Annotated in this window: 46 protein-coding genes, 2 other RNA genes and 4 pseudogenes (1 of these 52 running past the window's edge); 24 read left to right on the plus strand and 28 right to left on the minus strand. The window is 65.2% G+C overall.

Annotated elements, in window-relative coordinates:
* Positions 1 to 138: 138 nt before the first annotated feature.
* The 4 genes from J7367_RS20045 to J7367_RS20060 all read left to right on the plus strand — a co-directional run bounded on the left by J7367_RS20045 (position 139) and on the right by J7367_RS20060 (position 3,317).
* A complete protein-coding gene (locus J7367_RS20045; RefSeq protein ID WP_017163762.1) occupies positions 139 to 1,050 on the plus strand; it encodes a ParB N-terminal domain-containing protein in 912 nt (303 codons plus the stop codon).
* A 245-nt stretch (positions 1,051 to 1,295) separates the two neighbouring features.
* Positions 1,296 to 1,490 carry an AlpA family phage regulatory protein gene (locus J7367_RS20050; protein ID WP_057678702.1) on the plus strand — a complete coding sequence of 65 codons (195 nt, stop codon included), beginning with the start codon at positions 1,296 to 1,298 and terminating at the stop codon, positions 1,488 to 1,490.
* 260 nt (positions 1,491 to 1,750) lie between these two features.
* Positions 1,751 to 1,927 carry a hypothetical protein gene (locus tag J7367_RS20055; RefSeq protein WP_042675596.1) on the plus strand — a complete coding sequence of 59 codons (177 nt, stop codon included), beginning with the start codon at positions 1,751 to 1,753 and terminating at the stop codon, positions 1,925 to 1,927.
* Positions 1,928 to 2,210: 283 nt separating this feature from the next.
* The gene (locus J7367_RS20060) at positions 2,211 to 3,317 is read left to right on the plus strand and encodes a sensor domain-containing diguanylate cyclase (protein ID WP_176215017.1); all 1,107 of its coding nucleotides are present in this window, start codon (positions 2,211 to 2,213) and stop codon (positions 3,315 to 3,317) included.
* 42 nt (positions 3,318 to 3,359) lie between these two features.
* On the opposite strand, the gene J7367_RS20065 is transcribed toward J7367_RS20060, so the two are convergent.
* Positions 3,360 to 3,869, minus strand: a complete 510-nt coding sequence (locus J7367_RS20065; protein ID WP_003485975.1) for a chemotaxis protein CheW — start codon at positions 3,867 to 3,869, stop codon at positions 3,360 to 3,362.
* 11 nt (positions 3,870 to 3,880) lie between these two features.
* Positions 3,881 to 5,539 (minus strand): methyl-accepting chemotaxis protein, encoded by a 1,659-nt coding sequence (locus tag J7367_RS20070; RefSeq protein ID WP_007965688.1) that lies wholly within the window; start codon positions 5,537 to 5,539, stop codon positions 3,881 to 3,883.
* 297 nt (positions 5,540 to 5,836) lie between these two features.
* Here J7367_RS20070 and J7367_RS20075 point away from each other — a divergent pair, with 297 nt between their 5' ends.
* Positions 5,837 to 6,457, plus strand: coding sequence for a DNA-3-methyladenine glycosylase (locus J7367_RS20075; RefSeq protein ID WP_042675594.1), 621 nt, complete (start codon positions 5,837 to 5,839; stop codon positions 6,455 to 6,457).
* On the opposite strand, the pseudogene J7367_RS20080 reads toward J7367_RS20075, so the two are convergent.
* Positions 6,397 to 10,790, minus strand: a pseudogene (locus J7367_RS20080) (DEAD/DEAH box helicase). The gene J7367_RS20075 and the pseudogene J7367_RS20080 sit on opposite strands and share 61 nt — an antisense overlap.
* Positions 10,791 to 10,980: 190 nt before the next feature.
* On the opposite strand from J7367_RS20080, the gene J7367_RS20085 reads away from it, so the two are divergent.
* Positions 10,981 to 11,056, plus strand: a non-coding RNA gene (locus J7367_RS20085) — sX9 sRNA.
* Between the two features lie 76 nt (positions 11,057 to 11,132).
* Positions 11,133 to 11,513, plus strand: coding sequence for a DUF3301 domain-containing protein (locus J7367_RS20090; RefSeq protein ID WP_033481176.1), 381 nt, complete (start codon positions 11,133 to 11,135; stop codon positions 11,511 to 11,513).
* Positions 11,514 to 11,707: 194 nt separating this feature from the next.
* Here the strand turns inward: J7367_RS20090 and J7367_RS20095 are convergent.
* The 8 genes and pseudogenes from J7367_RS20095 to J7367_RS20130 form a co-directional block, all read right to left on the minus strand.
* Positions 11,708 to 12,035 (minus strand): annotated as a pseudogene (locus J7367_RS20095) (hypothetical protein).
* 188 nt (positions 12,036 to 12,223) lie between these two features.
* Entirely contained in the window at positions 12,224 to 12,664 is a 441-nt protein-coding gene (locus tag J7367_RS20100) for a ClpXP protease specificity-enhancing factor (RefSeq protein ID WP_007965679.1), read from the minus strand.
* A 78-nt stretch (positions 12,665 to 12,742) separates the two neighbouring features.
* On the minus strand, positions 12,743 to 13,378 hold the full coding sequence (locus J7367_RS20105) for a glutathione S-transferase N-terminal domain-containing protein (RefSeq protein WP_005915265.1): 636 nt from the start codon (positions 13,376 to 13,378) through the stop codon (positions 12,743 to 12,745).
* Positions 13,379 to 13,782: 404 nt separating this feature from the next.
* Complete coding sequence (locus J7367_RS20110) at positions 13,783 to 14,541, minus strand: cytochrome c1 (protein ID WP_057659041.1); 759 nt, start codon at positions 14,539 to 14,541, stop codon at positions 13,783 to 13,785.
* Positions 14,534 to 15,793 (minus strand): cytochrome bc complex cytochrome b subunit, encoded by a 1,260-nt coding sequence (locus tag J7367_RS20115; protein WP_022559344.1) that lies wholly within the window; start codon positions 15,791 to 15,793, stop codon positions 14,534 to 14,536. Before J7367_RS20115 ends, J7367_RS20110 begins: the two co-directional genes overlap by 8 nt.
* Complete coding sequence (petA, locus tag J7367_RS20120; protein ID WP_007965672.1) at positions 15,793 to 16,437, minus strand: ubiquinol-cytochrome c reductase iron-sulfur subunit; 645 nt, start codon at positions 16,435 to 16,437, stop codon at positions 15,793 to 15,795. The genes J7367_RS20115 and petA overlap by 1 nt, the downstream gene beginning before the upstream one ends.
* 508 nt (positions 16,438 to 16,945) lie before the next feature.
* A complete protein-coding gene (locus J7367_RS20125; RefSeq protein WP_057659043.1) occupies positions 16,946 to 17,929 on the minus strand; it encodes a lytic transglycosylase domain-containing protein in 984 nt (327 codons plus the stop codon).
* 194 nt (positions 17,930 to 18,123) lie between these two features.
* The gene (locus tag J7367_RS20130) at positions 18,124 to 19,089 is read right to left on the minus strand and encodes a WYL domain-containing protein (RefSeq protein ID WP_022559346.1); all 966 of its coding nucleotides are present in this window, start codon (positions 19,087 to 19,089) and stop codon (positions 18,124 to 18,126) included.
* A gap of 161 nt (positions 19,090 to 19,250) precedes the next feature.
* Between J7367_RS20130 and J7367_RS20135 the strand changes: the two genes are divergently transcribed.
* The 9 genes and pseudogenes from J7367_RS20135 (at position 19,251) to J7367_RS20175 (ending at position 27,660) form a co-directional block, all read left to right on the plus strand.
* Positions 19,251 to 19,838 (plus strand): glutathione S-transferase family protein, encoded by a 588-nt coding sequence (locus J7367_RS20135; RefSeq protein ID WP_057659046.1) that lies wholly within the window; start codon positions 19,251 to 19,253, stop codon positions 19,836 to 19,838.
* A gap of 38 nt (positions 19,839 to 19,876) precedes the next feature.
* Complete coding sequence (gene miaB / locus J7367_RS20140; RefSeq protein ID WP_057659047.1) at positions 19,877 to 21,331, plus strand: tRNA (N6-isopentenyl adenosine(37)-C2)-methylthiotransferase MiaB; 1,455 nt, start codon at positions 19,877 to 19,879, stop codon at positions 21,329 to 21,331.
* Between the two features lie 420 nt (positions 21,332 to 21,751).
* On the plus strand, positions 21,752 to 22,735 hold the full coding sequence (locus tag J7367_RS20145; RefSeq protein WP_033481173.1) for a PhoH family protein: 984 nt from the start codon (positions 21,752 to 21,754) through the stop codon (positions 22,733 to 22,735).
* 2 nt (positions 22,736 to 22,737) lie between these two features.
* A pseudogene (locus J7367_RS20150) lies at positions 22,738 to 23,284 on the plus strand (hypothetical protein); the annotation flags it as partial.
* 101 nt (positions 23,285 to 23,385) lie between these two features.
* Positions 23,386 to 23,871, plus strand: a complete 486-nt coding sequence (gene ybeY / locus J7367_RS20155; protein WP_003488340.1) for an rRNA maturation RNase YbeY — start codon at positions 23,386 to 23,388, stop codon at positions 23,869 to 23,871.
* Positions 23,871 to 24,389: a hypothetical protein gene (locus tag J7367_RS20160; protein ID WP_057659048.1), complete on the plus strand. Its 519-nt coding sequence runs from the start codon at positions 23,871 to 23,873 to the stop codon at positions 24,387 to 24,389. The genes ybeY and J7367_RS20160 overlap by 1 nt, the downstream gene beginning before the upstream one ends.
* 95 nt (positions 24,390 to 24,484) lie before the next feature.
* On the plus strand, positions 24,485 to 25,363 hold the full coding sequence (locus J7367_RS20165; protein WP_003488337.1) for a transporter associated domain-containing protein: 879 nt from the start codon (positions 24,485 to 24,487) through the stop codon (positions 25,361 to 25,363).
* Entirely contained in the window at positions 25,360 to 26,643 is a 1,284-nt protein-coding gene (locus J7367_RS20170; protein WP_057659050.1) for a DUF4105 domain-containing protein, read from the plus strand. Before J7367_RS20165 ends, J7367_RS20170 begins: the two co-directional genes overlap by 4 nt.
* Before the next feature lie 15 nt (positions 26,644 to 26,658).
* Positions 26,659 to 27,660: a magnesium and cobalt transport protein CorA gene (locus tag J7367_RS20175; protein ID WP_007970040.1), complete on the plus strand. Its 1,002-nt coding sequence runs from the start codon at positions 26,659 to 26,661 to the stop codon at positions 27,658 to 27,660.
* A 151-nt stretch (positions 27,661 to 27,811) separates the two neighbouring features.
* Here the strand turns inward: J7367_RS20175 and J7367_RS20180 are convergent, their stop codons facing one another.
* From J7367_RS20180 to J7367_RS20235, 12 genes and pseudogenes are all read right to left on the minus strand, one after another.
* Positions 27,812 to 29,176: an NAD-dependent succinate-semialdehyde dehydrogenase gene (locus tag J7367_RS20180; RefSeq protein WP_007963759.1), complete on the minus strand. Its 1,365-nt coding sequence runs from the start codon at positions 29,174 to 29,176 to the stop codon at positions 27,812 to 27,814.
* A gap of 204 nt (positions 29,177 to 29,380) precedes the next feature.
* The gene (locus J7367_RS20185) at positions 29,381 to 30,229 is read right to left on the minus strand and encodes an ABC transporter permease subunit (RefSeq protein ID WP_057659053.1); all 849 of its coding nucleotides are present in this window, start codon (positions 30,227 to 30,229) and stop codon (positions 29,381 to 29,383) included.
* Entirely contained in the window at positions 30,226 to 31,137 is a 912-nt protein-coding gene (locus J7367_RS20190; protein WP_057659082.1) for an ABC transporter permease subunit, read from the minus strand. Before J7367_RS20190 ends, J7367_RS20185 begins: the two co-directional genes overlap by 4 nt.
* Positions 31,129 to 31,204, minus strand: a non-coding RNA gene (locus J7367_RS20195) — sX9 sRNA. Before J7367_RS20195 ends, J7367_RS20190 begins: the two co-directional genes overlap by 9 nt.
* 61 nt (positions 31,205 to 31,265) lie before the next feature.
* Positions 31,266 to 32,400: pseudogene (gene potA / locus J7367_RS20200) on the minus strand (polyamine ABC transporter ATP-binding protein).
* A 113-nt stretch (positions 32,401 to 32,513) separates the two neighbouring features.
* A complete protein-coding gene (locus tag J7367_RS20205; protein ID WP_057659054.1) occupies positions 32,514 to 34,004 on the minus strand; it encodes an efflux transporter outer membrane subunit in 1,491 nt (496 codons plus the stop codon).
* A 4-nt stretch (positions 34,005 to 34,008) separates the two neighbouring features.
* Positions 34,009 to 35,595 carry an MDR family MFS transporter gene (locus J7367_RS20210; RefSeq protein WP_022559356.1) on the minus strand — a complete coding sequence of 529 codons (1,587 nt, stop codon included), beginning with the start codon at positions 35,593 to 35,595 and terminating at the stop codon, positions 34,009 to 34,011.
* The gene (locus J7367_RS20215) at positions 35,592 to 36,794 is read right to left on the minus strand and encodes an HlyD family secretion protein (protein ID WP_057659056.1); all 1,203 of its coding nucleotides are present in this window, start codon (positions 36,792 to 36,794) and stop codon (positions 35,592 to 35,594) included. Before J7367_RS20215 ends, J7367_RS20210 begins: the two co-directional genes overlap by 4 nt.
* 249 nt (positions 36,795 to 37,043) lie before the next feature.
* On the minus strand, positions 37,044 to 38,159 hold the full coding sequence (locus J7367_RS20220) for a polyamine ABC transporter substrate-binding protein (protein WP_007963776.1): 1,116 nt from the start codon (positions 38,157 to 38,159) through the stop codon (positions 37,044 to 37,046).
* A gap of 217 nt (positions 38,160 to 38,376) precedes the next feature.
* A complete protein-coding gene (locus J7367_RS20225; protein WP_057659058.1) occupies positions 38,377 to 39,744 on the minus strand; it encodes an aspartate aminotransferase family protein in 1,368 nt (455 codons plus the stop codon).
* A gap of 601 nt (positions 39,745 to 40,345) precedes the next feature.
* Entirely contained in the window at positions 40,346 to 41,731 is a 1,386-nt protein-coding gene (locus J7367_RS20230) for a glutamine synthetase family protein (protein WP_007963778.1), read from the minus strand.
* 6 nt (positions 41,732 to 41,737) lie between these two features.
* Positions 41,738 to 42,493, minus strand: coding sequence for a gamma-glutamyl-gamma-aminobutyrate hydrolase family protein (locus tag J7367_RS20235; protein ID WP_057659060.1), 756 nt, complete (start codon positions 42,491 to 42,493; stop codon positions 41,738 to 41,740).
* Between the two features lie 143 nt (positions 42,494 to 42,636).
* Here J7367_RS20235 and J7367_RS20240 point away from each other — a divergent pair, with 143 nt between their 5' ends.
* The 4 genes from J7367_RS20240 to J7367_RS20255 all read left to right on the plus strand — a co-directional run bounded on the left by J7367_RS20240 (position 42,637) and on the right by J7367_RS20255 (position 47,306).
* Positions 42,637 to 44,016 (plus strand): glutamine synthetase family protein, encoded by a 1,380-nt coding sequence (locus tag J7367_RS20240; RefSeq protein ID WP_057659062.1) that lies wholly within the window; start codon positions 42,637 to 42,639, stop codon positions 44,014 to 44,016.
* Positions 44,013 to 45,332, plus strand: a complete 1,320-nt coding sequence (locus tag J7367_RS20245) for an FAD-binding oxidoreductase (RefSeq protein WP_174232335.1) — start codon at positions 44,013 to 44,015, stop codon at positions 45,330 to 45,332. The genes J7367_RS20240 and J7367_RS20245 overlap by 4 nt, the downstream gene beginning before the upstream one ends.
* Before the next feature lie 84 nt (positions 45,333 to 45,416).
* Positions 45,417 to 46,715 (plus strand): diguanylate cyclase, encoded by a 1,299-nt coding sequence (locus J7367_RS20250; RefSeq protein ID WP_057659068.1) that lies wholly within the window; start codon positions 45,417 to 45,419, stop codon positions 46,713 to 46,715.
* Between the two features lie 129 nt (positions 46,716 to 46,844).
* Entirely contained in the window at positions 46,845 to 47,306 is a 462-nt protein-coding gene (locus tag J7367_RS20255) for a bacteriohemerythrin (RefSeq protein WP_005915313.1), read from the plus strand.
* A 119-nt stretch (positions 47,307 to 47,425) separates the two neighbouring features.
* Here J7367_RS20255 and J7367_RS20260 read toward each other — a convergent pair whose 3' ends face one another.
* The 5 genes from J7367_RS20260 to J7367_RS20280 form a co-directional block, all read right to left on the minus strand.
* Complete coding sequence (locus J7367_RS20260; RefSeq protein WP_007972338.1) at positions 47,426 to 48,706, minus strand: MFS transporter; 1,281 nt, start codon at positions 48,704 to 48,706, stop codon at positions 47,426 to 47,428.
* 595 nt (positions 48,707 to 49,301) lie between these two features.
* Complete coding sequence (locus J7367_RS20265; RefSeq protein WP_022559366.1) at positions 49,302 to 49,580, minus strand: hypothetical protein; 279 nt, start codon at positions 49,578 to 49,580, stop codon at positions 49,302 to 49,304.
* Positions 49,570 to 51,918 (minus strand): FdhF/YdeP family oxidoreductase, encoded by a 2,349-nt coding sequence (locus J7367_RS20270; RefSeq protein ID WP_007972339.1) that lies wholly within the window; start codon positions 51,916 to 51,918, stop codon positions 49,570 to 49,572. Before J7367_RS20270 ends, J7367_RS20265 begins: the two co-directional genes overlap by 11 nt.
* Entirely contained in the window at positions 51,915 to 52,760 is an 846-nt protein-coding gene (gene fdhD / locus J7367_RS20275) for a formate dehydrogenase accessory sulfurtransferase FdhD (protein WP_057659069.1), read from the minus strand. Before fdhD ends, J7367_RS20270 begins: the two co-directional genes overlap by 4 nt.
* Before the next feature lie 6 nt (positions 52,761 to 52,766).
* On the minus strand, positions 52,767 to 54,446 hold the full coding sequence (locus J7367_RS20280) for an OFA family MFS transporter (protein ID WP_057659072.1): 1,680 nt from the start codon (positions 54,444 to 54,446) through the stop codon (positions 52,767 to 52,769).
* A gap of 126 nt (positions 54,447 to 54,572) precedes the next feature.
* Here J7367_RS20280 and J7367_RS22565 point away from each other — a divergent pair, with 126 nt between their 5' ends.
* The 4 genes from J7367_RS22565 to J7367_RS20295 form a co-directional block, all read left to right on the plus strand.
* Complete coding sequence (locus tag J7367_RS22565) at positions 54,573 to 54,755, plus strand: hypothetical protein (RefSeq protein WP_081027471.1); 183 nt, start codon at positions 54,573 to 54,575, stop codon at positions 54,753 to 54,755.
* A gap of 207 nt (positions 54,756 to 54,962) precedes the next feature.
* Positions 54,963 to 56,327: an aspartate aminotransferase family protein gene (locus J7367_RS20285; protein WP_176215040.1), complete on the plus strand. Its 1,365-nt coding sequence runs from the start codon at positions 54,963 to 54,965 to the stop codon at positions 56,325 to 56,327.
* Positions 56,328 to 56,465: 138 nt separating this feature from the next.
* Complete coding sequence (locus J7367_RS20290) at positions 56,466 to 57,320, plus strand: hypothetical protein (RefSeq protein ID WP_057659074.1); 855 nt, start codon at positions 56,466 to 56,468, stop codon at positions 57,318 to 57,320.
* 233 nt (positions 57,321 to 57,553) lie between these two features.
* Positions 57,554 to 57,671: the 5' portion of a DUF445 family protein gene (locus J7367_RS20295; RefSeq protein ID WP_057659076.1), read on the plus strand. It continues 1,187 nt past the right edge of the window; the window shows 118 of its 1,305 coding nt (coding positions 1-118); the start codon lies at positions 57,554 to 57,556; its stop codon lies beyond the right edge, outside the window.

The raw sequence follows: 57,671 nt of genomic DNA on the forward strand, positions 1-57,671 counted from the left end.
CTAAAAGTGGGGGGATTACCCCCCTATAGGACACAACGCTGTCCTAGACGCGCTTGACTTCGGCACACGGAACAGACTCACCGGCATGATGCCGACTAAGTTATGCGCGTCTCCCGCGACTCGAATAGGAGGCCAGCAATGAACTATGACGCCGCACTTGAGCGATTCAGGTGCACCCCTCAACAGCATCTACTTATCAGCTATGTTCGGCTCGCTGACGCTTTGCAGCCCAGAGTGACCCGCATAGTTCCAATTCGTGACAAGGGCCGGATCGAGCAGGGCCGCGAGCAGCACATCGCCACCCTTCGATTAGCGCTAGAAGTATCGGAACAGACACAACTTGACCCTGTGTGGATAGCGGATATCGGGCACGCAGAGTCTGTGGCCCCCGGCTTGTACCTCGTAGACGGACACCATCGCCTAACTGCCTATAGACAGGCTGGTCGAGACACAATTCCCGCGAGCATCTTGCCGATGGACTGGCATGCGGCCGTCGCCGTCTCGAAGCTGGTGAACTGCACTGGCAGATCACTCGCCCTCCACAAAGAACAATGCCGAGATGCCGCTTGGCAGTACCTTGCAATCCTGACGCAACGAGGCGCCAACGAGCTTCCAAAGGGCGAATCGTTACGCTCTATCGCAGGCCGATTCGGCATCAGCAAGAACACCGTCGGCAGCATGGTGACTTATCTGCCCCGCGTGGTCCCAACGGAGTTCAATTCACTGTCGATTGACCCCGGCACTGGCTGGCCGAGGTGGCGATACGTGCGGGAAGCCAACAGCCCATGGCAGACAAGCTTGCCCAGTACCGAGCAGCAGCAGTTAGACCGGGATGCGGAGAAGGTCGCGCGCAGTATCGTCAAGCTGGTGGATGGCTCATCCCCAGCCGTGCGCGCCAGAGCGCTTGAGATGCTGGCGAACGACGAGGTGAATGCCACAGATCAACTCGCATCGGTGGATCTTCTTGCTCACTTCAGCCCACCACCATACCGCCCTGTCCCAATTGGGACACCCGCTGTCCCAGCGCAACCGGCACATCTGGACAACTGACAGCCCAAGCCTGACTTGACCGCCCTGCCGGCGGGAGAAGAAAAAAGGTTTTCGCTGCGAAATTACGCGGCAGTCACTTCAACCATCCAAGGCCCAGCCGCCCCCATGCCGCCCCCTCCAGGGAGGCTGCCCTACGGCAGGCACCACACCAACCTAAAGGCTCGCTGCAACCTCATGCAGCGGGCCTTTCTCATTTCAAGGAAGCCATGACGACTCAACCACAGACGACGCTGCCATATCATTTCATGCGCTTGCCCGAGGTCATCGCCACCGTCGGCGTGAGCAAGTCCACACTCTATGCCTGGGCCGCTGCGGGCAAGTTCCCGAAGCCAGTACAATTCCCCGGTGGCAACATTGCGGCATGGGTCTCCACAGAAGTGGCCGCATGGATGAGTGCAGCGGTAGACGCACGCAATGGTACGCGGGGCCTAGCCGCATGAGCTTGGCGGTAACTATGGCGGTAACAGCACTCACCGCATCGGAAATACTTATTGCATTACAGCTACTTGCAGGTATTATTCGGGAGCCTTCCGCACCATAGAGTCAAACGCACGAGCCCTGGAAACCTCATGTTTCCGGGGCTTGCGCGTTTTGAGGGGGGCTGTGGGGCAACCTGCGGTGCAGGCGGGCCGGTCGCCGTGGCGTGGAGATCACATCGCGCGCGCTAACGTCCGGCTTCACTCCACAGCGGACCCACGCCATGAGCAAGAAAGACCAACAGCCCGACGAGGTCGCCGACGATGCGCACGGCGTGACCGAGAGCCAGCAAGACCGCCGGCACGACGATGCCGCCAGGCAGCGCCCGGGCCAGGAAGATCTGAAGGTGCACGACGAGCAAAGCCGTCGCCCAACTGGCAAGGCCGGTCAGGGAAAGTGAGTTGGACAAACCTGCAATCTGGCACCGGGCAGCTCCGCGGCAACGCTGATGCGGTGAGCCCCCGTGCTGCATCGTCGGCGGCGCGTTGCGCCCTATCGCGCAGCTGAAAATGCTGCGTCTACGGAACTAGAAAGCCGGCGCCGGCCAACCACGCCGCTCCTGTGGCAAGATCCGGACAGGCGCTCGCCGGTATGCCGCTGCCCTGGGAAGCAGTGCCGTGCCAGGGTAGCGATCGCATCGGCCAGTGCCTTGTCGCATTAACCCTCATCGCCTTGATGGCGCCTTGTTCCCGGTGGTGTTTTGCATGCAGGTACCCGAGGCACCCGCGTTGAACCTGTTCCACGCAACGTTGCTGCCAGGCGGCGTCAACGCCACGATCGGAGCGCGCCTGCCGGCCAACGAAGATGAGCGCGTGGAGGCGCTGCATGCTTACCGCCTGCTGGACACCGCACCGGAGCCGAGCTACGACGCGTTCACCTCGATCGCAGCTGCAGTCTGCTGGATGCCGATGGCGCTGATCTCACTGGTCGATACGCATCGCCAATGGTTCAAATCCAGGATCGGCATGCAGCAGAACGAGACGCCGCGTGAGCTGTCGTTTTGCGCGCACGCCATTCTCGAACCCGATCAGGTGATGGAAGTCGGCGACACCCATCAGGACGAGCGGTTTGTGGGCAACGCGCTGGTGACAGGCGAGCCGCAGATCCGCTTCTATGCAGGCGCGCCGTTGTTGACCCCGGACGGCATCGCGCTGGGCACCCTGTGCGTGCTGGATCGCGTTCCGCGGCGACTGTCGGTGGCCGAGCGCGACGCGCTGCAAGCATTGGCCAGGCAAGTCGTCAGCACCCTCGAACTGCAACAGGCCGCGCGGCTGGTAGAGCTGGATGCGCTGCGCGATGCGCTCACCGGGCGATGGAATCGCGCCGGGCTGGAGCACGCCTTGCACGCGCTTGCCGATGCGCCCAGCTCTGCCGCGGATGCGCCACTGGGTTTCATGCTGCTGGAACTGGATGGCTTCAAGCGGCAAAAATTGCAAGCCGGCGCCGCAGCGGCCGATGCTACCCTGCTGCAGGTCGCTACATTGCTGGAAGCGCAGCTTCCGCCTGCCGCAATCGTGGCGCGCCTGGCCTGCGATCAATTCTGCGTGGCGCTGCCGGCGACCGCAGCATCTGCATCCCTTGCTGCTGCCGAAGGCGTGCGCAAGGCGGTAGCAGACGCGCACTGGCCGACCGGCCCGTTGACGCTTAGCGCAGGTCTGGTGGATGTTGCCACGCCCACCGCGCTCGACAGCGCTACCTTGTTGGCCCGTGCGCGGCACGCGTTGCAGCAGGCGCGTGACGCTGGCCGCAACCACGTGCACCGCTTCGACGGTTGGCAGCTGCGGGCCTGATCGACGCAGCCTGCGCCGATCGCCCTGCGGCATGGCGGTCGCTCAGGCCGCCAGTGCGTCGGTATTTCCGGCGATCTCGTCCACCTGCAGCACCTGCTCCATCTCCAGCAGTACCACAAAGCGCTCGCCGACCTTGCCCATGCCGCGCAGCAGGTCGCGGCGGATATGCGTGCCGAACGAGGGCGCCGCCTCGATGTCCTGGTCGGCCAGTTCGATCACTGCATTGACCGCATCCACCAGCACGCCAATCACCTGCGTGCCTTGCGCCTGCTCGGTGGCCAGAATCACGATGCAGCTGCGTTTGCCGATCGCGCTGTCCGCGCGCCCCAGGCGCGATTGCAGGTCCACCACCGGCACCACCGCGCCGCGTAGATTGATCACCCCGCGCACGCAATCCGGCATCGACGGCACCGGTGTGGGAGCGCGGTACTGAATGATCTCGCGAATGCCGAGAATGCTGGTGGCGAAGGTTTCGCCATCCAGTTGGAAGGTCAGATATTGCGCGGCGACATCGGCGTCGCCGGGCATCACATCAAGCGTCGGTGCGGTCATTGGTCGCTCTCTCAGAAACGCGCGAACTGGCCTTCGTCGGGGCCCTCGGACATCGCATACGCCGGCGCTGCGTTGCTACGCCAGCCACGCGTGCCCGCCGCACGCGCCGGCCGCGCAGCGACCTGCTTGCCGCGCTTGGGCGGCGCAGTCGGCGCGCCCTGCCCGCCCAGCCGGAAGAACGCCATGCTCTGCTGCAGCTGTTCGGCCTGCGCACTCATTTCCTCGGCAGTGGCGGCAAGCTCTTCGGATGCGCTGGCGTTCTGCTGGGTGGTCTGGCTCAACTGCACGACCGCCGAATTGATCTGGCTGACGCCGGAAGATTGCTCCTCGGAGGCAGCGGATATTTCCTGTACCAGGTCGGAGGTGCGCTTGATGCTGGGCACGATCGAATCCAGCAAACGACCGGCGCGGTCGGCCAATTCCACGCTGGAACTGGCCACCTCGCCAATTTCCTGCGCGGCCACCTGGCTGCGTTCGGCCAGCTTGCGCACCTCGGCGGCGACCACGGCAAACCCCTTGCCATGTTCGCCGGCGCGCGCGGCTTCGATCGCGGCATTGAGCGCGAGCAGATTGGTCTGGTAGGCGATGTCGTCGATGATGCCGATCTTCTGCGCGATCTGCTTCATCGCCTGGGTGGTGGCAACCACCGCTTCGCCACCCTCCACGGTCTCCTTGGCGGCCTGGGTGGCCATGCCGTCGGTGATGCGCGCGTTCTCGGTGTTCTGGCTGATCGATGCGGTCATCTGCTCCAGTGAAGCACTGGTCTCTTCCACACCGGCGGCCTGTTCGCTGGCTGCCTGCGACAGCGACTGCGCGGTGGCGCTGACTTCTTCCGACGCGCTGGCAAGTGTTTCGGCGCTGGTGTTGACCTCGCCGACCACCTGCGACAGCTTCCCGACCATGGTGCGCATCGCTTCGAGCAATTGGGCGGTTTCGTCGCGGCCGTGCACATCGATGCGCATGGTGAGATCGCCTTCCGACAAGCCGTTGGCCACCGCCACCGCGCGGCGGATCGGCCCGGTGACGCTGCGGCTGATCACCACACCGAGAATGGCGCCGAGCAACACGCCGCTGCAGATGATGGCGACCAGCAGCCTGGAACTGCGCGTGTGGATCGCACCGGCTTCGGCGTTGGCCGCCGCGGCGCTGCGCTCGCGCAGGCCGCTCAGGTCGGTCATCAGGTTATCCACTTCGTCCGAGCTGGCACGGACCGCGCGCGAGAGCGCGGCCAGTTCCGGATTGGCCTCGCGCAGCGCTTCGCGGTTGGCGACCTCGATGAAGCGGCCCCGCTCGTCCAGATACTTCTGCCAGGCGCGATCGAATTGCGCCAGCTTGTTCTTGCCTTCCTCGCTCTGGAAGCTCTCCCGCGCACGGGCCATGTGATCGACCACCTTGGCGGTGTATTTGTCGATGTTCTGCACATGCGACTGGCGCTCCTCTGCACTGCTGGCCAACAACAGGTTGGCGCGCGCACGACCGGCATAGATGAGGTTGATGTTGGCTTCCTTGACGTGGGACATGCCGAGCAACTCGCGCTCGTATAACGACGTCGACAGCGCGCTGATGCGGCCGGAGTTGGAATAGCCCACCCACCCGATGCATGCGCCGATGGCCGAGACGATCAGGAATGCCACGATCAGTCTGGTTCCGATTCTGAAGTTGCCTAACATTGGGGAGTTCTCTCAAGAAGGGTGCGTGGGCGACATGCGCTGCAGGATGGTGATGGCGCTGCGCGTATCGCGCATGGCGCTACGGCTGGTCTAACCCATCGCTAATGGCTATCGGCGACGACAAAACCCGCTTGAGATGCAGTCAGGGCCGGAGTGCCTATTCATCCAATCGAATCCGCGCTTTTGTGACAGATCACGCGCTCGTCACAGCCCATATTCGGAAAAACCCTACCCTCGCCCGTGCGCTGTCCAGGCCAGTCCGCTGGGACATCACGTCCGTGAAGCTATGCTTCTGCCATGCCTGCACAGCCCCTGCCCCGCACGTTCTATGCCCACGATGCCCGCCAGGTCGCGCCGCAATTGCTCAACAAGGTGCTGGTCAGCGCTGACGGACGCCGCGGGCGCATCACCGAAGTGGAAGCCTACTGCGGCAGCGACGACCCGGCCGCGCACTCGTTCCGCGGCATGACCCCGCGCACGCGGGTGATGTTCGGTGCGCCCGGGCACCTGTATGTGTATTTCATCTATGGCATGCACTGGGCAATCAATGCGGTCTGCGGCGGTGCGCCCGGGCATGCGGTGCTGATCCGCGCCCTGGAACCGCTGGACGGTATCGACCGCATGCAGGCCGCGCGCGGCGCCGCGCCGGTCACCGCGTTGACCACCGGCCCAGGCCGCCTGGCGCAGGCGTTCGGCGTGACCGCTGCGGACAATGGGCTGGATCTCAGCACTGCGGCCGCGCGGCTCTGGATCGAGGACGACGGCGCGCCGCCTCCGTCCAACCCATTGGCGACGCCGCGCATCGGCATCCGCAAGGCCGTGGATGCGCCATGGCGCTGGGTGGTTGCAGATAGCCGCTATTTATCGCGTAGGCTTCCGCGCGTGACCGGAAAAGGCACGGCGCTTGCCGGCGATTGAGCCAACCAGCGCTCCATCGGCGATTGTTCGGCCGCGCCCGGTCCGCGCTGTAGCAGACGCAGCGCCTGCTCGGCCTGCTCGGGGGTAAGCTCCTCCAAGGTCTGGAAGCGGTCTGCCGCCCAGATCGCCATGGGCAGCCCATCCAGCGAAGCGACACGATTGCCCGGCACGCGCGCGACCCGCTCGCCCGGCAGCAGACTGCCGAGCAGATTGCTTGGGTCGCTCGCACTGACGCAGATCCACTGCTGCGGCAACGGCTGCGCGCGCACACGGCGCAAGGCCGCAATCGCCTCGGGCAACGCAAACTGCTCGCCGGACAGCCCGGCGATAAACCGCCCACCACGGATTTCACCGCGCGCTTCCAGCCGTTGATACATGCGCAGCAATTCCCGCCACGGCGGCAGCCATGCGGCCTCGCGTTCGAGCAGCCGCCAGCACACCACGCCGTAGCGCCGCAACAGCGTGCGCGCGACGTGTTCTAGCGTGTCCTGATGGCGCTGCGCGGCTTCGGCAAGCGGCAAGTCGGGCAGCGCCCGCACCGGCGCCCAGCGGCCCGCATCGCGGATGCCCAGCGCGCTGGCGCGGCGACGCTGCCGCGACAGTGCCGACGGTCGCTTGGACGCCGGCACCAGCAGCGCGCGCAGGCCGGCATAGCTGTCGCAATGCGCGCGGCCGCGCATCACCAGCTCGCTCAATGCATCTTCCAGCTCGGTATTCATCAGATGTGCCGCGTCGGCGATTTCATCGAAGAACAGCGCGCCTTGCTGCTGCAGCACCTGCATGACGCGTTGCGCGCGGGAGCCCAATGGCGCGTCGTCGACATCGCGCGCCAATGCGCTCCAACGCTGCGCTTCGCGCCGTGGCAGCAGCACGATCAGCGTGCTGCGCAGTGCGGCGCCGCTGCGGCCGCCGCCGGGCCGCAAGCGTGCCCACAGCGTGCGCCCGGCGGTGCACAACTCGTCCAGCCAGGCCGGTTGATAGTCGCGGATGCGCGCCGGCAATAGCTCGCTCTCCCACAGCACTGCAGGCGCCTCGAAGCCTTCGAGCTGCCCCACCACGCCAGCCAGCGCATCCGGCCCAGCCACCCGGCTGCTGCTGTCCACGTGCTGCCACTCGAACAGAAAACGCGCGTAATCGCGCTGCGAGACCGGTTCGATCTCGCGGCGCAGACGCCCCAACGTGTAGCGATGGATGCGTGCCAACAGATGGCGCTCGCACCATTCTTCGGCCTGCACGTGCGCACTGAACTGCCCGGCCATGACGTAGCCCTCGCGTTGCAAGGCCGCCAACGCCAGCACGATCTCTGCTTCCGGCACCTGCAACGCGTTGGACAAGGCCGGCACCTGTGCCGGGCCAACCGCGGACAAGCGCCCGCGCAGCAGTTCGCGCACCGCCCAGTCGCGCTGCCAGTCGGCAACGTGGCAATCGGCCGGCGCCTGCAGCGGCGGCTGCGCAGTTGCTTGCCGATACAATGGCAAGAACCAGTCGATGCGCTCGGCGCTGATCCACAGCGCCGGGATGCCGTGCAAGGCAATGCAGCTGGCACGACCAGTTGCGGCCAGCGCGGCCAACCATGCCTGCCACAGCGCATCGGTGGCCTCTGCGACCGGCAACACGCCCAGCCCCACCAGTGCCTCGTGCATTTCTTCGGCATCGCGCGGCTGTGGCCAGGCTTCTTCGCACACTGCGGCAATCGCTTGCGGATCGAGCTGTCCCAGGTCGTCGCTGGTCTGCGGCGTGTAGCGCCGACTTTGCACGGCCTGAGTACGGCGTTCTTCCAGTGGCGCATCGTCGAGAAATGCATAGGGACGCGCGTTCAAGGCCTCGGCCGCCAGCGGCGACGGCGCCGCCAGGTCGCGCGCGACCAGCGTCACCGCGCCCGATTCCAGGCCGCGCAACACCTGCAGCCAGCCTTCGCTATCCATGGCGTGATGCAGGCAATCCTCCAGGGTCTGTGCCACCAACGGGTGGTCGGGCACCTCGCGTTCGCCAACCAGATTCTCCGCACAGGCCACCTGGTCCGGGAATACCGTGGCGAGCAAATCTTCGGACTTCATTCGTTGCAACTGCGGCGCCACCTTGTTGCCGCCGCTGAAGCGCGGCAGCGCCATCGCGTTGGTGGCGTTCCAGCGCCAGCGCACGCCGAACAGCGGCGCATCCAGCAATGCCTGGATCAACACATGCTCGGCCGACGACGAATGCAGGTAACGGCCAACCTCCTCCAGCGCAAAGCTATGACTGGTCGACAGCGACAGCACAATCGCATCTTCGGTGGCTGCAGCCTGCAATTCGAAATTGAAGGTGCGGCAGAAGCGCTTGCGCAGCGCCAGCCCCCACGCACGATTGATGCGGCTGCCGTACGGCGAATGGATGACCAGCTGGGTACCGCCGCTGGCATCGAAGAAGCGCTCCATCACCAGGCGCTGCTGGGTGGCATCGCACCCAATGCCGTGCAAGCCTTTGCCAGATAATCCACCAGTTGCCGCGCCGCTTCGGCGGACATCTCCAGCTCGCGCTGCAGCCAGTCGTGAGCCGCCTGGTGCGGCGCGGTGTCCAGCCGCGCGGCAATCTCGCCACGCAGGCGCGACACCGCCGCAGACAGTTCATCGCTGCGACCTGGCGCTTCGCCCAGCCAGAACGGAATGTTCGGCGGCGCGCCCTTGGCATCTTCCACGCGCACGCGCCCGGCCTCCACGCGCAGGATGCGGTAACTCGCGTTGCCGAGCTGGAACACATCGCCGGTGAGGCTTTCGACGGCGAAATCCTCGTTCACCGTGCCGATCTTTTCGGCCTGTGGTTCCAGCACCACGCTGTAGTCGCCGGTTTCGGGAATGGTGCCGCCGGAGGTGAGCGCCGTCATGCGCGCACCGCGCCGTGCATGCAGGCGCCGATGCACCGCATCGCGATGCAGGTACCCGGCGCGCGGACCGAGCCGAGTGCTGAAGCCATCGCACAACATGCGCACCACGCTGTCGAAGGTGGCACGGCTCAGCCTGGCGAACGGCCACGCGCGCCGCACCAGCGCGAACAGCGCATCTTCGTCCCAGTCTTCGCATGCGGCTTCGGCAACGATCTGCTGCGCCAGCACATCCACCGGCGCCGGCACAATGCGCAAGGCATCCAGTTCGCCGCGGCGGATGCTGTCCAGCAGCGCGGCGCATTCGACCAGTTCGTCGCGGGTCTGCGGAAACAGGCGTGCCTTGGGCGTCCCGCCGACCTTGTGCCCGGAACGCCCGGCACGTTGCAGGAAGGTGGCGATCGAGCGCGGCGAACCGAGCTGGCAGACCAGATCGACATCGCCGATATCCAGCCCCAGTTCCAGCGATGCGGTCGCCACCAACACGGTGAGATCGCCGGCCTTGAGCCGTTGCTCGGCCAGCAGGCGCGTCTCGCGCGACAGGCTGCCGTGATGCGCCGACACGCGCTGCTTGCCGAGCAGATCGCCCAGATGCCGCGCCGCGCGTTCGGCCATGCGCCGCGTGTTGACGAACACCAGCGTGGTGCGATGCTGCTGCGCCAATGCGGCCACATCGGCGTACACCTGCAGCCACTGGTCGTTGGACATCACCACGCTCAGCGGCGTGGGCGGCAACGCCAGGGCCAGATCACGCCTGCGGGTGTAGCCGATATCGACGATCTCGCACGGCGGCGGCACGCCGTCTGCGTCGACACCGACCAGGAATTGCGCCACCGTGTCGATGGGCTTCTGTGTCGCCGACAGCCCCACCCGCGTGATCGGCTGCGCGATCAGCCGCTGCAAGCGCTCCAGCGTCAGGCTCAGGTGGCTGCCGCGCTTGTCCGACGCCACCGCATGGATTTCATCGACGATCACGGTGCGCACCTGCCGCAGCGACGCGCGCCCGGATGCCGACCCCAACAGCACGTACAGCGACTCCGGGGTGGTCACCAGAATATGCGGCGGCGTGCGACGCGCCTGCGCGCGCTCGCGCTGCGGGGTGTCGCCGGTACGCACCGCCGCACGAATCGGCACATCCGGCAAGCCGCTGGCGACCAGCGCCGCACGGATGCCCTGCAAGGGCGCGTCCAGGTTGAGGTGGATATCGTTGGACAAGGCCTTTAACGGCGAGACATAGACCACGCGGGTTTCGTCGGGCAACGCACCGCCATTGGCCAGCCCGTCGCGGATCAACGCATCGATGGCGGCGAAGAACGCCGTCAGCGTCTTGCCCGAGCCGGTCGGCGCGGCCACCAGCGTGTGGCGTCCGGCCTGGATCGCCGGCCACGCAGCGATCTGCGCCGGTGTCGGCGCAGCGAAGGTCTGCGCGAACCACGCAGCGACCACAGGATGGAAGTGTTGCAGGACAGGATGCATTGGCAATGCCCGACACCGTTGCTCATCATGACGGCAAGGCGCGCGGATGTAACTCGGCGGCAACCACAATCAATGGGGCTGCGCAGCGGTCCAGACAAGCCATGGGCCAGGCCGGTAGTGAACGATTTAGAGCGGCTAACAAAACTACTGCGCAGCCGCCAGACGGGCGCGGCCGGTGCTCGGAATCCTCATGTACCACTCGTACACTTCGGTTCTGAGCGCGCCGTCCGCGCCCACCTGACAGCTGCTCGCTACGTTTGTTAGCCGCTCTTAGCGCAAGGGTGACGGCCTCTGCCATCGACAAGGCGACGCCTTCGCAACGCTGCGGCGCCGGCCCGGCGATTGTCCGCCGGCCACGTGCCGTGGCACATTGACGGCATGCCCAGCCTTATTCTTTTCATGATCGCCGGCGCCGCGCTGTTCGCGTTCTGGAACTCTTCGCGCGCGGCTGCCGAACGCGCCGACATCCTCGGCCGCAATGCCTGCCGCGCGGCCGACGTGCAATGGCTGGACCAGAGCGTGCATTCCACCAATATCCGCGTGTGCAGGATGCCCAGCGGCTGGCTGGGCTTCGAGCGCACCTTCCGTTTCGACTATTCCCACGACGGCGTGGATCGCCATAGCGGCAAGCTGGTGCTGCGGGGCGATCAACTGATTGCCTTCACCGGGCCGCAGGTCGCTACCGTCAGGGCCTTGCACCCGGAGCATGAGCGGCTGGAGTAAGGCGCGCGGTTGCAACGCAGGTCACGCGCGAGCTGACACCTGACATCCCTGCAGCTTCACCTGCCCGGGTTACAGCGATTGGCCGGCCAGCTTCCCCCTGACTTTCAGCACTCATCGAGCTGCGCTACGCGCAGTTGCGATCTGCGCGCGGGGTTGGTCGTTCCGGCAGTTGGCGGCACTCCACAGCCGCCACGTCATTCCAAAGGCGTCGAATCCGCGGGGACGGGCTCGTAGCCATTGTCCCTGCCGCTCAGCCAGCGCAACTGCAGCTTGCCCTCTCGACGCAGCTGCGACTGGGCAACCAGCCACAACGACTCGAGCAGATCGGCATCCTTCAAGAGGCGCGACTCGCCGGCAACGTCGATGCTGAGAAAATGCGCCTCACTCGGTGTGTCGATGTAGCTGCGCGCAATCAGACAACGCTCGCCGTCCAAGAAGCGATAGATGTCGTACTCGTAGGCGTCCTCGAGTGCGCCGGACGCATCCGGGGCGCTGCAATCGACAGGTGCGCTGCACGTGCAATCAGACCCTCCATTTCCGTGGATCTGCAGGTCATACGCTGGGCCGCTTTCACCGCAGCCAGCGAACCTGACACGCCATCACCGGCTGTGGACGGCACGCAGGAACCAGAATTTACAAATGGCCCCTGCTGATTCCAAGCACCGACCTGCATTCGCCTTGCGGCTGTGCAGTGGTGTGGCGCGCGCTCCTTACTTCACCACGCGAAGATGCGGGCGCTTGCCACCGCTGGGCGGTTCGTCCGGCGTCGGCGCGCTCGGCGGTGGCGTGCCCGGATCCGGTGGCTCGCTGCTGGTGCCGGGGATGTCGTCCGGCAGCGCCATGCCCTGCCCGGTTTCGCGCGCATAGACCGCCAGCACGGCGGCCATCGGCACCATCACCGGATGGCTCACGCCACCGAAGCGTGCAGTGAAGCTCACGCTTTCGTTGTCCACCTGCAGGCCGACCACGGCACGCTCGGCGATATTCAAGACGACGCGACCGTCCTTGACGGCACTGGCAGGCACCTGCACACCGGGCAGGCCGGCATCCACCAAAACGTGCGGCGTCATGCCGTTGTCGTTGATCCATTCGACCAAGGCCCGCAACAGGTACGGGCGATGGCTGGTCATGCGGGGGAAATCTTCGCTCATTGCCTCATTTTACCCGCACATGGCCCGTCGCGGCGGCCATGCAATCGGAAGTCGGTCTGTTGGCATACAGCCGTCGCATCAGCCCGGCAGATCGCGCAGCTTCTTTTCCTGATCGGTCAGGCTGCGGATAAAGCCCGGGTTGCGGAAGATCCGGTTGCCGTAATCCTCGATCGCCTTGCCATCCTTGGGCAGGCTGATTTCCAACGCGTCCAGTCGCCAGATGATCGGCGCCATCGCGCAATCGGCCAGACTCATTTCCGGATTGAGGAAGAATTTGCTGGCCTTGAACAACGGCACCGATGCGGTGAGCAGTTCTTTCAGGCGCTTGCGGCCGGCCTCGGCCTGCGTCTTGTTGCCGAGCTGGATCGCCTGTACTTGCGGCACCCAGTCATGCTCGATGCGCAACATCGCCAGGCGCAGACGCGCGCGCGAGAGCGGGTCCACCGGCATCAGCGGCGGATGCGGATAGCGCTCGTCCAGGTATTCGCTGACCACCGACGCGGCGTAGAGCACCAGGTCGCGTTCGACCAGCGTCGGCACCGAATGGTAGGGATTGAGATCGATCAGATCTTCGGGAGGATTTTGCGGGTCGACCGGCACCAGGTCGTAGGTCACCCCTTTCGCCGCCAGGACCAGACGAACCCGGTGGCACAACACGTCGTCGTTGGACGAAAACAAAGTCAAGGTATTCCGCATACGCACACTCGTCGCCATTCAAGGCTCTCCGACGACCGGAATCCGCCGGCCGCATCGGCGCGGCCGGCCCAACGCCGACAGTCACCACGGTCTATCGAGTGTGCAATCACGTCACGCAAAAGCCAAGAGTGATAGGGCTTATTAATGTTCCGATAAGCCAGCTGTTGCGCTGCTCCCCGAGAACCGCAGGACGTGTGGGCGTTGCAACACGGTCGCAGGGTTCTACCTGGCCCGGTAGACACGCCGTTCGCCTGCCAACCATCGCCCTGCCCCCTCTCCGCACGGGAGGGGGGCAAGCGCTTTCCCATTGGGAGCGGCCGCAAGGCTCGGCGATCAGCGAGGTCTCCAAGCACCTGGCGATGCCTGCCCTGCAGTGCACTGCATTTGTTCGCTTCCGCAGCCGATGACGGCCTACGCAGCGCTCAATGCACGTCCTTCCAGTATTCCTTCTTCAGCAAATAAGCGATGAAGGTGAGTAGCGCCAGGAACAGGACCACCCACACGCCCATGCTCTGGCGCTTCAATGCGGCTGGCTCGCCAGCGTACTCCAGGAAGTTGGCGATATCGCGCACGGTCTGGTCGAATTCCACCGGCGTTTGACGCCCCGGCTGCCCAAGCTTCAATGCCTCTACCGGCTTGTCGCCGGTGGCGTTGTCGGCCGGGCCGAATTGCGCCTGCTGCAGGCCTTGCAACTCCCAAAGCGGGTTGGGCATGGATGCATTCGGAAACAGCTTGTTGTTCCAGCCCAGCGGGCGGGTCTGATCCAGATAAAACGACTTGAGATAGGTGTAGACCCAGTCGGTTCCGCGCACGCGTGCAATCAAGGTCAGATCCGGCGGCGCCTTGCCGAACCACTTGGTCGCCGCATCGTGCGGCATGGTGCCTTCGATGTGTTCGCCGACCTTGGCGCCGGTGAAGTTGAGGTTGGTCATGACCTCCTCTTCGCTCAAGCCCAGATCGCTGGCCATGCGCGAATAGCGCAGGTACTTCAACGAATGGCAGCCGGAGCAGTAGTTCATGAACAACTGCGCACCGCGTTGCAGCGAAGCGCGATCGCTCAGGTCGTTACCTGCTTGCTGCACCGCCCCGCCTTCGGCCGCCACCGCACCGCCAGCGACCATCAGGCCGCAGAGCAAGGCGACCACGCGCGACTTCCATGACCTCACGTTGGGATTAGTCATGGGTCGTCACCCGCTCCGGAACCGGCTTGGTCTTGTCCAGCCGCGTCCACACCGGCATGGTGATGAAGAAGGCGAAGTACAGGAAGGTCAACACCCGCCCGACATAGGTTTCGTGCGCGTCGGTGCCGGGGCCGGAACCGATCACGCCCAGCCAGACGAAGCACACCACCAGCACGCCCAACGCCAGCTTGGAAATCCAGCCGCGGTAGCGCACCGAGCGTACCTTGGCGCGATCCAGCCAGGGCACCAGGAACAGGATCGCGATGGCCGAGAACATCACCAGCACGCCACCGAGCTTGTTGGGCACCACGCGCAACATGGCGTAGTACGGCGTGTAGTACCACACCGGCTTGATGTGCTCCGGGGTCACCAACCGGTTGGCTTCGGTAAAGTTGTCGTGCTCCAGGAACAGGCCACCGAACGCCGGTGCGAAGAAGATGATGAATGCAGCGATCAACAGCAGGAATCCAACGCCGACCAGGTCCTTGACCGTGTAATAGGGGTGGAACGGAATGCCGTCGGCCGGCTTGTGCGCATCCCAGCGATTGCCCTTCGGACCTTTCTTGATCTCCACGCCGTCCGGGTTATTGGAGCCTACTTCGTGCAGCGCGCCGATGTGCAGCACGATCAACAGCAGCAGCACCAACGGCAATGCGATCACGTGCAAGGCGAAGAAGCGATTGAGGGTGGCATCGCCGGGCAGGTAGTCGCCCATGATCCATTCGGTCAGCCCATTGCCGATCACCGGAATGGCGCCGAACAGCGAGATGATCACTTTCGCGCCCCAGAACGACATCTGTCCCCACGGCAGGACATAGCCCATGAAGGCTTCGGCCATCAGCACCAGGTAGATCAACATGCCGAGAATCCACACCAACTCGCGCGGCTTCTGGTAGCTGCCGTACATCAAGCCGCGGAACATGTGCAGGTACACCACGATGAAAAACAGCGAGGCGCCGGTGCTGTGCATGTAGCGGATCAGCCAACCCCACTCCACGTCGCGCATGATGTATTCGATCGACGCGAATGCATCGGCGGCGCTGGTCTTGTAGTGCATCGTCAGGAAGATGCCGGTGACGATCTGGTTCACCAGCACCACGATGGCCAGCGAACCGAAGTAGTACCAGAGGTTGAAGTTCTTCGGCGCGTAGTACTCGCTGATGTGCTTGCGATACATGGGCATCAGCCCGGGCGCGCGCTCGTTGACCCAATCGAACACGCCGTTGGCGGTACGGACCAGAACATTGCTCATCAGGCAGCCCCCGTGCTTTTGGTCGACGCACCGGCATCGTCAGGATCGACGCCGATCACCAAGGTGTTGTCGTCCACGTAGTGGTGTGGGGGCACCAGCAGATTGATCGGTGCCGGCACGCCGTCGAAGACGCGGCCAGACATGTCGAAGCGCGACTTGTGGCAAGGGCAGAAATAACCGCCCTTCCACTGCGGGTCGTAAGGCTCGGGGCGGATTTCGGCGACCATCTCCGGCGAGCAGCCCAGATGCGTACATAGCCCGACCAGTACCGAAATGTCGGACTTGATCGAGCGGTATTCCGGGTTTTTCAGCACGTACTCCGGCTGCTGATCCTTGTTCTCGGACTTGGGGTCCTTGAGCCGGTCGTCCAGCGACGGCAGTGCGTCGAGCATGGCCTTGGAGCGCTTGACGATCCAGATGGGCTGACCGCGCCATTCAAGGACCATGCGCTGGCCTTCCTGCAAGGCGCTGATGTCGGCGGTGACCGGTGCACCGGCCAACTTGGCGCGCGCACTGGGATTCCACGACTTCACGAACGGAACTGCAACGAATCCTGCTCCGACCGCACCGACCACGGCCGTTGTCGCGGTTAAAAACCGACGACGCCCGATATCAGCAGGTGCGTTAACCCCATCGTTGGCCATCCGGCTCTCCGATCTTGATTAGGTAGCGTGAGGCTGCCAACGGCTGGCGGGGGGTCCAGCCGCGATGAATCGACCGCAGTGTAGCGGAACGCTTAATGCACAGACAACGCAATGTACGCAGTCGGCCCCATGCGATGCAACGGCCGATGCAGACGGCAGCCGATCGGATGGACTTCAAGGAGTGTGGAGGGCGTATGGCTGTGACGGAGTGCCGTTGCATCGCCTGCAACGGCAATGCACGCATGCGCAGGATGCGCAGGCATAGTGCAAGCGCAGCAATCACGATCGTCCGCGACTGGCTGTGGGCGCCGCAACCTATGTCGCCGCTACGGAAGCACTCGCCCAGTCGCACGTTGCGCAGCGCCGTGGCGAATATTCGCAAGGGCGGCTATCCATAGGTCAAGCAGTGGTCCGGGCAGTAGATGGCGCAGACGCCGCGGTGCTTGTGACATGTCCGGCGCACCGGCCGCGCCCGCCGGGCGGCTGCACGGTCGTTCCGTCGGCCGCTCTAGTTGGCTGCGGTCGCCTGGCCACGATAGCGGCCGGCCAATACACCCACGCGTTGCACGTAACGCTGGGTCTCGCTATACGGCGGTACGCCGCCATAACGGTCCACCGCGCCCTCGCCGGCGTTGTAGCCGGCAGCGGCCAGCGAGAGGTCGCCATTGAAGCGTTTCAGCAGCCAGGACAGATACTGCACCCCGCCGCGAATATTTTGCGCTGCATCATAGGCATCGCTGACGCCGAACCTGCGCGCCGTGCTCGGCATCAACTGCATCAGGCCTTGCGCGCCGGCACGACTGAGCGCGAGCGGGTTGTAGGCCGATTCGGCGTGGATGATCGCGCGCACGATCGATTCTTCCACTCCGAACTCGCGCGCCGCCGTTGCGATTTCCTGCTGGTACGCGTTGGTGTTGAGCCGGATCGCACCGAAATTAACCCCGGGCTTGGCACCGCACGCGTAGCAGGTTTCGATAAAACTGTAATGGATGGTGCGCAGGCCTTCGATGCTGGCGACCTGGCGCGGACGGGCGCTGGTGTAGTGGCGCACGCCGTCCTTCATATAGGAATACACCTGCCCGCTGACGACCCGGCGCGGATTGGCTGGTGCTGGTGCTGGCGGCGTGACGACCGAGACGGACGACTCCGTCAACGCACGCGCAGCCGTCGCCGAAGCGACCTCGGCAGCACGCCCTGCCGGCTGGCTGACTGGCTGGCTGATCATGGTGGCCGGCGCACCGCTGTCGATATTGGCGATGCCGGGCGCGGGGCTGACGGCCAGACGCCCAGGCGAAGGAGACGACGGCAGGCGGCGGGCCGAACGGTCGGGGGTATAGCTGCTGATGACGCTGCAGGTGGCGCCGCTCTGGCGCTTGCTCAGGTAGCTGGTGATACCGTCAGCGCCGACGCACTTGTACAGCGTGCCGGCGCTGACCGGCGCAGCCGACAACGTGACGAGCATCAGCCCCAGCAATCTTGACATCCCCTTCATGCGCGGAGTGTCCCAGCTTGCCCAGGGCTTGCCAAGTGTCGGCCAGCGCTGGAGCAACCGACAAGGCGCCTGCGCAGCCACAGGCTGGCCAAACCGGCGCTCACATCCTCGAGTGCCGAGCGCGCACTCCGACTCCGATGACTAGCGCGCCGCCCGCCCACCTGACCACCGCTCGCTGCGGCTTGTTGGCGCCCTCACTGCGGCAGGCGGTCCAGCTGCGTGCGCAACGCGTCCAGTGCCTGCGTCAAGGTGAGGCGGACTTCGGCCGGCGCAATCGCGTCGAACGGCAGGTCCAGCAATAACAGGTTGGCTGCCAGCGCGGACATGCTCGGCGCGCCAAGACCCAGCCAGCAATGTGCGGGACCATCGGCCTGCAATGCACCCAGCCAGGGCGGGATGCGCGCTGCCAATGCCTCGACCGTGCCGGCCAAACGCACCCGCGCCCGGCATGGGAACGGTGCTTCGCCGATCGCCTTGCGCAACAGCTGTAGCGGCTCTTCGGGCAAGGCGCGGGGAGCGAACCGCGCGCCGGTGGCGAGCGCCTGATCGATCCGGTCCGCGCGCAGGCTGCGCCAGTCCTGGCGTTCGCGGTCCCAGACCAGCAGGTACCAGCGCCGCCCGTAGTTCACCAGCAGCGCCGGCTCGACGTTACGGGTGATGGCCGTACCCGAATGGCGCCGATAGTCCAGCCGCAGCGTGGCCCGGTCGCGGCAGGCGGCGGCCAGCTGCCCGAGCAGGTCCGCATCGACCAGCGATTCCGTTTCGGCAGCCGGCATGCTGGCCATGGCGGCATGTGCGGCACTGGCGCGCTGGCCGCTGCGGCGCGGCAGCAGGGGATCCAGTTTGGCCATCACGCGTGCCGCGGCGGCGTCCATCCCGCGCACCGCTGGCGCGGCGGCGCGCAAGGCGACCGCCACGGTCAGCGCCTCGTCTTCTTCCAATAGCAGCGGTAGTGCCGCAGCGCCCTGCCCCAGCCGATAGCCTCCGCCGCTGCCGGGTGCTGCATGCACCGGGTAACCCGCTTCGCGCAGGCGTTCGATATCGCGTCGCAGACTGCGCGGATGGATGTCCAAACGCTCTGCCAGCGCCACACCGGACCAGCTTCGGCCACCTTGCAGCAGGGAAAGCAGACGCAACAGACGGGCAGCAGTGGACGCCATCACGCCACCGTATTGCGGACAGAAACTGTCCGCAAGTGGCTCGTAAGCTCGTAATACCAGTCACCACACCACCCGCTCGCCACCGCAGCCACCCTGGAGACCGCAATGTCCGACGACCGCCACGTCACCCTCTTCCACAACCCCCGATCCGCTCGCGTGGGGTGCTGGTCTTGCTGGAAGAACTGGGCGCACGCTACCGCCTGCAGCCCATCGATCTGGAAAAGGAGGAGCAGCGCACGCCCGAATTCCTTGCGATCAACCCGATGGGGAAGATTCCGACCGTCGTTCATGGCACCAGCGTGGTCACCGAACAGGGCGCCATCTATCAGTACCTGGCCGAGCTGTACCCGGAAGCCGGCCTGTCGCCGGCCCCGGGCGATGCCGACCGCGGCGCCTACCTGCGCTGGCTTGCGTTTTACGGCTCGGCCTTCGAACCGGCGATCATCGATCTTGCGCTCAAGCGCAGCGCTCCGCCGCGCTCGCTCTCGCCTTATGCCGATGCCGACACGGTGTTGCAGGTGGTTGATGCGCAGCTGGCCAAGGGCGATTACCTGCTGGGCGAGCGCTGCAGTGCGGCCGATGTGCTGTGGGGCGGCGCCTTGGCGTGGATGGTGGAATTTGGCCTGATCGACCCGCCCGCCCCGACCCGCGCCTATATCGCCCGGATGGCCGCGCGCCCGGCAGTGGCGCGCGCCGAAGCCGTCAATGCCGGGCGCGCGCCCGCGGACGGCGCCAGCGCAAGCGGGTAAACTGCGCGGCTCTCTTCTACCCGCCTGGAATAAGCGCCATGCCCGGGACACCCGTTTCCGATCTGTCCGCGGCCACTGCCGTGGACGCACCCGCCCTGTTGCCCTTGCCCGTCGCGCGCCCATCGGCGCCTGCCGTGGTACGCGGCAAGCTCTATATCAAGACCCACGGATGCCAGATGAACGAGTACGACTCGGCCAAGATGGCCGACGTGCTTGCCGCTTCCGAAGGCCTGGAGCTGACCGATAACCCGGAAGAAGCGGATGTGGTGCTGGTCAACACCTGCTCCATTCGCGAAAAGGCGCAGGAAAAGGTCTTCAGCCAATTGGGTCGCTGGAAGGCGCTGAAGGCCGGCGGCAAGCCGGTGATCATCGGCGTCGGCGGCTGCGTGGCGTCGCAGGAAGGCGAAGCCATCGTCAAGCGTGCGCCCTACGTGGACCTGGTGTTCGGGCCGCAAACGTTGCACCGGCTGCCGGAGCTGATCCGCGCGCGGCGCGAATCGGGCAAGTCGCAGGTGGACATCAGCTTCCCGGAGATCGAGAAGTTCGACCGCCTGCCCGAGCCGCGTGCCGAAGGTCCGTCGGCCTTCGTCTCGATCATGGAAGGCTGCTCCAAATACTGCTCGTTCTGCGTGGTTCCCTACACCCGCGGCGAAGAAGTCAGCCGGCCGTTCGAAGACGTGCTGGTGGAAGTGGCGCAGTTGGCGGCGCAAGGCGTGCGCGAGATCAACCTGCTCGGCCAGAACGTCAACGCGTACCGTGGTGCGTATGGCGCCGATGCCTGCGACGCCGCGCAGTACGCCGATCTGGGCCTGCTGATCCGCACCATCGCGCAGATCGAGGGCATCGGCCGCATCCGCTTCACCACCTCGCATCCGCTGGAGTTTTCCGATTCGCTGGTGGATGCCTACCGCGATGTGCCGCAGCTGGTCAACTACCTGCACCTGCCGGTGCAGGCCGGCAGCGACCGCATTCTGTCGGCGATGAAGCGTGGTTACACCGCGCTGGAATTCAAGTCGAAGATCCGCAAGCTGCGCGCAGTGCGCCCGGACATCTCGATCAGTTCGGACTTCATCGTCGGCTTTCCTGGCGAGACCGAAGCCGACTTCGAAAAGACCATGAAGCTGATCGAAGACGTAGGCTTCGACCAGAGCTTTTCGTTCGTGTATTCGCGTCGCCCCGGCACCCCGGCATCGGACCTGCAGGACGATACGCCGGAGGCAGTGAAGCAGGGGCGTCTTGCGCGCCTGCAGGCGCATATCAATGCGCACGCGGCGAGCATTTCGCAATCGATGGTGGGCAGCGTGCAGCGCGTGCTGGTGGAAGGCCCCTCGCGGCGCGATCCGAACGAATTGACCGGCAAAAGCGAAAACATGCGCCCGGTGAATTTCCCGGGCAACCCACGTTTGATCGGACAGTTCGTCGATGTGTTGATCACCGAGGCAATGAGCAATTCGCTGCGTGGCCGGATTCAATTGGACGACAGCGCACATTGATGGCGCGTGGGCGCTGCGCAATGCGGCGCTCCTTCAAGCAAGGCAACCACGCGCCGAAGCGTGTCATGCGAAGTGGTCAAAATTTCACCACACAGCTGTCGCACCTTGCAGCGTAAGGCTTCGTCATACTTACCCACAGGCTTTGCGGAATTCGATCCACATCCCGTGTGGACAACCCTGGCGGCACTGGCGATTTTTTCACCACCTCCCCGGCAAACCTTGCGCCAGTAAGCGCGACAAGTTTTATCCACAGGTTAGTGATGCGTGACTCCACAGCGCTTGTGGAAAACCTGCACGCGACTGCGGCGAGTGCATGGCCGGTGCCGCGCCGTCCGCTGTGTTGGTGGGATCCCATGCCGCGCGCTACCCTTTCGCTCCCGCCCTACCGACGCGCACCCAGGTGCGCTGTCCGATCCAACCATGAACGCACCCGCACATCGCGATTTCACCCTGGAACCCGAGGACATCGAGCGCCTGGCCAATCTGGCCGGTCCGTTTGACGCGCATCTGCGCCAGATCGAACTCAAGCTTGGCGTCGAGATCGCCAACCGTGGCAACGTCTTCCGGGTGGCCGGACCGGAGCCTGCCATCGCCGCCGCCCAGGCGCTGTTGACCGCGTTGTACGAGGAGGCCGCCACCACCACCTTCGACGCGCACGCAATCCACCTGCGGCTCAACGAGGCCAACCTCGAACATGTGGCCGAGCGCGCGTACCAGGCCCAGGATGTGGCGATCAAGGTCAAGCGCGGCACCGTTCGCGGCCGTGGCGCCAACCAGGCCAAATACCTGCACGCGATCGCCACCCATGACATCAATTTCGGCATCGGTCCGGCCGGGACCGGCAAGACCTTTCTGGCGGTAGCAAGCGCGGTTGAAGCGCTCAACGAGTCGCGTGTGCAGCGGCTGATTCTGGTGCGCCCGGCAGTGGAAGCCGGCGAAAAACTGGGCTTTCTGCCTGGCGATCTCAGCCAGAAGGTCGACCCGTACCTGCGCCCGCTCTACGATGCGCTGTACGAGATGCTGGGCGTGGAAAAAGTGGTCAAGTTGCTGGAGCGCAACGTCATCGAAATCGCGCCGCTGGCCTATATGCGCGGCCGCACGCTCAACGATGCGTACGTGATCCTGGACGAAGCGCAGAACACCACCATCGAACAGATGAAGATGTTCCTGACGCGCCTGGGCTTCGGTTCAACCGCCGTGGTCACCGGCGACCTCACCCAGATCGATCTGCCCAAGCACGTCAAATCCGGCCTGCGCGATGCGATCGAAGTGCTGCGCGATGTGGAAGGCACCAGTTTCACCTTCTTCGAAGCGCGCGACGTGGTGCGTCACCCATTGGTGCAGCGCATCGTGACCGCCTATGACAAGCGCGATAGCGCCGTGCTACCGCCTGCGGACGACTGACCGTGCAAGGCCGCGCCCTACTGTTGGAGGGTGTGGTGGGCGCTGGCTTGCCATGAACCTGCCCATGCGCAGGCACGCCAACAGACCGACACGACCACGCGCGTCATGCTGCGGCAGCAATTTGCCGCGTCCTGTGTCTCGATGGCCGCTGCGCAAGCGACCATCCTGTTGGATCGGGCCGAACTGGAACACCTGGCGTTGGCGAAACCTGCAGCCGATGCGGCGACGGCCGATGAGGATGCGCAGCGACAGGCGCTGCTTGCCGGCACGCGAGCGCATGCGCTACTTGCCGCTACCGGCAAAGTGCACGACCGCTTCGGCTGCGCAGTGGCTCAAGATGACAAGGAAAGCGCCGACGCGCGCTATCTGGTTGGTCGCTTGCTCGAGCACGGCCAAGCCGCAATCTGGACGCAATCGCCACCGGGTCTCGCGCCGGCCCTGGAGGTCAGACGGGTCGATCCGCATTGCCGGAACGGGCCGATGGGCAGCGCGTTCTATCGTATTGCCAACGGCGGCGCGCTTGTCATGGTGCTGGTCGAGTGCGTTCGCCGATCCCGGACCGGTCGGCCAGAGCGCACACGCAGGCGTCGCAGCAAGACGCCACTCGCGCGATACTGTCATCTCTGTCTGACCTGAATGCTGGTGTTCCCATGACCAAGGGCCCTGTCCGCCTCGACGTTGCCGTCAGCTATGCGCTGCCGCGCGCCGGCCTGCCGTCGGCGGTGAGTTTTCGCAAGTGGGTGGCCGCAGCGTTGAAGGGGCGCATCCGCGAGGCCGATCTGGCGGTACGCGTGGTCGACGAGAAGGAAGGCTGCTCGCTCAATCACCATTACCGCGGCAAGGATTACGCCACCAACGTGCTGAGCTTCCCCGCCGAACTGCCGGAAGGCCTGCCCAAGGGCATCAAGATGCCGCTGCTGGGCGATCTGGTGATCTGCGCGCCGGTGGTGGCGCGCGAGGCCGCCGAGCAAGGCAAATCGCTGGCTGCGCACTACGCGCACCTGACCGTGCATGGCACCTTGCATCTGCTCGGCTGGGATCACGAAGACGACAAGGAGGCCGAGGCAATGGAGCAACTGGAGCGCGAGATCCTGGCCGACCTCGGCATCGACGACCCTTACGCAGGAGAACACTGATGCGTTTTTGCATTGCCGGCGCCCTGCTGATGTTGAGCGCGCCCGGCGCCTGGGCGCAGACCGCGACGGTGCGCCCGGACCTTGCCGCCTTGATCGAATGCCGCCAGCGCATCGGCGATTTCAGCGCGTTGGCGCCGGTACTGGCCGACCCGCTGAAGGCGGTGGCGCTGGGCTGGACGCCACTGGAGCAATCCAACCTGTTCATGACCGAGTACACGCTCAATACGCCCATTCGCGTGTTCGGCCACAGTACCGATCACATCGCGTTTTCCGGCGCCAGCATCATGGCGATCCTGGACCTGCCCGACCCGCGCCCGCTCGCCAAGCAGTTGGATCTGGAACTGGGCGTGGATAACGCCGAGAAGGTCATGTATGGGCGCGAGCTGGTCAGCGAAGACACCACCAACCCCAAGACCGGCGAGGCGATGATCGAATCGGTCGTGCTGAGCGTGACCAACGTCAAATCGCATCCGGGCAAGACCGTGGTCGGCTGCGGCTACAGCCTGGATCTGCCCTGAGCCGGGCCAGGCAACGGCGCATCCACAGCGCCGTGCCGGCTTCCTGCTAGACTGATGGCTAACGCCTGGTTTGCCGGGTGCCCTTCCCCGTCACGATGTCCGAAGACGACAGTAGCCAATCCCTAGAAACACCGGAAAAACGCCGTAGCTGGCTCGAGCGCCTCAGCGCTGCCTTCTCTGGCGAACCCCATACCCGCGACGAACTCGTCGCCTTGCTGCGGACCGCCGAACAGGACGGTCTCATCGCCGCAGACACCTTGCGCATGATGGAAGGCGCAATCTCCGTGTCCGAGCTGACCGTGGGCGATGTGATGATCTCGCGCTCGCAGATGGTCTCGCTGCCGGTGGAAGCGCGCTTCATCGACCTGATGAAGCAGGTGGTCGAATCCGGCCATTCGCGCTTCCCGGTCCACGGCGAGAACAAGGACGAAGTGCTCGGCATCCTGCTGGCCAAGGACCTGTTGCGCGGCGTGGTGGCCGACAACGGCCCTGGCAACGTGCGCGAATTGCTGCGCCCGGCGGTGCTGATCCCCGAGTCCAAGAAGCTCAACGTCCTGCTCAAGGAATTTCGTCTCTCGCGCAACCACATGGCGATCGTGGTGGACGAATACGGCGGTGTTGCCGGGCTGGTCACCATCGAGGACGTGCTGGAACAGATCGTCGGCGAGATCGACGACGAGCACGACGATGCCGAAGAAGAGAATTCGCTCATCGCGATCCAGGCCGATGGACGCTATGTGGTCGATGCGCTGACGCCGATCGAAGACTTCAACGAGCGCTTCGGCGCCGAGTTCCCCGACGACGAGTACGACACCGTGGGTGGGCTGGTCACCGATGCGATCGGGCACCTGCCCGAAACCGGCGAAGAGTTGACGCTGGGGCGCTTCGCATTCCGCGTGGCCAAGGCCGATGCGCGACGCGTGCACGCCTTCCACGTCACCATTCTGCCGCCCGATCCGCAGGACGACGCTTGAACCAGCTCACCCGCAGTGCCTGCACGGCGCCGCAGCGCGGTGGCGCCTGGCAGTGGGTTGCCTGCTGGGCACTGCTCCTGTTCACGCTGCTAGTCGCCCCGCTCGCAGCGGCCCAGGCTGTCCAAGGCAGTGCTTCGCAGGACGCTGCGCTGACCGTTGCACCGGCGCCACGCGTCGGCGTAGTCACCATGCAGCCGGGCGAAGTGTTTTTCGAACGGTTCGGCCACGATGCCATCGTGGTGGTCGACCCGCGCACGCAGCAGGCCACCTCGTACAACTTCGGCTTTTTCGACCCGAGCGAGCCGGACTTCTTACCGCGTTTTGCGCGCGGCGAGATGATGTACTACCTGGTCGCGCTGCCGCTGGAAGAAGACCTGTCGCAATATCGCGATGCCGGGCGCGGTGTTAGCGTCCAGTGGCTGGATCTGCCGCCAGACCAGGCGCGCGCGCTGGCCGACGGTCTGGCGGTACGTAGCCAACCGGAAAACGCGCGCTACCACTACGACTACTTCATGGCCAACTGCGCCACCATGGTGCGCGACACGCTGGACCGTGCGATGGGCGGCGCGCTCAAATCGCAGCTGGCCGGTCGTTCGCGTGGCAATACCTTCCGCAGCGAAGCGGTGCGCCTGGCCTCCCCTGCCCCATGGATGTGGCTGGGCTTCGACCTGGGCCTGGGCCCGTACGCAGATCGTCCGCTGTCGCGTTGGGAAGAGGCCTTCGTGCCGATGCGGCTGGCAGACAGCCTGACCCAGGTGCACAACAGTGCCGGTCGCCCGTTGGTGCAATCCACGCAGGTGCTGCTACCGCACCGCATCGCGCCGGAACCCGCCGAACAACAGCGGCACTGGTGGCCGTGGCTGTTGACCGGCCTCATCGTTGCAGCCGGCGTACTGGCCCTGGGCCGCAGGCAGCGCATGCTGGCTGGACTGGCGTTACCGTTCTGGCTGTTGTGCGCCATCGGCGGCGGCCTGCTGGTGTATCTGTGGGGATTCACTGCCCACGCGTCGGCGTGGGGCAACCGCAACCTGCTGCTGGTCAACCCGCTATGCGTGCTGCTGTGGTTCGGCGGCATACGGCTGCAGCTGGGCCATCGGCCGGGCCGCTGGTTCAACGTGCTGTCCTGGGTTGTGGCGGCATGCGCGCTGGCCGCGTTGGTGATCCACTGGCTGTCCTTCCAGGCGCAGGACAACCTGCAATGGGTGATGCTGCTGCTGCCGATCCACACCGCACTTGCCATTGCCCTGCGACCGCGTGACCTGCCCGTCCGTACGCGCTGATTGAAGGATGCGCTCATGAACAGCCAAGGCCATCATCCCGATAATCCGTCCTGCGTGATCACCTGCGCTTACTACGACGGCGAAGGCAAGCGCCACGACATCAGCCTGGAGCACATCAGCGATGTGCTGCAGCAGCCGGATGGCTTCGTCTGGGTGGGGCTGTACGAGCCGCAGGAATCGGTGCTGCGCAAGTTGCAGGACGAATTCGGCCTGCACGATCTGGCGATCGAAGACGCGCTCAAGGCGCATCAACGCCCCAAGGCCGAGAGTTACGGCAACTCGCTGTTCGTGGTGGTCAACACCGCGCAGCTGGTCAACGAACGCATCCGCTATGGCGAAACGCACGCCTTCCTGGGAAGGCGCTTCCTGTTGACGGTGCGGCATGGCGCGTCGCTGTCTTACGCGCCGGTGCGGCATCGGGTCGAGCGCGAGCCGGCGATGCTGCAGATGGGCGCGTCGTTCTGCCTGTATGGCGTGCTCGATTTCGTGGTCGACAATTACCTGCCGATCATGGACGAGTTCCGCGACACGCTGGAGCGTCTGGAAAAAGACATCTTCGCCGACGACTACAAGCGCGAGACGGTGGTGCGCCTGTATGAGCTCAAGCGCGAACTCAACAAGATGCGGTTGGTGGTGGCACCACTGCAGGACGTGCTCTCGCACCTCAAGCGCAACCCCGGCTCACTGATCCACGAAGAAGTCGGCATCTACCTGCGCGACGTGCTCGATCACGCCGTGCGCACCAGCGATGCCATCGACACCCTGCGCGAAATGCTGGGCACGGCGCTAAGCGTCAACCTGTCGATGGTGACGCTGGCCCAGGGCGAAACCGTCAAACGCCTCGGCGCCTGGGCCGCCCTGCTGGCCGCCCCCACCCTGATCACCAGCTGGTACGGCATGAACTTCGCCCACATGCCCGAACTCGATGCCCGCTACGCCTACCCATTGCTGGTCGCAGGCGTCGTGGGCTCGTGCCTGGTGCTGTATCGCCTGTTCAAGCGCGCTAAGTGGCTGTAGGGCCGCTACACGACCCGGGATTGGGGATTGGGCATTCGGGATTGGTTTGAGCAGTTGGCAGGTTGTTCATTTTCAACCTAGGCCAGGGTGCTCATAGGTCGCGAGCGCCTGCTATTGCGAATCTCCAATCCCAAATCCCGAATGCCCGCCGTCAAGCCACATAGATCGTCTTGACGTTCATGAACTCATGGATGCCGTGCTCGGCCAGCTCGCGGCCGAAGCCGGAGCGTTTGATGCCGCCGAAGGGCAAGCGTACATCGCTCTTGACCACTGAGTTGACGAACGCCGCGCCGCACTGCAGCTGCTGGGCCACCCGCTCGCCACGCTTGGCGTCGGCCGTCCACACGCTACCGCCGAGACCGAAGGTGGTGTCGTTGGCCACGCGCACCGCTTCGGCTTCGTCGGCAACCCGGATGATCGAGGCGACCGGACCGAAGAATTCTTCGTCGTATGCCGGCATGCCGGGGGCGACGTTGTCGAGGATGGTGGCTGGATAACCGGCATGCGAGCCGGCGACCGGTTCGCCGCCCAGCAAGACCTTGGCCCCCTTCGCCACGCTGGCCTGCACCTGCTTGTGCAATTCGTCGCGCAGGTCGGCACGCGCCATCGGCGCCAGCGTGGTGCTGTCCTGCTGCGGGTCGCCCACGACGCGCTCGGCTGCCGCCGCGACGAAGCGCTCGATGAACCGGTCGGCGATCGCATCCACGACGATGAAACGCTTGGCGGCGATGCAGGTCTGCCCGCTATTGTCGAAGCGCGACTGCACGGCCGACTGCACGGTGTGCGCCAGATCGGCGTCTTCCAGCACCACGAACGCGTCGCTGCCGCCGAGCTCCATCACGCACTTCTTGAGCTGGTCGCCTGCATTGGCGGCCAGCGAGCGACCGGCGCGTTCGCTGCCGGTCAGCGTCACCGCGGCAATGCGGTCATCGCGCAGTACATCGGCAGCCTGGTCGTTATCGATATGCAGCACATCGAACACGCCCGACGGAATGCCGGCGGCGTCCAGCACCTCTTTCATGGCGTCGGCGCAGCGCGGCACATTGCTGGCGTGCTTGAGCAGCGACACGTTGCCGGCCATCAGGCTTGGCGCCAAAAACCGGAACGCCTGCCACAACGGAAAATTCCACGGCATGACCGCGAACACGCAGCCCAGCGGTTCGTAGCGCACATAGCTTGATTGCGCTTCGGTCGGAATGTCGCGCGGCGCCAGATAGTCGGCGGCGTGTTCGGCGTAATAGGCGCAGGCCTGCGCGCACTTGTCGATCTCGGCCAGCGCCTCGCGGCGCAGCTTGCCCATCTCGGCGGTCATGATGCGTTGCAGGTCCTCGCGGCGCTTGGCCAGCTCCTCGCCAATGCGGCGCAGCAAGGCGCCACGCTCGGCCAGCGGCAACGCGGCCCAGGCCGGAAATGCCTTGGCGGAAGCAGCCAGACGCGCTTCGATGGCAGCGGCGTCCAGGGTCTGCTGGATATGCTCGACCTGGCCGTTGGCGGGGTTGACGGTGTCGTAGGACATGACGGTCTCCTATTGCGAGGCGGTCATGCTAGACGCCGGCAAGTTCGGGGCGCGTCACAATCGCCTGAAACTGCCGCAACACTGTGTTCGCAAGCACCGGCCGCCGGCCCCACCTGCTGCATGCAGTCGCACTGGTTTCGGAAGCTACCCTGCCCAACGGTCACCCGCCTGCACGCATCTACGCCTCGCGCCCTCCTGTGGCGCTCAACCTTCGCGTTGCAGTGCCAACTGCGCATCGCGCAGGCGACGTTTTTCGCTGCGCGCCAGCAGCCACCAGCCGATCAGCGCGGCCACCGACACCGCCAGCACCATGACCGTGGCCAGCGCATTGATCTTCGGGCTGATGCCCAGACGCACCGACGAAAACACCTTGATCGGCAAGGTGGTGGAACTGGGCCCGGCCAGGAAACTGGCGATCACCACATCGTCCAGCGACAGCGTAAAGGCCAGCAGCCAGCCCGATGCCAGAGCCGGCGCGATGATCGGCAAGGTGATCTGGAAAAACACGCTCAACGGCGTGGCACCGAGATCCATCGCAGCTTCTTCCAGCGAGCGGTCCAGTTCCTGTAGCCGCGAAGAGATCACCACGGTCACGAACGACACGGTGAAGGTGACTTGGGCTACCCAGATCGCTACCGCGCCGCGTGGCGCGATGCCGAGCACGCCGCCCATCGACACCAGCAACAGCAGGATCGACAAACCGATGATGACTTCGGGCATCACCAATGGCGCGGTGATCAGCGCGCCGAACAGGGTTTTGCCGGGAAACCGCCGCATGCGCACCATCGCCATGGCGGCCATCGTGCCCAGCACCGTCGATGCGCACGCCGTCCAGAACGCCACCTCCAGGCTGACCCAGGCTGCGTCGAGCAATTGCCGGTCGCGCAATAATTCGCCGTACCACCTGGTCGAAAATCCGCCCCACACCGTTGCCAGGCGCGAGGTGTTGAACGAATACGCCATCAACAACAGGATCGGCAGATACAGGAACCCGAAACCCAACGCGAGCACGCTGCCGCCGAGCAGGCGCCCACCGCGCGCAGCGCGCATCATGTCGGCCGTCCTTCCAGCTCACGCTGCTGGTAGCGGTGGAAGATCACGATCGGCAGCAACAGCAGCAACAGCATGACCGTGGCCACGGCCGCTGCCACCGGCCAGTCGCGGTTATTGAAGAACTCGCCCCACAACACGCGCCCGATCATCAAGGTGTTCGGCCCGCCCAGCATTTCCGGGATGACGAACTCGCCCACCGCCGGAATCATCACCAGCATGCAGCCGGCCACGATACCGTTGCGCGACAGCGGCAAGGTGATGCGGACGAATGCCTGCCATGGCCGCGCGCCCAGATCGTAGGCGGCTTCGAGCAGACGCTGATCGTGCTTGACCAGGTTGGCGTACAGCGGCAACACCATGAACGGCAGATAGCAGTAGACGATGCCGATGTAGGCGGCGATCGGCGTGTACAGCAACTGCAACGGCTGCTCGATCATACCCAGCGCCAGCAGCGCCTGATTGAGCACGCCATTGCCATCGAGAATGCCGATCCACGCGTACACGCGGATCAGAAACGACGTCCACGACGGCAGCACCACCAGCATCATCGCCACGTTGCGTGTGGCCAGCGGCAGTCGCGCGATCACGTAGGCCATCGGGTAGCCGATCAACAGCGCCAGTGCGGTGGAAATGGCCGCGATCTTGATCGAACTCAGGTAGGCAGCCACGTACTGGCTATCGCGCAGCAAGGCCAGATAGTTGCCCAGATGCAGTTTGAGGCTCACCGCACCGTCGGCAGCAACCGTCACCAGCGGGGTATACGGCGGCATTGCGGTGGCGCGCTCGGCGAAGGAAATCTTCAGCACGATCAGGAACGGAATCGCGAAGAACACCAGCAGCCACAGATACGGTGCGACGATCACGCCCCAGCGCGCGCCGGGCAGCCCACGGCTAAGAGTGGCTAGCAGGACGTAGCGAGCAGCCGCCAGGGGGGCGCGGACAGCGCGCAGGAACCGCAGTGTACGAGTGGTACATGCCGATTCCGAGCACCGGCCGCGCGCCCCTGGCGGCTGCGCAGTAGTTTTGCTGGCCGCTCTCATGCGGTGAGCACCACGCCGTCGTCCTCGCCCCACCCCACCCACACGGTGTCGCCCCCAGGTCAGCGCTTCGCTGGCCCAGCGCTGGCGATTGGCGAAATTGGCCATCAGCTTGACCCCGCTGGGCAAGCGCACGTGGTACACCGAATGGCTGCCGAAATAGGCGATGTCTTCGATCACGCCCTGCGCCTTGTTGCAGGCCTGGGCCGGCTCGTCCTTGCCGATCGCAAGCTTTTCCGGGCGCAGCGCGAATGCCACCGCCTGCCCCTCGAAGCCGGTGATGCCGTGGCCGATGCGGATGCAGGCATCGAACGCAGGCGTTTTCAAGGTGACGTATTCGGGCGCGTCGTCGGCGATGAGCGCATCGATCAGATTGACCGAGCCGATGAACTCGGCCGCAAACCGGTTGGCCGGCTGCTCGTAGATTTCATCGGGCGTGCCGACCTGCTGGATCCAGCCCTGGTCCATCAACGCGATCCGCGTAGCCATGGTCATGGCCTCTTCCTGATCGTGGGTGACCATGACGCAGGTCACGCCGGAGGTTTCGATGATGTTGACCAGTTCCAGCTGCATCTGCGAGCGCAGCTTTTTATCCAGCGCACCCATCGGTTCGTCCAGCAACAGCAGCTTGGGCCGCTTGTCCAGCGATCGCGCCAGGGCCACGCGCTGCTGCTGCCCGCCGGAGAGCTGATGCGGCTTGCGCCTGGCCAGCGCGCCAAGCTGCACCAGCTCGAGCATCTCGCCGACGCGGGTGGCGATCGCAGCCTTGGACAAGCCTTCCTGCTTCAGCCCAAAGGCGATGTTCTGCTCCACGCTCATATGCGGAAACAGCGCGTACGACTGGAACATCATGTTGATCGGGCGCTCGTACGGCGGCAGCGCGTCGATGGATTGACCATCCAGGACGATGCGCCCCTTAGTCGGCCGTTCGAATCCGGCAAGGCAGCGCAACAGCGTGGATTTGCCGCTACCGGAACCACCGAGCAACGCGAAGATCTCGCCCTTGCGAATCTGCAGGCTGACGTCGTCGACCGCGACGAAGCCGTCGAACTCCTTGCGGACCGCGTCGATGCTCAGGTAGACGTCCTCGCCTGCGGTGAGGTGGGGCTGCGGGGTGGCCTCGGGGGATGCCATTGAACCTCTCGATTGCGCAATGCCTGCGCCACAACGGCCAATGCCGACCATCATGGCAACATCCGGGCGCGGCCGCGCATGGGCTGCCGCGTCACGGATTGCCTTGGCTGGTCTCAGAGCGCGTCCTGCGCCGGTTCGCTCCAGCCCAGCCCCAGACTCTTCTGCAGGGCCACGTAATTCACCAGCAACTGCACCTGCGCCTGCGCGGCGGCGTCCTGCGCCGACAACTGCTGGCGCTGCACATCCAGCAGATCGATCGATGAGGTGGCGCCGGCATCGCGACGTTGCTGCATCAGCCCGGCCGAGCGCGTGGCCGAGGCTTCGGCCTGGCGTGCGACCACCAGTTGCTTGCGTGCCGAACCGAAGCGCGCCAAGGCCGAATTGGCATCCTGCAAGGCTGCCAATACGGTCCCTTCGTACGCCGCCGTACGACCGGCATTGCCGGCGCGCGCCTGCTCCACCTGCGCGCGGGTCTTGCCGAAGTCGAAGATCGACCAGCGCAGCATCGGCACGGCCAATGTGGTCCGCGCATCGGAATTGAAATCGCTCGGCGAGCCGGCGACCCAGCTCAACCCGCCCAGCAGACTCACCTGCGGGAAGTAGCCGTTCAATGCCTCGCCGATCTGCGCGCTGGAGGCGGCCAGCTCGCGCTCGGCCTTGCGCACGTCCGGGCGCCGGCGGATCAACGCACCGGCATCGTCCACGCGGACCTGTGTCGGCAACATCGGCAAAGGCTGCGGCGTGCTGAGCTGCGCATCCAGCGCGCCGGGCTCGCGCCCGACCATCAACGCCAGCTGGTCCAGCGCCTCCTGCGATTGCATTTCCAGCGGCAGGCGCTGGGCTTGCTGTTGCTGCACCTGGGTGGCGATCTGCTCGACCTGCAGGTCCGAGGCGGCGCCCTGCCCGCGGCGTTGCTGCACCAGCTGCAGCGACTGGCGAATCTTGCCCAGGTTGGCATCGGCAATGGCCAGTCGCGCCTGCAAGCCGCGGTAATTGAGGTAGACCTGCCCGACTTCGGCGGCCAGCTGCACTTGCGCATCGGCGAGCTCGGCCTCGGAGGCCTGCGCCTGCGCCAGCGCGCCTTCGGCGGCGCGACGGCGGCGGCCGAAGAAATCCAGCTCCCAGCTGGCATCGAAGCCGGCACTGTAGATCTCGGTCTTTTCCAGATCCAGCGCCTGGCTGCCGGCCGTCGGCGGCTGGCCGGGTTGACCCTGTTGCAGCCCGCCGAGCGTATCGACGATGGTCTGCGGCGGCTCGGCGTAGGCATACACCGCACTGGCGTTGAGCTTGGGCAGGCGTTCGGCGCGGCGTTGCTGGGCCAGCGCGCGGTTTGCGCGCAGCCGCGCCTGCGCCGCGCGCAGGTTGGGGCTGTCGGCCAATGCCTGGGTGACCAATTGGGTCAGGAGCGGGTCGTGCAGTTCCTCCCACCAGTGATTCAGGGGTGCGGCGGCGACCACGTCCGCGCCGCTGGCGCGATGCAGGGCGGGCGCTTGCATTGCCGCGTCGGCAACCGCTGGCGGCTTGGTGTAGTTGGGGCCGAGCATGCAGCCGCCAAGCAGCAGCGTACTCAACGCCGCAGCCAGCGGCATGCGGATCAGGCGCATGGAATCAGTGCATTGCAAGGTGCGCCCCCTTGGGTAACGGCTTGAGCAAAAAGGCCAGCGGAATCGTGCAGACCACGATCACGCCGAAGATCCAGAACAGATCGCTATAGGTCATCACCAGGGCCTGCTGTTGCACGACGCGGGCGAACTGGGCGATCGAGCGCACCGCCGCCTCGCCGCCGGCACTGCCCTGCATCTGTGCGGTCAGGCCGGCCAGCGCTTCCTGCGCACGGCTGGCGTTGGCGGTGATCGAGCTGCCGATGGTTTCGGTGTGGAAGGTCATGCGGCGCTCCTGAAAGGTGGAGATCAGCGCCAGCCCGACCGAGCCGCCCAGGTTGCGGCCGGCATTGAACAGGCCCGAGGCATCGCCTGCCAGTTCCGGCGGCACCGACGAAATCGCCGCCTGGTTGAGCGACATCATCGCCAACGCCAGGCCGCAGCCCTGCAGCAGCTGCCCGGCGACGAAGTGCGTGCCCACGGTGTCGGCAGTCAACGACAGATTGACGAAACAGGCAGCGGCAAAGCAGATCAGCCCGGCAATCACCAAGATGCGCACGTCCACCGTTTCCAGCAGCTTGGGCATCATCGGCATCAGCAACACGGTCGGCAGGCCGGACAGCAGCAGCACGTATCCGGCCTGCTCGGTGTTGTAGCCGGAGATCACTGCCAGGAACTGCGGAATCATGTACATGACGCCGAACAGAATCATGCCCACCGCCATGACCATGATGAAGACCGCGCCGAAGCTGCGCTGCAGCAGCAGCGACAGGCGGATCACCGGGGGGCGCCGCCGGAACTGGCTGATCACCAGCGCAATGAATCCGCTCAACGCAATCAGGCTCAGGGTATTGATCTCGCTGGACTCGAACCAGCGCTCGCGCTGGCCTTCTTCCAGCACCACGGTCAGCCCGCCCAGACCCGCGGTCAACCCGTAGATGCCCAGCCAATCGGCGTTGAGCAGGCCTGCCCAGTCGCCCTTTTCGTGTTTGAGACCGAGCAGCAGCAACGCGACCAGGCCAACGCAGATCGGCACGTTGATGAAAAACGCGTAGTGCCAGCTGACGTTTTCGGTCAGCCAGCCGCCAAGCAGCGGGCCGATCACCGGGCCCATGATCACGGTCATGCCGAACAAGGCGGTGCCCATGGTCTGCTGGCTGGGCGGCAACCGCGTGGCGACGATGGTCAGTGCGGTCGGAATCAGGGCGCCGCCGGCCAGGCCTTGCCCGACGCGGCCGATGATCATCATCGACAGCGACGTCGACAGCCCGCACACCACCGAGAACGCGGTGAACATCACCGCACAGATCAACAGGAAATTGCGCAGGCCCAGCGTGCGCACGAACCAGCCGGTCAGCGGGATCATGATGATCTCGGCCACCAGGTAGGCGGTGGAAATCCAGGTACCTTCGGTGCCGCTGGCGCCGACCTCGCCCTGGATGGTGGGCAGCGCGGCATTGACGATGGAAATATCCAGCGTCGCCATGAACGAGCCGATGGTGCCGGCCAGCACCGCCAGCCAGGCGCCCGGCTCGGCCTTCTCGCGCTGGGCGCTGCCGCCGGCACGCGGGCCGGTGGCGGCCGCTGCACTCATCGCGCGCGCTCCTGCTCCTGCACGCGGTCGGATTCTTGTTCGGCACGCTGTTTGGCGTCCTTGGCCGAGCGCGTGTCCACAGTGACCTCCACCGACATACCCGGCACCAGCACCTTGCGCGCCTCTTCACCGGCCAGCACACGAATGCGCACCGGCACGCGCTGGACCACCTTGGTGAAATTGCCGGTGGCGTTTTCCGGCGGGAGCAATGCGAACTGCGAGCCGGTGCCCGGCGACAGGCTCTCGACCTTGCCGTGCAGCTTTACGCCGGAAAGCGCATCGACCTCGATCTCGGCGGGCTGGCCGGGACGCATCAGGCCGACCTGGGTTTCCTTGAAATTGGCAACCAGATACAGCGATTGCTGCGGCACGATGGTCATGGTGCGGGTGCCGGCGCCGAGGTACTGGCCCACCTGCACGGTCTTGTCGCCAACCCGGCCGTGGATACGGCTGGTCAGACGGGTGTCTTCTACCGCCACGCGCGCCTGGTCGGCATCGGCGGTGGCCTGTTTTACGCCGGCCTGTGCCTGTTCCAATTGCGCGCGGCTGGCCTGGATCTGGCTCTCGCCGGCCTTGGCCTGCGCCTGCGCGGCGTCGTACTGGGCGCGTGCGCGTGCAAGATCGTGCTGCAGGCTTTCCTGATGTTCGTGGGTGTCTGCGCCGGAGGCGGCCAACGGCGCGAAGCGCTTCACTTCGGCCTGGGCGAACTTGAGGCTGGCAGCAGCTGCGGTGACCTGGGTGCGCGCCTGCAGCAGCGCCGATTCCTGTGCGGAGACATTGGCGGTGGCAGCAACGATATCGGCCTGGCGTGCGGCAATGGCGGCTTCGGCCTGCTGCAGGGTGGCCTGGTAGGTACGGTCGTCGATCTGCAGCAGCGGCTGGCCGGCCTCCACGATCTGGTTGTCGCTCACCAGCACCTTGGTCACGTAGCCGCTGACGCGCGGTGCCACGGCCACCGAATCGGCCTGCAGATAGGCGTTGTTGGTGTCCTGCATGTAGCGGCCCTTGATCAGGTAATAGGCCAGCCACACCACCAGCAAGATCAGCACCAGCACCCCGACCAGGATCAGCGTCCACTTCACCTTGGGGTTCTTCAACGGCGAGGGCTTGGGCGCCTCCTGCTCGTCGCGCGCGCCTGCGCCCTGCGCATCCGTGGCCGAAGACTGGCCGTCGTTGGACTGATGGTCGTGGTTGCTCAAAAGGATGCGTCCTGTGTGATGGGCGAGGCGCGCCACACCGCGGCCGTCTCGGCGGCGTCGGCAATGGCGGCGCAACCATACAATTATTTGAACTGCCCGGTACAGATTGCGTGATGAGCCAGTCAGCTGGCAATCGGCCTACCAGGTCCCGACGGTGCCACCCCTACGCCGTGCGCCGGGCCCGCGGCATGGGCCGTTGCACGAGGCAGCACTGCGCTCGGGCGCAGCACCCGCCGTCAACGCAGCAGGTCAATGCCCGGTCTTGATCTCGGTCCACAGCCGCGTGTACAGCCGGTCCACTTCAGGCGGATTGATGGCATAGGTGAACATCTTGGCGGTCACCTCCGGAGGCGGGTAGATGGTGGTGTCGTTGCGGATCGCCGCATCCACCAACGGCGTGGCGGTGCGCACCGGGTTGGCGTAATGGATGAAGTTGGTATTGGCCGCGGCCACGTCCGGCTTCAACAGATAATTGATGAAGGCGTAGGCGTTGTCAGGATGCTTGGCATCCTTGGGAATGGCCAGCATGTCGAACCATTGCGGCGCGCCCTCCTTCGGAATGGCGTAGGCCACCTTGATGTTGTTGCCGGCTTCCACGGCACGGTCGCGCGCCTGGATGATGTCGCCGGACCAGCCCACCGCCAGGCAGGTGTTGCCGTTGGCCAGCGAGGTGACGTACTGGCTGGAGTGGAAGTTCTGCACATACGGGCGAATGGTCTTGATCAGCGCGGCGGCCTTTTCGATCTCGGCCGGCGTGGTGCTGTGCGGATCGAGCCCGAGATAATTGAGCGCGATGGGAATCATGTCCGAAGGCGTGTCCAGGATGGTCACGCCACAGTCCTTGAGTTTGGACAGATTCTCCGGCTTGAACACCAGATCCCAGCTGTTGGCGACATCGGTGTTGCCGAAGATCGCCTTGAGCTTGTCGACGTTGTAGCCGATGCCGGTGGTGCCGATCATGTACGGCACGCCATAGGCGTTGTTCGGGTCCTGCGCGGCGATGCGGCGCATCACGTCCGGATCCAGATTGACCAGATTGGGGATCTTGCTCTTGTCCAGCGGCAGGAAGACGCCGGCCTGGATTTGCCGGCCGAAGAAGTTCAGCGTGGGCACCACCACGTCGTAATCGCTGCCGCCGGCCAGCAACTTGGTTTCCACCATTTCGTCGCTGTCGAACACGTCGTAGGTCACCTTGATGCCGGTGCTCTTTTCGAACGCGGGAATGGTGTCTTCGGCGATGTAATCGGAATAGTTGTAGACGTTGAGCACCTTGGCCTGCGCGTCGGTCCTGCCGGGCGCGCCAGCGCCGCCACAGCCGGACAGCAGGGTGATGGACAGCGTCAGGGCGAGCAGTCGCAGCGTCATGTGGGTCTCCAGGCAGCGCGATGGGGCGGCCGGTCTCGAATCCGGTCTCTTCCCAGCCTACCACTGCGCCCCGGTTTGCCCAGCGCAGCGAGGCCGGCACAGATAGGGCTTGCCGGCTGGCGAGCGCGGCAGTTGCCGCGATGGCATCGTGCCGGCGCATGCGTGCTCAGCGACCTCGTCGCTGCCCGATGCTGTGCGGAGGGAGGTTTTGCGGGAGCTATCGACCCAGCGCCTGCGCGGTATCGTCCAGCGCAGCCCAGGCCTTGTCGAACAATTCGTCGACCTGCGCGCGGGTGATGATCAACGGCGGCGACAGCAGCATGGCATCGTAGGTCGCGCGCAGGATCAGACCGCGGCGCAGCGCGAAATCGCGACACATCGCCCCTACCCGCCCGCGCCTTGGGAAATACGCACCGCGACGCTGTTTGTCCGGCACCAGTTCCAGCGCCCCGACCAGCCCGGCGATGCGTGCCTCGCCGACCAGCCGGTGCTCGCCCAGCGCGGCCCAGCGCTGCGCCAGGTACGGCGCTATCTGCGTGCGCGCGTTCTCGACGATGCCTTCGTCCTGCAGCAGGCGCAGGTTTTCCAGCGCCACCGCCGCGCACACCGGATGCCCGGCATAGGTGCCACCGTGCGCCAGCTCGCCGCCTTGGGTCTTGAGCACACCGGCCACGCGGTCGTTGAACATGGCTGCCGCCAACGGGATGTAGCCGGAGGTGATGCCTTTGGCCAGCGTCATCACGTCGGGCTGGAAGCCGAAATACTCCGCACCGAACCATTCGCCAGTACGCCCGAAACCGCAGATCACTTCATCGGCGACCAGCAAGACGTCGTAGCGCCGGCAGATCCGCTCGATTTCCGGCCAGTAACTGCGCGGTGGGATGTAGACGCCGATCGCGCCCATGATCGGTTCACCGATAAACGCGGCCACATGTTCCGGGCCGAGTGCCAGAATCTTGTCTTCCAAACGACGTGCCGCCAGCAACCCGTATTCCTCCGGATCCCTCTTCCGGCCATCGCCGAAGTGATACGGCGGTGCGATGTGGTGGATATCGGCAATCGGCAACCCGCCCTGCTGATGCATCCCCTTCATGCCGCCCAGGCTGGCGCCGGCCATGGTGGTGCCGTGATAACCATCATGGCGGCCGATGAAGATGCGTTTTTGCGGCTGCCCCTGCACGGCCCAGAAATGCCGCACCAGGCGCAGGATGGTGTCGTTGGCCTCGGACCCGGAATTGGCGAAGAACGCATGATTCAGATCGCCCGGCGCCAACTCCGCCAGCTTGGCCGCCAACTGGATGGTGGGCTCGGTGGTGCACTGGAAAAAGCTGTTGTAGTACGCCAGCTGCTCCATCTGCCTTGCCGCTGCCTGCGCCAGTTCCTTGCGCCCATAGCCGACATTGACGCACCACAATCCGCCGAACGCATCCAGCAACTGGTTGCCATCGGCATCCCACACGTACACGCCCTCACCGCGCGTCAGGATGCGCGTGCCCTTCTGCGCCAACGCCGCATTGTCGTTGAACGGATGCAGATGATGGGCGGCGTCGAGCTGCTGCAACGCCTTGAGCACCGAAGGATCCACGACCTGCTCCGCGCATGAGGAGTTACCAGCATACCCAGGCCCCGTTGCCGGACCGTGGACGGCTTTGCAGATCGCCCGGCCAATCCCTTGCACGCCCGGCAAACAAGTCGGCCTCGAGAACTTCAACTGCCGCCGACGTCGCGCTCATCCGCCCTTCGGGCACCTTCTCCCCCATGAAGAAGGACAATGTCCCGATGGCAGAAGGAAACGTTTGGCGACGTAGGCGGCCTGGACATTTCGACGACGCTTTCGGCTTCCTACCAGCACTGACTCGCCTACGCAGGGCGGCGCGCATGGATGCGCGAGGTTTTTGTAGAGACATGGATGTCCCTTACAAAAATTTCTGCCGGACTTGCGCACCCGTAGCGCCGAAGGCGCGCAGGGCGCGAGGACGGGGTGTGCTTTCTTTGATTACTTTCTCTGCACAAGCAAAGAAAAAGAAAGTGACTCGCGCCCGAAGGGCGTGAAAGCTCTGCTTTAAATTTGAATCACCAAAAACGCGTAGGCACAAGCCACGCTTCAACACCACCCGACACCGCACCCTCATCCGCCCTTCGGGCGGGAGAAGGAAAACGCTCGGCACGGGTCTCAATCACGCAGCTCACACATTCAACAACAAGAACTCCCGTTCCCACGAACTGATGACCCGGAAAAACGTCTCGTACTCCTTCCGCTTCACCGAGATGTACGCACGCACGAACCGCCGCCCCAACATCTCCTGCAACGCCTCGCAGCCTTCCAGCTCATCCAGCGCCTCGCCCAGCGAGCGCGGCAAATCGTAGCCTTGCTCCTTGCCATTGCTGCTGATCGGCGCGGTCGGCTCGAGCTTTTCGCCAATCCCCAATAACCCGCATGCCAGCGTCGCGGCCATGGCCAGATACGGGTTGGCGTCGGAGCCGGCAAAGCGGCTTTCCACCCGCATGTTCTGCGGCACATCGATGGGCACGCGCAGCCCGCAGGTGCGGTTGTCGAAGCCCCACAGCACATTGCTCGGCGACACCTCGCCGAACATCAATCGCCGGTAAGAATTGACGTTGGGCGCCAGCAGGCCCATCGCCATCGGAATGTATTTCTGCAGGCCGCCCAGATAATGCGCGAAGGTATCGCTGAAGCCGCCCTCGCGCTTGCCGCTGAACACGTTCTTGCCGGTGCCGGCATGCAGCAGGCTCTGGTGGATATGCATCGCACTGCCTGGCTCGGTTTCCATTGGTTTGGCCAGGAACGTGGCATACACACCGTGCCGCAGCGCGGCTTCGCGCATGGTGCGCTTGAACAGGAACACCTGGTCCGCACGCGACATCGGATCGGCATGGGTGAAGTTGACTTCCAACTGCGCGGCGCCGGACTCGTGGATCAGCGTGTCCACGTCCAGTTCCATCGCATCGCAATAGTCGTACATCAGGTCCAGGATGGGGTCGAACTCGTTGACTGCGTCGATCGAGTACGACTGCCGCGCCGTTTCCGGCCGCCCCGAGCGCCCGGCCGGCGGCAACAGCGGGAAGTCGGGGTCGGTGTTTTTCTGCACCAGGAAGAATTCCAGCTCAGGCGCCACCACCGGTTGCAGCTCGGCCTGGGCATAGGCATCCAGCACGCGGCGCAGCACATTGCGCGGGGCAAGTTCGTGCGGCTGGCCATCCTTGGTATAGCAGTCGTGGATGACCTGCGCAGTGGGGTCGGCCGCCCACGGCACCATGCGCACGGTGCTGGCATCCGGGCGCAGATGCATGTCCGAATCCGATGGCGAGGTCAGCGCGTAGTAGTCGTCCGGGAAATCGCCGGTCACGGTAGTGGCAAAGATGCCTTCCGGCAGGCGCGTACCGTAATCGTGCGAGAACTTGTCGGCGGGAATGATCTTGCCGCGTGCGTTGCCGGTGATGTCCGGCACCAGGCATTCCACCTCGGTGATGCTGCGCTCCTTGAGCCAGCGGCGCAGCGCGCTCTCCGGCTGCGTGGGCGTGGTTTTGCGCGAACGTGTGCGGATGGACATGCAACCTCACTTGCCGCGTCGCGCGGCGTATTGGCGACAGGCCTCGCCGAAGGCCTGAAAGATGGCACGGTAGAACGGATGCTGTGTGACACGCCATTCCGGATGCCATTGCACCGCCAGCAGAAAGCCCGGGCCGGGGCCGTGGAACGCTTCGATCAGACCGTCCGGCGCGGTGGCTTCGATCAGCAAGCCCTCGGCCAGCGTGGCAATGCCCTGCCCGTGCAGGGAATTGACCCACACCTGGGCGCTGTCGCTCATGCCCGCCAGCCAGCCGCCGGGATGCAGGTGCACCACATGCGCCGGACCGTATTGCGTGTCTATCGGTGTGCCGGCGTCTTCCCGGTGATCGGCCAGGCCGGGCACGTCGTGCACGCGCTGATGCAGGCGCCCGCCCAAGGCCACGTTGACTTCCTGCAGCCCGCGGCAGATCGCCAGCACCGGCAGGCCACGCGCAAGCGCCTGCGGGATCAGCCCGAGGCTGGTGGCATCGCGCGCCGGGTCGCGCGGGTTGCCTTCCCAGCTGGGCTCGTCGCTGTAGTGATGCGGCTCCACATTGCTGACCGCTCCGGTCAACAGCAGCCCATCCAGCCGCTCCAGCCACGCGCCCGCATCCAATGCCGGCTGTAGGCTGGGCAACAGCACCGGCATCGCACCGGCTGCCTCGACCACCGCGCGGATGTACTTCTCGCCGGCGGCCAGGAACCGATGAGGCCCTTGCAGGATGCGATCGGTCGGCAGGCCGACCAGCGGAACGACAGCCATGCGCGAAAATCCGGTGCGTTGGGTGGAACGTCGATACGGTCGAAGTTACCGCGCCATCGCCGGCATTGCCAGGCGCGCCACTGCGCTTGCGATTGCTCACGCACGCTTTGCTACGCTGCGCGGCGACTTCGCAGGTGTTGCCCATGGCTTCCGAGACTTCCGTCGCGTCCCTGCCCGCTGCCGATGCCCACACCCTCTCTCGCATCGCCGGGTGCGAGTCGGTCGATCTGTTACTGCCCGACACCAATGGCGTGCTGCGCGGCAAGCGCGTGACCGCCGACGCGCTGCGCAAGGTGTATCGCGACGGCGTGTGCCTGCCGATGTCGCTGATCGCCACCGACATCACCGGCAACACCGTGGAAGAAACCGGTCTTGGCTACGCGATCGGCGACGCCGACCGCATCTGCCGGCCGATCGAAGGCTCGCTACGCCCGGTGCCCTGGGCGCCACGGCCGATGGCGCAGCTGTTGCTGGCGATGCACACCCCCGAAGGCGGGCTGTTCGAGGTCGCCCCGCGCGCGGTGTTGCAGCGCGTGCTGCAGGGGTTTGGCGCACTTGGCCTGACCCCGGTCATCGCAGTAGAGCTGGAGTTCTATCTGTTCGATGCGGTGGCCGATGCACAGGGGCGCCCGCAAACCCCGCGCGACCCGATCACCGGCGAACGCAGCGACAGCACGCAGGTCTATTCGCTGCAGGATCTGGACGACCAGCGTGGCTTCACCGATGCGGTCACCGTCGCTTGCAGACAGCAAGGCATTCCGGCCGACACCGCCGTGGCCGAGTACGCACCCGGCCAGTTCGAAATCAATCTGCAACACCGTGCCGATGCGGTGGCGGCCTGCGACGAGGCGGTTCTGCTCAAGCGCACCATCAAAGCCATTGCGCAGCAGCAGGGCAAGCTGGCCAGTTTCATGGCCAAGCCTTTCCCCGGCCAGGCCGGCAGCGGTTTGCATCTGCATGTGAGCTTGCTCGATGCCGCCGGGCACAACGTGCTGGCCAGCGCCCCCGACGCGCCTGCGCAGCCGCTACGCCACGCCATCGCCGGGCTACAGCGGCATGCAGATGCCTCGCTCTTGATGTTCGCCCCGCATGCCAACAGCTATCGCCGCTTCGTCAGCAATGCGTTCGTGCCGCTGGATGCGAGCTGGGGCTTCAACAACCGTACCGTGGCACTGCGCATCCCGCACAGCGATGCGCACAACACCCGCATCGAACACCGCATTGCCGGCGCCGATGCCAACCCATATCTGGTCGCTGCAGCCGTGCTGGCCGCGATACTGGACGGCCTGCGGCAGCCGACCGAACCCGCCGCGCCCATCACCGGCAATGCGTACGCACAGTCGGTGTTCGCCCCACGCAGCTGGCAAGGCGCGGTGGATGCGTTCCTCGGCAGCGACTTCATCGGCGAGCAGTTCGGCACGCAGTTCCAGCACGTATTCGGCCAGCAGAAACAACGCGAGCTGCTCGACTACCAGGCGCAGGTACCGGACCTGGATTACGCGCGGTACCTGCGCACCGTGTGATGGCTCGCCCGCTCGCGCCACTGCCGCACGGCAACTCGCCGGGCAACGGGTATCCGGACAGCTGGTACGCACGCAGCACGCCAGCCCTACCCCAACAACCGCGCCTGCAAGGCGCCGAGCACGCCGACGTCTGCATTCTCGGCGGTGGCTATACCGGCCTTACCGCTGCGCTGGCGCTGGCCGAGGCCGGTTACGCCGTCACCGTGCTGGAAGCCCGACGTGTGGGCTGGGGCGCGTCAGGGCGCAATGGCGGCCAGGCCATCGTTGGCTACGGGTGCGAGCAGGAAACGCTGGAAGCGCTGGTCGGCAACGACGATGCTCGCCTGTTGTTCGATTTCTCGCGCGACGGCATGCGCCTGCTGCGCGCACGCATCGCCGGCCATGCCATCGCCTGCGACTGGCGCGACGGCCACGCGCATGTGCCGCTGAAGCCGCGTCAGGTGCAGGCGCTGCAGCACGGCATCGTGCGCATGGCCGAACGCTACGACTACCCGCTGCAGTGGTGGGACCGCACACGCACCCGCCAGATGCTGGACAGCCCGCTGTACCTGGGCGCCATGTTCGACCCCGCCAGCGGCCATCTGCATCCGCTGGCCTATGCATTGGGCCTGGCACGGGCCGCGCTGGCCGCCGGCGTGCGCATCTACGAAGATTCGGCCGTGACCAGGCAGCAACCCGGGGCGCGCGTGGTGATGCATACCGCCCACGGCAACGTGACCGCCGCGTTCGGCGTGATCGCCGGCAATGCCCTGCTGCACGGCATCGCCCCGCCGCTGGAGCGGCGCATCATGCCGGTCGGCACCTATGTCGGCGCCACGCCGCCATTGGGACAGGCGCGTGCACGCGCGCTGATCGCCAACGACATGGCGGTCGCCGATACCAACTGGGCATTGGATTACTATCGGCTCAGTGCCGATCACCGCCTGCTGTTCGGCGGGCGTGCCAGTTACTCCTCGCGTCCGCCTGCGGGCTTGCAGCGCCTGATGACCCAGCGCATGCATACGGTATTTCCGCAACTGCACGATGTGCCGCTGGAAACGCTGTGGGGCGGCTACGTGGACATCTCGCGCAACCGTGCGCCGCACTGGGGCCGGCTGGCGCCCAACCTGTACTTCGCACAGGGCTTTTCCGGACATGGCGTGGCGGCCACCGGCCTGGCCGGCCAGGTCATTGCCGAGGCCATCGCCGGCCAGAGCCGGCGCCTGGACGTGTTCGAACGCATCGGCCACCGCCCGTTCCCTGGCGGGCAGCGGCTGCGGACCCCGCTGCTGGTGGCGGCGATGAGCTGGTATCGGCTGCGCGATGCGCTGTGGTGACCGCCACGCTTTGGAACGCGGTGCTCAAGTTTTGGCGAGCAGGGCCGTTAGCTGACCTGACGGTTCGATCCAGACGGCCAGCCGATGTCCCCAGGTACCCTACATCGCAATAGTGAAAGTGCAGTCCTGCCGCAGCGCGTGCTGTTGGTGGAGAACTCGCGCACGTTCACCAGCATGCTGCGCGAAGCCATCGAGCAACGCGTGGAACTCCCGGTCACGGTCGTCTCGACCCTGGCCGAAGCGGCGCGTGTATTGGACGAAGAGGACGGCTGGTTTCTGGTCCTCACCGGCCTGGTGCTGGTCGACGGCGACCGCGACAAGGTCGTGGAATTCTTTCTCTCGCGCAAACTGCCCACCGTGGTGGTCAGCGGCGTGTACGACGAAGACCTGCGCCAGCGCGTGCTGCAGCAGCAGATCATCGATTACGTGCTGAAGAATGCGCCGGGCAGCATCGAGTACCTGGCATGGCTGGTGCAGCGCCTGGAGCGCAATCGCCGGATCGCCGCCCTGGTGGTGGACGACTCGCTGTCGGCACGCACCTATGCCGGCGCCCTGCTGTCGATGTACGGCTACCGCGTGGTGCTGGCGGCCGACGGCGCTGCCGGGCTGGATGCGATCGAACGCGACCCCGACATTCGCCTGACCATCGTCGACCAGGAAATGCCTGGAATAGATGGCGTGGAATTCACCCGCCGGCTGCGCGCGATCCGCTCGCGCGACAAGGTGGCGGTGATCGGCATATCCGGCAACAGCGATTCGTCGCTGATTCCGCGTTTCCTGAAGAACGGCGCCAACGACTTCCTGCGCAAACCCTTTTCGCGCGAAGAATTCTTCTGCCGCGTGTCGCAAAACGTGGACCAGTTGGAACTGATCGGCACGCTGCAGGATCTTGCCACCCGCGACTTCCTCACCGGCCTGCCCAACCGGCGCTATTTTCTGGAACAGAGCCAACGGGTCATTCCCAAGCTGTTGTTGGAGGACCAGACGGTGACCGCCGCGATGGTGGATATCGACCATTTCAAGCACATCAACGACACCTGGGGCCACGAGGCCGGCGACCAAGCGTTGCGTGCGGTGGCCGCGTCGGTGTCCGGGCATGCGCGGCCGCAAGATCTGGTCGCACGCTTCGGTGGCGAGGAATTCTGCCTGTTGGTGCCCGGGCTGGATGCCGCCAACGCCACCAGCTATTTCGAAACCCTGCGCGAGCGCATCAGCGCCCTGCGCGTGCGCGTGGGAGACGAGACGTTGAGCATGACGGTGAGCATCGGCGTATGCATCGCCAGCGAAAGCGACCAGTCGCTGCATTACCTGCTGAACGAAGCGGACAAGCACCTGTATCTGGCCAAGGCCGGCGGCCGTAACCAGGTGCGTCTGGCAAGCTGATGCTGCATCGTCGGCAGGCCCAAGCGGCGCGTGCGGATGACGCGCCTGCCGACATGCCTTGATCCAGATCAACGCCCGGCCGGCGTGCGCGGCTTACCGTATGCCCATCGCACTGGGCAAGGGACTTCGATGGCACTGCTGGTCTGGCAGGACGACCTCAACACCGGGATCGAGGTGATCGATCATCAACACCGGCGCATTGTGGACATGATCAATCAGCTGCATGTTGCGCAGACCAGTCTGCAGCAACTGGCAGTGGCGGAGGTGATCGACGAACTGATCGATTACACGCTCTCGCACTTCGCCTTCGAAGAAGAATTGATGCAGGAAGCCGGCTATCCCTTCAGCCAGGCGCACCAGCGCGTGCATGCGGTATTCGGCAAACGGGTCGGCGAATACCGCCTGCGCTTCCAGGCCGGCGAAGACGTCAGCGACGAGCTGCGCAACATGCTCTCGCGCTGGCTGTTCAACCATATTCGCGGCGACGATCAGGCCTACGCACCGCAGGTGATCGCACACCTGGACCGGTTTTCGCGCACCCATCAGCACGGTGGCTGGCTGGGCCGCACGCTCAAGCGGATCTTCGGCTAGAAGCCAGACCAACAGCACGGCTCTACGGCAGCGCACTGAGGCGTTCACGGTATCGCGTCATCGTGCGCCGCCGTGCTGCTGCACGATCCGGACACTCCATCAACCGTCGCGATCTCCGGTCAGCGACGCCACCGTCGCGCCACTACCAGCGCAACCAGGCTCAGCACCGCCGCCCCGCCCAGGTAATACCCCACCGATTGCACGCCGTAACTGGCCGCCAGTTGCGTGGCCACGTAGGGCGCCGGCGCCGCACCCAGGATGCTGGCAAGATTGAACGACAGCGACGCGCCGGTGTAGCGCACCTCGGTGGGATACAGCTCGGCCAGCAGCGTGCCGCAGGGACCATAGGTCAGGCCCATGAAGAAAAACCCCAAAGACAGGAACCCCAGCACCTGCAACGGGTGGCTGGCCTGAAACAGCGGCGCAAACGCCAGGCCGAATGCCACGATGGCGATGCTGGCCAGCATCATCGCCAGCGGCGCGCCGTGCCGGTCGCCAAACTTGGCCGACAACGGAATGCCCAGCGCAAAAAACACGATGCCGGCCATCTGCAACAACAGGAATTGTTCCTTGTCATAGCCCAGTGTCTTGGTGCCATAGCCCAGTGCAAAGACCGTCATCAGATAAAACAGCACGAAGGTGGCGAACGCGCCCAACGTGCCGACGATCAGTGCCGGCCAATGCTGCGAGACCACGGTGCCCAGCGGCAGCCTGACACGCGTCTTGCGGTCCAGCGTCTTCTGGAAATCCGGCGTCTCGGTGATGCTCAGGCGTACCCACAGCCCCGTCAGTACGAGCAAGGCACTGGCCAAAAACGGCACGCGCCAGCCCCACTGCATGAACTGCGCATCGTCCAGCGCTGCGCCCATGCCCAGAAAGGTGCCGGTGGACAACAAAAACCCCAGCGGCGCGCCCAGTTGCGGAAACATGCCGTACCACACGCGCTTGCCCGGCGGCGCGTTCTCGGTGGCGAGCAGCACGGCCCCGCCCCATTCGCCGCCCAGACCCAACCCCTGGCCGAAGCGGCACAGCGCCAGCAATGCAGGAGCAAATACTCCGATCTGCGCGTAACTGGGCAGCAGGCCGATCGCCACCGTCGACAGGCCCATCGTCAGCAGCGCCGCCACCAGCGTGGCCTTGCGCCCTACCCGGTCGCCGAAGTGACCGAACACCGCCGATCCCACCGGCCGCGCGACAAACGCCACCGCAAAGGTCGCCAACGACTGCAGCATCGCCGCACTGCCATCGCCGGCGGGAAAGAACAGCGTGGGGAACACCAGCACTGCGGCGGTGGCGTAGATATAGAAATCGAAAAACTCGATGGTGGTGCCGATCAGGCTGGCGAACAGCACGCGCGCGGGTGAATTGGTGGGTGTGGCGAGCGGCACGGCGGCAGTCATCGTTGATCGGCATCCAGGAAGCAAGACGGCCGATTCTGGCAGATCCCGGCAGCGCTTTGCGCAGGCTAGCCGGTCGGTAAAAAGTTACAGACGTGACCGACGGTGTTGTGGATTGCGCGTTGCTCGTCTTGAAACAGACGCACTCGCAGAAGTGCCCGACAAAACGTAGCCCGCAATCATTAGCTACTTAGCCAGCAAGGTGTGAGGTCTTCGCGTTTGCTGCGGGCAAGGACCAGTTGAGATAGTCGGGGGTGTCAGTGCAAGCGACAGGCGACGTCCGCTTTCGCTATGCCTGGGCGCGGTTAGGTTGCGGCACTCAAGCGCGAAGCTGCGCCGTCTTCGCACCACAAGCCGCTTTTATAAAACCGCCGACCAACTGTCTGGTGCGGTGTCCTCGCCGGTTGCGGAACCGTTGGCGGCATGGATGCCGCCATCGAGCCCCCATGGATGGGTTTACGGCGTGTCCCGCAAGCAGTGAGCGCGCCGCGCACTCGACGTTTTCAAGTTTGCTGCCAGCGTCCTTGCCCGCTCACCATCGCAGGACACTCTGCAAGCACGTTCTTGTAAGCAGCGAAAAAAGTAACCAACGAATCGCTCAGTCGTCCTGCGACTCTTGCACCGTTGCACGCTGCACCTGCTCCATCAAACCAACAGACGTGAGAACCGCAAATTGCCGCTCGCCGCGATCTTCCACGCGGACCCAACCCGGGCCTGGCTGACCGTCCAGGTTCGCCGTCCCCAACCAGGCGAGCGTGCGCAGCAGCACGCTCATGCGCACCCCCAGGTGCTTGCATAACCTGGCAAGCGACACGCCATCGGGCGCGTCGGCAAGTACCTGCAGCAGCTGCACGGTGAGCTGTGGGTCAGCGGACAAGCACCGCTCCGATATCGCGCGGTGCCGCGTCGGCGGTTTCGGCGCGGTGCGGCAGCACGATCACCGGAATCGACTTGGAGGTCGGCGTACGTGCCTCGTCGGCGAAACTGGACAACGGCACCAGTGCATTGGTTTCTGGGTAATACGCGGCCAGGCAGCCGCGCGGGATGTTGTAGTCCACCAACAGGAAACGCCGCGCCTCGCGGCGCACGCCGTCCTCGCACAGGCTTTCCAGGTCCACCCAATCGCCCGCCTTCATGTTCAATGCCGCGATGTCCGCCCCATTGATGAACAGCACACGGCGCTCGCCGAACACGCCGCGATAGCGGTCGTCCAACCCATAGATGGTGGTGTTGTATTGATCGTGCGAACGCGTGGTGGCCAGCGTAAACACCATCTGCTCGGCGTGGCTACGACGCGCGCGATGGATGGGGTTGTCGGTGGGCACCGCATGCGGCTTGAACACCGCGCGTTGTTCCGGCGTCACCCACTGCCGATCGCGGGCGGTGTTGGACAAACGGAATCCACCCGGCGTACGCACGCGCTCGTTGAACCCGGCAAAGTCCGGGAACACCTGCGCGATGAGATCGCGCACGCGGTCGTAGTCGCCTACCAGCCAACGCCAGCGGATCGCGCTGCGTGCGCCCAGCGTGGCTTCGGCCATGCGCGCCACGATCGCCGGTTCCGACAGCAGGTCCGGCGAGGCCGGCGGATTGATGCCGGCCGACAGGTGCACCATGCTCATCGAATCTTCCACCGTCACGCCTTGCGAGCCGGCATCCTGGATGTCGATCTCGGTGCGCCCCAGACACGGCAGGATCAACGCATCGCGCCCATGCACCAGGTGGCTGCGATTGAGCTTGGTGGTGACATGCACGGTCAATTCGCAGTTGCGCAACGCGCGGTGCGTGGCATCGGTATCCGGCGTGGCGGCAGCAAAATTGCCGCCCATCGCGAAGAACACCTTGCCGCGCCCATCCAGCATCGCCTCGATCGCACCCACGGTATCGAAGCCGTCTGCGCGTGGCGGCGCGAAACCGAACACCGATTGCAGCTTGTCCAGGAACGCGGCCGGCGGTTTTTCATAGATCATCATCGTGCGGTCGCCCTGCACGTTGCTGTGCCCGCGCACCGGGCAGACGCCCGCGCCGGGCCGGCCCAGGTTGCCGCGCAGCAGCAGCAGGTTGGTGATCATGTGGATGGTCGCCACCGAATGCTTGTGCTGGGTGATCCCCATGCCCCAGCACGCAATGACGCGCTCGGCATTGAGGTAGATCTCGCCGGCTTTGCGCAGCGCAGTTTCGTCCAGTCCGGATTCTTCGACGATGGTGTCCCAGCTTTCCGCATGCACGTCGGCAGCGAAGGCCTCGAAATTGGCGGTGTGCGCCTGGATGAACTCCAAGTCCAGCAAGCGCGGCGTACCATCGCGCTGCGCCTGCGCATCGCGCTCCAGCACATGCTTTATGATGCCCTTCACCGCAGCCAGGTCGCCGCCGATCTTGAGCTGGAAATAATCCGAGGCGATGCGCGTGGAACCGTTGTGCAACATCTCCAGCTTGTCCTGCGGGTCGGCGAACTTTTCCAGCCCGCGCTCGCGCAGCGGGTTGAACGCTGCAATCGCCGCACCGCGCTTGGACGCCTGACGCAACTCGCCCAGCATGCGCGGGTGATTGGTGCCCGGATTCTGCCCGAAGATGAAGATGGCGTCGGCCAGCTCGAAATCGTGCAGCGACACCGTGCCCTTGCCCACGCCGATCTGCGAACGCAGCGCCGTGCCGGAGGGCTCGTGGCACATGTTGGAGCAATCGGGGAAGTTGTTGGTGCCGAACTCGCGCACGAACAACTGATACAAGAACGCTGCCTCGTTGCTGGTGCGCCCGGAGGTGTAGAAGATCGCCTCATCCGGCGTTGCCAGGCCATTGAGATGCCGCGCGATCTGCGCAAAGGCATCGTCCCAGCTCACCGGCACGTAGTGATCGGTCGCAGCGTCGTAGCGCATCGGGTGGGTCAGGCGGCCCTGCCCTTCCAGCCAGTAGTCGCTGTATTGCGACAGCAGGCTGACGGTGTGCGAAGCGAACAGCTCCGGCCCGGCGCGACGTGCGGTGGACTCGGCCGCCACGGCCTTGGCGCCGTTTTCGCAGAATTCGAAGGTGGACGTGTGGTCGCGATCCGGCCAGGCGCAACCGGGGCAGTCGAAGCCGTCCGGCTGGTTTGCGTGCAGCAGCGTCTTGGCGCCCTGCACGGCGATGTCCTGTTCCATCAGGTGCTTGGCCACCGAGCGCAATGCGCCCCAGCCGCCCGCGGGATTGTCGTACTGCTTGATGGTTTTCTTGCTCATGCGGGCTCTCCCACCGCAACGCCAAGATCCAGGCGCTGCGGATGGCTGTAAACGACACAATCGTGATCGCGGGCAAACCCGATCAGGGTCAGTCCCGCACTTTCGGCCAGGCTGATCGCCAGCGCAGTAGGCGCCGAAATCGCTGCGAGCAGCGGAATCCGGGCCTGCGCGGCTTTCATGGCCATTTCGTAACTGGCGCGGCTGGTGACCACCGCGAACCCGTGCGATGCATCGATGCGCGCGCGCGCCAATGCACCGATCAATTTATCCAGCGCGTTATGCCGGCCCACGTCTTCGCGGACCAGCTGCACATTGCCTTGCGCATCGGCCCAACCGGCCGCATGCACGGCGCCGGTCTGCGCGGCGATGGGCTGCCGTGCGTGCAACGCATCCAATGCATTTGCCAAGGCATCCACGTCGATCTGCAGGGACGAGTGCAGCACCGGTGGCACACGCAGCACCGCTTCGATGGATTCGTTGCCGCACACCCCGCAACCGCTGCGCCCGTCCAGATTGCGCCGCCGCTGGTCCAGCGCGGCTGCCCGCTCGGGCGGAATTTCGATCTGCAGCGAAGCGCCTTCCAGAAACGTCTCCACCGCGATCACGCGCAAGTCCTGCGCGTGATCGACGATGCCTTCGCTCAACGAGAACCCGAGTGCGAAATCCTCCAGGTCCTCCGGCGTGGCCATCATCACCGCGAACGGCACGCCGTTGTAGATGAAGGCGACTGGCATCTCGGCCGCCACCCTATCCTGCACCGTGGCGCTGCGGCCGCCGCGATGGCGACGGACCGTGCGCACCACAGTGCCGGGACGCACGGAGTGGGAAGACGGACTGGTCATCTCATCTCAATGGAACAGCACGAAGGCTTTTTGCAGCGTGACCCAGATACCGAACAGCATCGGGATACCCACCGCCAGCCAGGCAAACGCGACCAGTACGGGGTTGCCACCATGACCGATGCGTGCCATTTGTTCCGGTGGAATCACGCCGTGTCCGGTGCGGTCGACCTTTTCGTGGGCCAGCTGCTTTTCGCGTGCCAGTTCGTCGGGCGTCATGAAGTGACGCGCGGCCACCGGGCGCACCAACAGATTGCAGATCAGGCCGAGCACGAGCATGCCGGCAAGGATGTACATGGTGGTGTTGTAGACCTGTGACGGCGGGCTGCCGTGGGCCAGCTGGTACTCGCGCATGTAACCCACCACCACCGGGCCCAGGATGCCGGCGGTCGCCCAGGCGGTCAGCAGCCGGCCGTGGATCGCACCGACCATCTGGGTACCGAACAGGTCGGCCAGATACGCCGGGATGGTGGCGAAGCCGCCGCCGTACATCGACAGGATGATGCAGAAGATGCCCGCGAACAGCGCGATGCCGCCGATGCCGCCAGCCGACGGAGCCGCTGCATACAGGCAGATGCCCAGCACGAAGAACAACGTGTAGGTGTTCTTGCGGCCGAGCTTGTCGGACATGCTGGCCCAGAAGAACCGGCCGCCGATGTTGAACAGGCTGAGCAACCCGGTGAAGCCGGCCGCGATGGCCGCGATGCTGGCCAGTTGGGTCGGATCCAGGCTGGCGAAACCCACATCCACGCCGATCAGACGGCCACCGAACACTTCCTGCAACATCGGCGAGGACATGCCGATCACACCAATACCGGCCGAGACGTTCAGGCACAACACGCCCCACAGCAACCAGAACTGGGGGATGCCCCAGACCTTTTTCACGTGCACGTGGTTGGCGGTGATCATGGCATTGCTGCTGGTCACCGGTGCGGTCCAGCCGGCCGGGGTCCAGCCGCTCGGCGGCACGCGATAACCGAACGCGCCCGCCATCATGAAGACGAAGTACAGCGCCGCCATTACCAGGAAGGTTTCCATCACGCCCACCGAGGTGGGGGTCGCGAAATGGCGCATCAGCGCATCGGCCAACGGGCTGCCGATCATCGCGCCGCCGCCAAAGCCCATGATCGCCATGCCCGTCGCCATGCCGCGACGGTCCGGGAACCACTTGATCAAGGTCGACACCGGCGAGATGTAGCCCAGGCCCAGACCGATACCGCCGATCACGCCCGAACCCAGCCACAGCATCCAGATCTGATGGAAGTGGATGCCGGCTGCCGAGATCACCAGGCCGCCGCACCAGCACAGCGCCGAGACCACGCCGGCCTTGCGCGGGCCGGCCCGTTCCAGCCAGCCGCCCCAGATCGCTGCCGAGCCGCCCAGCAACACGAAGAACAGCGTGTACATCCACTGCAATTCGCTGATCTTCCAGTCGCAGGTGGTGGCCACCATGCGCGCGAACAGGCCCATCTCGGCCGGGCACGCGATCGACTCGGTGATGCCCAGCGCCTTGGACAACGGCAGCCAGAACACGCTGAAGCCGTAGGCCATGCCGATGCACAGGTGGATCGCCAATGCTGCCGGCGGTACCAACCAACGATTGAACCCCGGCCGCGCAATGATGCGCTCCTTGGACAGTAAACCGGCGTCTGCGCCGCTGGCTGTCGCCACGGTGGACCCTTGCGTCATTCTCATTTCCCCCAAAAAACCAACGATGAACTGCGAAAGCACAGCTGACAGGACTACCACCAACGCCTCGCGGGCGATGGCGACGTCCTGTCGGCCGTTCCGAATACGATTGATAGCTGCAATCAAATAACGCGTTGCGATACGGGCAGCGACACCGACCAGGCCCAACTGGCGGTCGTCTGGCGCATCATCGGCGATCCGTGCCTGTTTGCAATGCTCGCCAGCGCCCTGCTGTGTTGCAAAGCGCCGCTACCACCCATGCCGCGTAAGCGTGCCTTGGTGCTAGCGGCCGCAGCTGCGACTAATTGACTAGTCTGTCTGCACTTCGCCAACCGCGTCGCGAAACCGTTCCCGCCGCACCGGCTGCACGCGCAGCGCTGTGGTGGGTGCTGGCGTCGTCCGCTCCCTGCCCCGTCTACCGGAGTACGCACGACGCGCCGGCCGTTCCCATGCGCGTGCCGGCATCTCAGGTGACGGACGAGGTGCCGGCTGCGTACAGTCGAGCGATCCTGCACGATGGAGCCTGCCATGCCCCACCACCTTCCCAGCGATACCGCCGATGCGCTGCAGGCACCGACGCAGCTGGATGCTTTCTGGATGCCGTTCACCGCCAATCGCCAGTTCAAGGCACGGCCGCGCCTGCTGGCCTCGGCGCAGGACATGTATTACCGCGATGTGCACGGCCGCCAGATCCTGGACGGCACGGCAGGCCTGTGGTGCTGCAATGCCGGACATAGCCGGGCGCGCATCGTGGCAGCCATCCGCGAACAGGCCGGCACGCTGGATTTCGCGCCGACCTTCCAGATGGGCTCGCCGCTGCCCTTCGTGCTGGCGCAGCGGCTGGCCGCGATCGCCCCACCGGGCTTGGGCCATGTGTTCTTCACCAACTCCGGCTCGGAAGCGGTGGATAGCGCGATGAAGATCGCGCTGGCCTATCACCGGCTGCGCGGCGAAGGCCAGCGCACCCGTTTCATCGGCCGCGAGAAGGCCTACCACGGTGTCGGGTTCGGCGGCATGTCGATCGGCGGGCTGCCCAACAACCGCAAATGGTTCGGCCCGCTGCTGGCCGGCACAGATCATCTGCGGCACACGCTGGATCTGCAGCGCAACGCCTATGCGCGTGGTTTGCCCGCACACGGCGCGGAGCTGGCCGACGATCTGGAGCGGCTGATCGCCTTGCACGATGCGTCCACCATCGCCGCGGTGTTCGTCGAACCGGTGTCCGGTTCGGCCGGCGTGATCCTGCCGCTGGAGGGCTACCTGCAGCGCTTGCGCGCCATCTGCGACCGCCACGGCATCGTGCTGGTGTTCGATGAGGTGATCACCGGTTTCGGCCGCGTGGGCAATGCATTCGCTGCGCAGCGCTTCGGCGTCACCCCGGACATCATCACCGCCGCCAAGGGCCTGACCAGCGGCACCGTGCCGATGGGCGCGGTGCTGGTGGCCGATGCGATCTTTGATGCCTTCATGCACGGGCCGCAAAACGCGATCGAGCTCTTTCACGGCTATACCTATTCCGGCCACCCGCTGGCCTGTGCAGCGGCGATTGCCACGCTGGACACCTATGCCGAGGAAGAGCTGTTCACGCGCGCGATCACGCTTGGCCCGCAGTGGGAAGACGCACTGCACAGCCTGCGCGGCTCGCCGCATGTGATCGACATCCGCAACATCGGCCTGATCGGCGCGATCGAGCTGGCACCACGCGACGGCGCCCCAGGCGCGCGCGGTTACGACGTCTTCGAGCGCTGTTTCCACGAGGGCGGCCTGCTGGTGCGCGTCACCGGCGATGTCATCGCACTGTCACCGCCGCTGATCGTCACCCCAGCGCAGATCGTGCAGATGGTGGAGACACTGGGCAAGATTCTTCGCCAGGTGGACTAGGCGCGGCTGGCCATCGGCGACGACCGCAACCTGCGCTGGCAACGGGCTCCCGCGTGTCACGCATGCAGGCACCCGTCAAGCGCGCAAAGCCGGGGCAGGCTCACTACAATGCCCGCCCCGCATCCCAGCAGTTGCCGTATGAACATCGTTGTCAAAGAAGAACTCAAGGCCTATATCGACCCGCTGACGCCCGACGAGCACGAGGCCCTGGAACGCAGCCTGCTGGCCGAAGGCTGCCGCGATGCCTTGGTGTTGTGGGGCGATGTGCTGGTGGATGGCCACAACCGCTACGGTATCTGCCAGAAACACGGTCTGCCGTTCCAAACGGTACAGAACCCGCGCTTCCAGTCCATGCAGGATGTACACCTGTGGATGATCGAGCAGCACCTGGGCCGGCGCAGCGTGTCCGACTTCCAGCGTGGCGTACTGGCGTTGCGCAAGCGCGAGATCCTGGCCGCACGCCAACGCAGCCAGCGCGACGCCGACGCCGCTGCCGAAGCGCCGGCCGTGGCTGGCGACCAGCACGACACTGGCCTGGAGCAGAGCAGCGCGCACGCTGCTGACGACACCGACAGCCCACCGTGGGACGAGACCTCTACCCCGGTCAGCCGTGCCGAACTGGCCCGCGAAGCACGCCTGAGCAGCAACCAGGTGGTGATGATCCAACGCATCCACAAGCAGGCCGCGCCGGAAGTGGTGCAGGCGGTCAAGGCGGGCGAGATTTCGATCAGCGCCGCCGCTGCGGTGGCCACGCTGTCCGAAGACGAACAACGCGCCGCCGCGCAGGCCGGCAAGGCCGAGCTCAAACAGGCCGCCAAGCGCGTACGCGATGCCAAGCGCAAACCCAAGGCCGACGAGGCCGAAGGTGGCGAAGCCGAACGCCGCGACATCAAGGCCCTGCAGCGCCGCGTCACCGAACTGGAAAACGAAAACACCGCCCTGCAATCGAAGGTGACCGCACTGCAGGCGCAGCTCGAACGCCTGCGCGGCTGAGCGCGCACCCGACAGTCGACAGCAGCACGCAGGAGCGCACCCGGGCGCGACCGGCATTGCCGATAAAGCCCGTCGCGCCCGGGTGCGCTCCTATGACGGCAACAGCGCTGGGTCGCCCCAACCCAAGCGCAGCCGGAGCACAGGGCACGCAAGACGCGGCCACCAACCTGCGCGAGCGCTGGCGGCACCTGCCGTGGACATGCCCTGGTCAAACGACTGGGTACACTTCCCTGATGGAACCCAGTCTCAGCACTCCCCGTCCGATCGATCCTCGTCGTGCCCAGTTGCAGCGCATGAAGCTGTTGGCGGTGGCCCTGTTGCTGGCGATGTTCGCCGGCTTCGTCGTCAGCC

The sequence above is a fragment of the Xanthomonas sp. D-36-1 genome (genome assembly GCF_017746155.1).
GTDB classification, from domain to species: Bacteria; Pseudomonadota; Gammaproteobacteria; order Xanthomonadales; family Xanthomonadaceae; genus Xanthomonas; species Xanthomonas cissicola.

Excerpts from the sequence above, each read along its gene's own strand:
- J7367_RS20220 (WP_007963776.1), bottom strand. The coding sequence starts at position 38,159 with ATGACGCTGCGACTGCTCGCCCTGACGCTGTCCATCACCCTGCTGTCC.
- J7367_RS20290 (WP_057659074.1), top strand. The coding sequence starts at position 56,466 with ATGAACATCGTTGTCAAAGAAGAACTCAAGGCCTATATCGACCCGCTG.
- J7367_RS20110 (WP_057659041.1), bottom strand. The coding sequence starts at position 14,541 with ATGACTAATCCCAACGTGAGGTCATGGAAGTCGCGCGTGGTCGCCTTG.
- J7367_RS20180 (WP_007963759.1), bottom strand. The coding sequence starts at position 29,176 with ATGTCCTACGACACCGTCAACCCCGCCAACGGCCAGGTCGAGCATATC.
- J7367_RS20285 (WP_176215040.1), top strand. The coding sequence starts at position 54,963 with ATGGAGCCTGCCATGCCCCACCACCTTCCCAGCGATACCGCCGATGCG.
- J7367_RS20100 (WP_007965679.1), bottom strand. The coding sequence starts at position 12,664 with ATGAGCGAAGATTTCCCCCGCATGACCAGCCATCGCCCGTACCTGTTG.
- ybeY (WP_003488340.1), top strand. The coding sequence starts at position 23,386 with ATGACCAAGGGCCCTGTCCGCCTCGACGTTGCCGTCAGCTATGCGCTG.
- J7367_RS20270 (WP_007972339.1), bottom strand. The coding sequence starts at position 51,918 with ATGAGCAAGAAAACCATCAAGCAGTACGACAATCCCGCGGGCGGCTGG.
- J7367_RS20130 (WP_022559346.1), bottom strand. The coding sequence starts at position 19,089 with ATGGCGTCCACTGCTGCCCGTCTGTTGCGTCTGCTTTCCCTGCTGCAA.
- J7367_RS20115 (WP_022559344.1), bottom strand. The coding sequence starts at position 15,793 with ATGAGCAATGTTCTGGTCCGTACCGCCAACGGCGTGTTCGATTGGGTC.
- petA (WP_007965672.1), bottom strand. The coding sequence starts at position 16,437 with ATGGCCAACGATGGGGTTAACGCACCTGCTGATATCGGGCGTCGTCGG.
- J7367_RS20055 (WP_042675596.1), top strand. The coding sequence starts at position 1,751 with ATGAGCAAGAAAGACCAACAGCCCGACGAGGTCGCCGACGATGCGCAC.
- J7367_RS20145 (WP_033481173.1), top strand. The coding sequence starts at position 21,752 with ATGAACGCACCCGCACATCGCGATTTCACCCTGGAACCCGAGGACATC.
- J7367_RS20165 (WP_003488337.1), top strand. The coding sequence starts at position 24,485 with ATGTCCGAAGACGACAGTAGCCAATCCCTAGAAACACCGGAAAAACGC.
- J7367_RS20235 (WP_057659060.1), bottom strand. The coding sequence starts at position 42,493 with ATGGCTGTCGTTCCGCTGGTCGGCCTGCCGACCGATCGCATCCTGCAA.
- J7367_RS20125 (WP_057659043.1), bottom strand. The coding sequence starts at position 17,929 with ATGAAGGGGATGTCAAGATTGCTGGGGCTGATGCTCGTCACGTTGTCG.
- J7367_RS20260 (WP_007972338.1), bottom strand. The coding sequence starts at position 48,706 with ATGACTGCCGCCGTGCCGCTCGCCACACCCACCAATTCACCCGCGCGC.
- J7367_RS20250 (WP_057659068.1), top strand. The coding sequence starts at position 45,417 with ATGTCCCCAGGTACCCTACATCGCAATAGTGAAAGTGCAGTCCTGCCG.
- J7367_RS20230 (WP_007963778.1), bottom strand. The coding sequence starts at position 41,731 with ATGTCCATCCGCACACGTTCGCGCAAAACCACGCCCACGCAGCCGGAG.
- J7367_RS20070 (WP_007965688.1), bottom strand. The coding sequence starts at position 5,539 with ATGTTAGGCAACTTCAGAATCGGAACCAGACTGATCGTGGCATTCCTG.
- J7367_RS20210 (WP_022559356.1), bottom strand. The coding sequence starts at position 35,595 with ATGAGTGCAGCGGCCGCCACCGGCCCGCGTGCCGGCGGCAGCGCCCAG.
- fdhD (WP_057659069.1), bottom strand. The coding sequence starts at position 52,760 with ATGACCAGTCCGTCTTCCCACTCCGTGCGTCCCGGCACTGTGGTGCGC.
- J7367_RS20160 (WP_057659048.1), top strand. The coding sequence starts at position 23,871 with ATGCGTTTTTGCATTGCCGGCGCCCTGCTGATGTTGAGCGCGCCCGGC.
- J7367_RS20065 (WP_003485975.1), bottom strand. The coding sequence starts at position 3,869 with ATGACCGCACCGACGCTTGATGTGATGCCCGGCGACGCCGATGTCGCC.
- J7367_RS20255 (WP_005915313.1), top strand. The coding sequence starts at position 46,845 with ATGGCACTGCTGGTCTGGCAGGACGACCTCAACACCGGGATCGAGGTG.
- J7367_RS20050 (WP_057678702.1), top strand. The coding sequence starts at position 1,296 with ATGCGCTTGCCCGAGGTCATCGCCACCGTCGGCGTGAGCAAGTCCACA.
- J7367_RS20240 (WP_057659062.1), top strand. The coding sequence starts at position 42,637 with ATGGCTTCCGAGACTTCCGTCGCGTCCCTGCCCGCTGCCGATGCCCAC.
- miaB (WP_057659047.1), top strand. The coding sequence starts at position 19,877 with ATGCCCGGGACACCCGTTTCCGATCTGTCCGCGGCCACTGCCGTGGAC.
- J7367_RS20045 (WP_017163762.1), top strand. The coding sequence starts at position 139 with ATGAACTATGACGCCGCACTTGAGCGATTCAGGTGCACCCCTCAACAG.
- J7367_RS20185 (WP_057659053.1), bottom strand. The coding sequence starts at position 30,229 with ATGATGCGCGCTGCGCGCGGTGGGCGCCTGCTCGGCGGCAGCGTGCTC.
- J7367_RS20105 (WP_005915265.1), bottom strand. The coding sequence starts at position 13,378 with ATGGCGACGAGTGTGCGTATGCGGAATACCTTGACTTTGTTTTCGTCC.
- J7367_RS20205 (WP_057659054.1), bottom strand. The coding sequence starts at position 34,004 with ATGCGCCTGATCCGCATGCCGCTGGCTGCGGCGTTGAGTACGCTGCTG.
- J7367_RS20175 (WP_007970040.1), top strand. The coding sequence starts at position 26,659 with ATGAACAGCCAAGGCCATCATCCCGATAATCCGTCCTGCGTGATCACC.
- J7367_RS20280 (WP_057659072.1), bottom strand. The coding sequence starts at position 54,446 with ATGACGCAAGGGTCCACCGTGGCGACAGCCAGCGGCGCAGACGCCGGT.
- J7367_RS20075 (WP_042675594.1), top strand. The coding sequence starts at position 5,837 with ATGCCTGCACAGCCCCTGCCCCGCACGTTCTATGCCCACGATGCCCGC.